General features: G+C 66.8%; 60 protein-coding genes. 15 read left to right on the plus strand and 45 right to left on the minus strand.

Annotated elements, in window-relative coordinates; translation table 11 throughout:
• Positions 1-332: 332 nt before the first annotated feature.
• Both IWX65_RS07285 and IWX65_RS07290 read right to left on the minus strand, forming a co-directional pair.
• The gene (locus IWX65_RS07285) at positions 333-584 is read right to left on the minus strand and encodes a hypothetical protein (protein WP_196881772.1); all 252 of its coding nucleotides are present in this window, start codon (positions 582-584) and stop codon (positions 333-335) included.
• 133 nt (positions 585-717) lie between these two features.
• A complete protein-coding gene (locus IWX65_RS07290) occupies positions 718-1,182 on the minus strand; it encodes a Fur family transcriptional regulator (RefSeq protein WP_196881773.1) in 465 nt (154 codons plus the stop codon).
• 149 nt (positions 1,183-1,331) lie between these two features.
• Between IWX65_RS07290 and radA the strand changes: the two genes are divergently transcribed.
• Both radA and disA read left to right on the plus strand, forming a co-directional pair.
• Positions 1,332-2,717: a DNA repair protein RadA gene (radA, locus tag IWX65_RS07295; protein WP_196881774.1), complete on the plus strand. Its 1,386-nt coding sequence runs from the start codon at positions 1,332-1,334 to the stop codon at positions 2,715-2,717.
• 155 nt (positions 2,718-2,872) lie between these two features.
• Positions 2,873-3,949, plus strand: coding sequence for a DNA integrity scanning diadenylate cyclase DisA (disA, locus tag IWX65_RS07300; protein WP_196881775.1), 1,077 nt, complete (start codon positions 2,873-2,875; stop codon positions 3,947-3,949).
• A gap of 14 nt (positions 3,950-3,963) precedes the next feature.
• Here disA and IWX65_RS07305 read toward each other — a convergent pair whose 3' ends face one another.
• On the minus strand, positions 3,964-4,638 hold the full coding sequence (locus IWX65_RS07305; protein WP_196881776.1) for a hypothetical protein: 675 nt from the start codon (positions 4,636-4,638) through the stop codon (positions 3,964-3,966).
• A gap of 111 nt (positions 4,639-4,749) precedes the next feature.
• On the opposite strand from IWX65_RS07305, the gene IWX65_RS07310 reads away from it, so the two are divergent.
• Positions 4,750-5,733, plus strand: coding sequence for an A/G-specific adenine glycosylase (locus tag IWX65_RS07310; protein ID WP_196881777.1), 984 nt, complete (start codon positions 4,750-4,752; stop codon positions 5,731-5,733).
• A 14-nt stretch (positions 5,734-5,747) separates the two neighbouring features.
• Here IWX65_RS07310 and dhaM read toward each other — a convergent pair whose 3' ends face one another.
• The 25 genes from dhaM to IWX65_RS07435 form a co-directional block, all read right to left on the minus strand.
• The gene (gene dhaM / locus IWX65_RS07315) at positions 5,748-6,515 is read right to left on the minus strand and encodes a dihydroxyacetone kinase phosphoryl donor subunit DhaM (protein WP_196881778.1); all 768 of its coding nucleotides are present in this window, start codon (positions 6,513-6,515) and stop codon (positions 5,748-5,750) included.
• On the minus strand, positions 6,512-7,156 hold the full coding sequence (dhaL, locus tag IWX65_RS07320) for a dihydroxyacetone kinase subunit DhaL (protein WP_334683720.1): 645 nt from the start codon (positions 7,154-7,156) through the stop codon (positions 6,512-6,514). Before dhaL ends, dhaM begins: the two co-directional genes overlap by 4 nt.
• Before the next feature lie 2 nt (positions 7,157-7,158).
• Positions 7,159-8,160 carry a dihydroxyacetone kinase subunit DhaK gene (gene dhaK / locus IWX65_RS07325; RefSeq protein WP_196881779.1) on the minus strand — a complete coding sequence of 334 codons (1,002 nt, stop codon included), beginning with the start codon at positions 8,158-8,160 and terminating at the stop codon, positions 7,159-7,161.
• A 230-nt stretch (positions 8,161-8,390) separates the two neighbouring features.
• Positions 8,391-8,570, minus strand: a complete 180-nt coding sequence (locus tag IWX65_RS07330; protein WP_196881780.1) for a CsbD family protein — start codon at positions 8,568-8,570, stop codon at positions 8,391-8,393.
• 150 nt (positions 8,571-8,720) lie between these two features.
• Positions 8,721-9,224 (minus strand): amino-acid N-acetyltransferase, encoded by a 504-nt coding sequence (locus IWX65_RS07335; protein ID WP_196881781.1) that lies wholly within the window; start codon positions 9,222-9,224, stop codon positions 8,721-8,723.
• A 28-nt stretch (positions 9,225-9,252) separates the two neighbouring features.
• Complete coding sequence (locus IWX65_RS07340; protein ID WP_196881782.1) at positions 9,253-11,325, minus strand: alpha/beta fold hydrolase; 2,073 nt, start codon at positions 11,323-11,325, stop codon at positions 9,253-9,255.
• A 154-nt stretch (positions 11,326-11,479) separates the two neighbouring features.
• Positions 11,480-13,987 carry an ATP-dependent Clp protease ATP-binding subunit gene (locus tag IWX65_RS07345; protein ID WP_026532276.1) on the minus strand — a complete coding sequence of 836 codons (2,508 nt, stop codon included), beginning with the start codon at positions 13,985-13,987 and terminating at the stop codon, positions 11,480-11,482.
• Between the two features lie 100 nt (positions 13,988-14,087).
• Complete coding sequence (locus IWX65_RS07350; protein ID WP_196881783.1) at positions 14,088-14,411, minus strand: histone-like nucleoid-structuring protein Lsr2; 324 nt, start codon at positions 14,409-14,411, stop codon at positions 14,088-14,090.
• A gap of 87 nt (positions 14,412-14,498) precedes the next feature.
• Positions 14,499-14,702, minus strand: coding sequence for a hypothetical protein (locus IWX65_RS07355; protein ID WP_196881923.1), 204 nt, complete (start codon positions 14,700-14,702; stop codon positions 14,499-14,501).
• A gap of 4 nt (positions 14,703-14,706) precedes the next feature.
• On the minus strand, positions 14,707-16,161 hold the full coding sequence (gene lysS / locus IWX65_RS07360; protein ID WP_196881909.1) for a lysine--tRNA ligase: 1,455 nt from the start codon (positions 16,159-16,161) through the stop codon (positions 14,707-14,709).
• Between the two features lie 96 nt (positions 16,162-16,257).
• Positions 16,258-17,166: a pantoate--beta-alanine ligase gene (gene panC, locus IWX65_RS07365; RefSeq protein WP_196881784.1), complete on the minus strand. Its 909-nt coding sequence runs from the start codon at positions 17,164-17,166 to the stop codon at positions 16,258-16,260.
• Entirely contained in the window at positions 17,163-18,152 is a 990-nt protein-coding gene (locus IWX65_RS07370) for a Rossmann-like and DUF2520 domain-containing protein (protein WP_196881785.1), read from the minus strand. The genes panC and IWX65_RS07370 overlap by 4 nt, the downstream gene beginning before the upstream one ends.
• Positions 18,139-19,656, minus strand: a complete 1,518-nt coding sequence (locus tag IWX65_RS07375) for a PH domain-containing protein (RefSeq protein ID WP_196881786.1) — start codon at positions 19,654-19,656, stop codon at positions 18,139-18,141. Before IWX65_RS07375 ends, IWX65_RS07370 begins: the two co-directional genes overlap by 14 nt.
• Positions 19,653-20,168, minus strand: a complete 516-nt coding sequence (locus IWX65_RS07380) for a PH domain-containing protein (RefSeq protein WP_196881787.1) — start codon at positions 20,166-20,168, stop codon at positions 19,653-19,655. The genes IWX65_RS07375 and IWX65_RS07380 overlap by 4 nt, the downstream gene beginning before the upstream one ends.
• Entirely contained in the window at positions 20,161-20,652 is a 492-nt protein-coding gene (locus IWX65_RS07385) for a DUF3180 domain-containing protein (RefSeq protein WP_334683721.1), read from the minus strand. The genes IWX65_RS07380 and IWX65_RS07385 overlap by 8 nt, the downstream gene beginning before the upstream one ends.
• 7 nt (positions 20,653-20,659) lie before the next feature.
• Positions 20,660-21,151, minus strand: coding sequence for a 2-amino-4-hydroxy-6-hydroxymethyldihydropteridine diphosphokinase (gene folK / locus IWX65_RS07390; RefSeq protein ID WP_196881789.1), 492 nt, complete (start codon positions 21,149-21,151; stop codon positions 20,660-20,662).
• Entirely contained in the window at positions 21,148-21,531 is a 384-nt protein-coding gene (folB, locus tag IWX65_RS07395) for a dihydroneopterin aldolase (RefSeq protein WP_196881790.1), read from the minus strand. The genes folK and folB overlap by 4 nt, the downstream gene beginning before the upstream one ends.
• Positions 21,519-22,424, minus strand: coding sequence for a dihydropteroate synthase (folP, locus tag IWX65_RS07400; protein WP_196881791.1), 906 nt, complete (start codon positions 22,422-22,424; stop codon positions 21,519-21,521). Before folP ends, folB begins: the two co-directional genes overlap by 13 nt.
• A 14-nt stretch (positions 22,425-22,438) precedes the next feature.
• A complete protein-coding gene (folE, locus tag IWX65_RS07405; protein ID WP_334683722.1) occupies positions 22,439-23,056 on the minus strand; it encodes a GTP cyclohydrolase I FolE in 618 nt (205 codons plus the stop codon).
• 39 nt (positions 23,057-23,095) lie between these two features.
• A complete protein-coding gene (gene ftsH, locus IWX65_RS07410; protein ID WP_196881792.1) occupies positions 23,096-25,168 on the minus strand; it encodes an ATP-dependent zinc metalloprotease FtsH in 2,073 nt (690 codons plus the stop codon).
• 180 nt (positions 25,169-25,348) lie between these two features.
• A complete protein-coding gene (hpt, locus tag IWX65_RS07415) occupies positions 25,349-25,900 on the minus strand; it encodes a hypoxanthine phosphoribosyltransferase (RefSeq protein WP_026532264.1) in 552 nt (183 codons plus the stop codon).
• Between the two features lie 3 nt (positions 25,901-25,903).
• Positions 25,904-27,028, minus strand: coding sequence for a tRNA lysidine(34) synthetase TilS (gene tilS, locus IWX65_RS07420; protein ID WP_196881793.1), 1,125 nt, complete (start codon positions 27,026-27,028; stop codon positions 25,904-25,906).
• Entirely contained in the window at positions 27,021-28,184 is a 1,164-nt protein-coding gene (locus IWX65_RS07425; protein ID WP_196881794.1) for a zinc-dependent metalloprotease, read from the minus strand. Before IWX65_RS07425 ends, tilS begins: the two co-directional genes overlap by 8 nt.
• Before the next feature lie 46 nt (positions 28,185-28,230).
• On the minus strand, positions 28,231-28,380 hold the full coding sequence (locus IWX65_RS07430; protein ID WP_196881795.1) for a hypothetical protein: 150 nt from the start codon (positions 28,378-28,380) through the stop codon (positions 28,231-28,233).
• A gap of 45 nt (positions 28,381-28,425) precedes the next feature.
• Positions 28,426-29,001: a hypothetical protein gene (locus tag IWX65_RS07435; RefSeq protein WP_196881796.1), complete on the minus strand. Its 576-nt coding sequence runs from the start codon at positions 28,999-29,001 to the stop codon at positions 28,426-28,428.
• 140 nt (positions 29,002-29,141) lie between these two features.
• On the opposite strand from IWX65_RS07435, the gene IWX65_RS07440 reads away from it, so the two are divergent.
• On the plus strand, positions 29,142-29,708 hold the full coding sequence (locus tag IWX65_RS07440) for an inorganic diphosphatase (protein WP_196820299.1): 567 nt from the start codon (positions 29,142-29,144) through the stop codon (positions 29,706-29,708).
• A gap of 163 nt (positions 29,709-29,871) precedes the next feature.
• Positions 29,872-30,501, plus strand: a complete 630-nt coding sequence (locus IWX65_RS07445; RefSeq protein ID WP_196881797.1) for a hypothetical protein — start codon at positions 29,872-29,874, stop codon at positions 30,499-30,501.
• Positions 30,502-30,536: 35 nt separating this feature from the next.
• Here IWX65_RS07445 and IWX65_RS07450 read toward each other — a convergent pair whose 3' ends face one another.
• Positions 30,537-31,334 (minus strand): HAD family hydrolase, encoded by a 798-nt coding sequence (locus IWX65_RS07450; protein ID WP_196881798.1) that lies wholly within the window; start codon positions 31,332-31,334, stop codon positions 30,537-30,539.
• The gene (serS, locus tag IWX65_RS07455; RefSeq protein ID WP_196881799.1) at positions 31,334-32,614 is read right to left on the minus strand and encodes a serine--tRNA ligase; all 1,281 of its coding nucleotides are present in this window, start codon (positions 32,612-32,614) and stop codon (positions 31,334-31,336) included. Before serS ends, IWX65_RS07450 begins: the two co-directional genes overlap by 1 nt.
• Before the next feature lie 115 nt (positions 32,615-32,729).
• Here serS and IWX65_RS07460 point away from each other — a divergent pair, with 115 nt between their 5' ends.
• Positions 32,730-33,809, plus strand: coding sequence for a diacylglycerol/lipid kinase family protein (locus tag IWX65_RS07460; protein WP_196881800.1), 1,080 nt, complete (start codon positions 32,730-32,732; stop codon positions 33,807-33,809).
• Between the two features lie 3 nt (positions 33,810-33,812).
• Here the strand turns inward: IWX65_RS07460 and IWX65_RS07465 are convergent, their stop codons facing one another.
• From IWX65_RS07465 to IWX65_RS07480, 4 genes are all read right to left on the minus strand, one after another.
• On the minus strand, positions 33,813-34,160 hold the full coding sequence (locus IWX65_RS07465) for a hypothetical protein (protein ID WP_196881801.1): 348 nt from the start codon (positions 34,158-34,160) through the stop codon (positions 33,813-33,815).
• Positions 34,161-34,255: 95 nt separating this feature from the next.
• Complete coding sequence (locus IWX65_RS07470; RefSeq protein ID WP_196881802.1) at positions 34,256-35,230, minus strand: DNA topoisomerase IB; 975 nt, start codon at positions 35,228-35,230, stop codon at positions 34,256-34,258.
• A gap of 116 nt (positions 35,231-35,346) precedes the next feature.
• Positions 35,347-36,279: a prephenate dehydratase gene (gene pheA / locus IWX65_RS07475; protein WP_196881803.1), complete on the minus strand. Its 933-nt coding sequence runs from the start codon at positions 36,277-36,279 to the stop codon at positions 35,347-35,349.
• Positions 36,276-36,602 carry a rhodanese-like domain-containing protein gene (locus IWX65_RS07480; protein ID WP_196881804.1) on the minus strand — a complete coding sequence of 109 codons (327 nt, stop codon included), beginning with the start codon at positions 36,600-36,602 and terminating at the stop codon, positions 36,276-36,278. The genes pheA and IWX65_RS07480 overlap by 4 nt, the downstream gene beginning before the upstream one ends.
• 197 nt (positions 36,603-36,799) lie before the next feature.
• Between IWX65_RS07480 and IWX65_RS07485 the strand changes: the two genes are divergently transcribed.
• From IWX65_RS07485 to IWX65_RS07495, 3 genes are all read left to right on the plus strand, one after another.
• Positions 36,800-38,191: an amidase gene (locus IWX65_RS07485; RefSeq protein ID WP_196881805.1), complete on the plus strand. Its 1,392-nt coding sequence runs from the start codon at positions 36,800-36,802 to the stop codon at positions 38,189-38,191.
• A gap of 37 nt (positions 38,192-38,228) precedes the next feature.
• Positions 38,229-39,695, plus strand: a complete 1,467-nt coding sequence (locus IWX65_RS07490; protein ID WP_196881806.1) for a peptide MFS transporter — start codon at positions 38,229-38,231, stop codon at positions 39,693-39,695.
• Positions 39,696-39,801: 106 nt separating this feature from the next.
• Positions 39,802-41,322 carry a long-chain-fatty-acid--CoA ligase gene (locus tag IWX65_RS07495; protein WP_196881807.1) on the plus strand — a complete coding sequence of 507 codons (1,521 nt, stop codon included), beginning with the start codon at positions 39,802-39,804 and terminating at the stop codon, positions 41,320-41,322.
• Between the two features lie 23 nt (positions 41,323-41,345).
• Here the strand turns inward: IWX65_RS07495 and IWX65_RS07500 are convergent, their stop codons facing one another.
• Together IWX65_RS07500 and IWX65_RS07505 are read right to left on the minus strand one after the other, a co-directional pair.
• Positions 41,346-41,501, minus strand: coding sequence for a hypothetical protein (locus tag IWX65_RS07500; protein ID WP_196820311.1), 156 nt, complete (start codon positions 41,499-41,501; stop codon positions 41,346-41,348).
• A 101-nt stretch (positions 41,502-41,602) separates the two neighbouring features.
• Complete coding sequence (locus IWX65_RS07505; RefSeq protein WP_196881808.1) at positions 41,603-42,025, minus strand: DUF4190 domain-containing protein; 423 nt, start codon at positions 42,023-42,025, stop codon at positions 41,603-41,605.
• 107 nt (positions 42,026-42,132) lie between these two features.
• On the opposite strand from IWX65_RS07505, the gene pgm reads away from it, so the two are divergent.
• From pgm to IWX65_RS07520, 3 genes are all read left to right on the plus strand, one after another.
• Positions 42,133-43,767 carry a phosphoglucomutase (alpha-D-glucose-1,6-bisphosphate-dependent) gene (gene pgm, locus IWX65_RS07510; RefSeq protein WP_196881809.1) on the plus strand — a complete coding sequence of 545 codons (1,635 nt, stop codon included), beginning with the start codon at positions 42,133-42,135 and terminating at the stop codon, positions 43,765-43,767.
• A 68-nt stretch (positions 43,768-43,835) separates the two neighbouring features.
• The gene (locus tag IWX65_RS07515) at positions 43,836-45,164 is read left to right on the plus strand and encodes a uracil-xanthine permease family protein (protein WP_196881810.1); all 1,329 of its coding nucleotides are present in this window, start codon (positions 43,836-43,838) and stop codon (positions 45,162-45,164) included.
• A gap of 3 nt (positions 45,165-45,167) precedes the next feature.
• Positions 45,168-45,779, plus strand: coding sequence for an RBBP9/YdeN family alpha/beta hydrolase (locus IWX65_RS07520; RefSeq protein ID WP_196881811.1), 612 nt, complete (start codon positions 45,168-45,170; stop codon positions 45,777-45,779).
• Here the strand turns inward: IWX65_RS07520 and IWX65_RS07525 are convergent.
• From IWX65_RS07525 to IWX65_RS07560, 8 genes are all read right to left on the minus strand, one after another.
• Positions 45,769-47,385: an ABC transporter permease gene (locus tag IWX65_RS07525; protein WP_196881812.1), complete on the minus strand. Its 1,617-nt coding sequence runs from the start codon at positions 47,383-47,385 to the stop codon at positions 45,769-45,771. The two genes, IWX65_RS07520 and IWX65_RS07525, sit on opposite strands and share 11 nt — an antisense overlap.
• 3 nt (positions 47,386-47,388) lie before the next feature.
• Positions 47,389-48,297 carry an ABC transporter ATP-binding protein gene (locus IWX65_RS07530; RefSeq protein WP_196881813.1) on the minus strand — a complete coding sequence of 303 codons (909 nt, stop codon included), beginning with the start codon at positions 48,295-48,297 and terminating at the stop codon, positions 47,389-47,391.
• Between the two features lie 161 nt (positions 48,298-48,458).
• Positions 48,459-48,632, minus strand: a complete 174-nt coding sequence (locus IWX65_RS07535; protein ID WP_196820318.1) for a hypothetical protein — start codon at positions 48,630-48,632, stop codon at positions 48,459-48,461.
• 78 nt (positions 48,633-48,710) lie between these two features.
• Positions 48,711-49,574, minus strand: coding sequence for a glycerophosphodiester phosphodiesterase family protein (locus IWX65_RS07540; RefSeq protein ID WP_334683723.1), 864 nt, complete (start codon positions 49,572-49,574; stop codon positions 48,711-48,713).
• Between the two features lie 12 nt (positions 49,575-49,586).
• Positions 49,587-50,396 carry an HAD family hydrolase gene (locus IWX65_RS07545; RefSeq protein WP_196881814.1) on the minus strand — a complete coding sequence of 270 codons (810 nt, stop codon included), beginning with the start codon at positions 50,394-50,396 and terminating at the stop codon, positions 49,587-49,589.
• An 83-nt stretch (positions 50,397-50,479) separates the two neighbouring features.
• Complete coding sequence (locus IWX65_RS07550; protein ID WP_196881815.1) at positions 50,480-51,007, minus strand: YbhB/YbcL family Raf kinase inhibitor-like protein; 528 nt, start codon at positions 51,005-51,007, stop codon at positions 50,480-50,482.
• Positions 51,004-51,927, minus strand: a complete 924-nt coding sequence (locus IWX65_RS07555; RefSeq protein WP_196881816.1) for a carbohydrate kinase family protein — start codon at positions 51,925-51,927, stop codon at positions 51,004-51,006. Before IWX65_RS07555 ends, IWX65_RS07550 begins: the two co-directional genes overlap by 4 nt.
• 50 nt (positions 51,928-51,977) lie before the next feature.
• Positions 51,978-52,454 carry a PGPGW domain-containing protein gene (locus tag IWX65_RS07560; protein ID WP_196881817.1) on the minus strand — a complete coding sequence of 159 codons (477 nt, stop codon included), beginning with the start codon at positions 52,452-52,454 and terminating at the stop codon, positions 51,978-51,980.
• 141 nt (positions 52,455-52,595) lie between these two features.
• Here IWX65_RS07560 and IWX65_RS07565 point away from each other — a divergent pair, with 141 nt between their 5' ends.
• Genes IWX65_RS07565 through IWX65_RS07575 form a run of 3 tightly spaced genes read left to right on the plus strand, consistent with a single transcriptional unit; the run spans position 52,596 to position 55,015 of the window.
• Entirely contained in the window at positions 52,596-53,573 is a 978-nt protein-coding gene (locus tag IWX65_RS07565) for a ring-cleaving dioxygenase (RefSeq protein ID WP_196881818.1), read from the plus strand.
• Positions 53,574-53,582: 9 nt separating this feature from the next.
• On the plus strand, positions 53,583-54,221 hold the full coding sequence (locus tag IWX65_RS07570) for an alpha/beta hydrolase (protein ID WP_196881819.1): 639 nt from the start codon (positions 53,583-53,585) through the stop codon (positions 54,219-54,221).
• Entirely contained in the window at positions 54,218-55,015 is a 798-nt protein-coding gene (locus IWX65_RS07575; protein ID WP_196881820.1) for an isocitrate lyase/PEP mutase family protein, read from the plus strand. Before IWX65_RS07570 ends, IWX65_RS07575 begins: the two co-directional genes overlap by 4 nt.
• 27 nt (positions 55,016-55,042) lie before the next feature.
• On the opposite strand, the gene IWX65_RS07580 is transcribed toward IWX65_RS07575, so the two are convergent.
• Positions 55,043-55,939, minus strand: coding sequence for an alpha/beta hydrolase (locus tag IWX65_RS07580; protein WP_334683724.1), 897 nt, complete (start codon positions 55,937-55,939; stop codon positions 55,043-55,045).
• Positions 55,940-55,998: the final 59 nt, after the last annotated feature.

Raw genomic sequence — 55,998 nt, forward strand, 5'->3', positions numbered from 1 at the left:
AGGAAACAGTTTTGCTCCCAGAACTCACTGCAGCATAATCAAAGAACTGACCCGCACGGTGTCGAGAAAACTCCACCACTCAGCGGGACGTAACCTTGCACCGGCTCAATAAGAACCTTCGACGCTATGCAGCCTCACGCATTGCAGGGCGGAATTGTTCGGTTTCAGTTGGGCATTGGCACGTGGGACAACGGCATCAACTTTCCACGAAACCTGCGGTTCTGGCTCACTCCACTCCGTCCGATATCCGAGCGAACCCCGCACGTGCGCCCGTTGGGGGCATTCCCTTTGCGGGTCGATCACGTTCTTGACCGAACCGCACTTCCACGCTCCTAGCGAGCGCTCCAGTTCGAATACGTGTACCGGCCCGGGTTGCTGAAGCGCGAGGGACTGGCGGTTGTGACGTAGGTTCCACGGCCGGATGGCGACAAGGACGAGCCTGCGGTGACGTAGGTTCCCTCGCCATCTGCTGTGGTGGCTCCACGGCTGACGTAACTGCCGCCGAGGGGCGCGAGAGGCAGCGGCTGGTGAGGGCGGGCCGGTGCATCGCGGGAGACGGTTGGTGTGCGATCGAGAAGGGTCATGGTGGCTCCTTGGTGGTGTCCGGCTTGCGCTCGGACGGTTGTCGACTAACGGATATGGACGTTTGCGGTGCCAGCATTTGGGCAGCATGCAACACGGAGTGGCGGTCGGAATTCTCACCGGGTTCGGTAGTGCTCAGGAAGTGGGTTCGGCCGCAGCTTGAACCCGGCACGGCTGACAGAGGCCGTTGAAGGTGACTTCTGCCGCGAAGACGGTGAACCCCGCGCTATCTGACGGAGTCAGGCAGGGCGCTTGTCCGATCACGCAGTCGACGTCCTTGACCGCTCCACACTGCACGCACAACAGGTGGTGATGGTTGTCTCCCACCCTGCACTCGAAGAGCGCCGCCGAGCCCGGCGGATCGAAACGCCGTACGAGCCCTGCCCCCGTAAAGGCAGCGAGGATTCCGTAGACGGCCTGGGTGGACGAGCCGCTGAGGACATCCTGCACCTTCGCCGAAATTTGCTCCGCACTTGAATGCGGGTTCTGCCGCAGCACTTCCAGCACTGCGACACGAGGCGCAGTGACCTTCAACCCTGAGTTACGGATCGACTGCCGAAGCAGGTCCGTACCGGTTGGAGAGTCGGTTGTGAACGCCATGACCCAAGCCTATCGGTTGTTTTGGTTCAGTCAAAACAACCATCAGGTTCAGGGACGGGTGTCGGAGCACGAAGTCCCATGCATCGGGGCTCCGCTGCGAGGGTGGCCGCCGATCCGGCGATGTCAGAGAGCGCAGGTACGCTGAACGAATGGCAACAAAGAGCTCTACGGCAACGCGCGCAGGCCGGAACAACACTCCCGGGTACCGCTGTGCCGAGTGCGGGTGGACAACGGCAAAATGGGTGGGCCGATGCGGTGAGTGCCAGGCGTGGGGCACGGTCGAGGAAACCGGCCAGCCGGTCGCTCGGACGACGGCGGCGGCCACCGTCGTGCGGCCCGCGCAGCGCATTGCCGACGTGGATGCAACCACTGCCGCCTTCCAGCCCACAAAGATGGACGAGCTCGACCGCGTGCTCGGCGGCGGACTGGTGCCCGGTGCTGTCATCCTCCTTGCGGGCGAACCGGGGGTCGGGAAGTCGACCCTGCTGCTTGATGTCGCCGCGCGCGTGGCAAACCTTGGGAGGGATGTCCTGTACGTCACGGGAGAGGAATCGGCCGCCCAGGTCAAACTACGTGCCGAGCGGATCGACGCAGTTGCGGACACCCTCTACCTGAGCGCCGAGACTGACCTGGGCCAGGCCCTCGGCCAGGTCGAGAAGCTCAACCCTTCCCTCCTGGTCGTCGATTCGGTCCAGACCCTCAGCAGCTCGGCCGTCGACGGCACCGCAGGTGGAGTGACCCAGGTGCGCGAGGTAGCGGCGTCGATCATCAATGTGGCGAAATCAAAGAATATGACCACGATCCTGGTGGGCCATGTGACGAAGGACGGCTCTATCGCCGGGCCGCGGCTCCTCGAGCACCTAGTGGACGTGGTGTGCCAGTTCGAGGGCGAGCGGCATTCCCGGCTGCGTCTGCTCCGCGCGGTGAAGAACCGCTACGGCCCCACCGATGACGTGGGCTGTTTCGACCTGACCGATGCCGGAGTTGAAGGCCTCGCCGACCCCAGTGGGCTCTTCGTATCCAGGACCAAGGACCCGGTATCGGGAACGTGCATCACGGTCACCCTCGAAGGCCGGCGCCCGCTGCTTGCCGAAGTGCAGGCGTTGCTCGCCGAATCAGCGACGTCCCAGCCCCGGCGCGCGACGAGCGGACTCGACAGTGCGCGGGTCGCCATGTTGCTGGCGGTCCTGCAGCGCCGGGCATCGATGGGCCTGCACAAGGATGACAGCTACGTCGCCACCGTCGGCGGCGTCAAACTGGGGGAACCCGCCACCGACCTCGCCGTCGCCCTCGCGATTGCGTCAGCCAAAACGGACCAGCCCCTGCCCTCCCAGCTCATCGCCTTCGGGGAAGTGGGGCTGGCCGGCGAAGTGCGTCCGGTGCCCGGGATCGCACGGCGAATCCAGGAAGCGGAGCGGCTCGGCTTCACCCATGCCGTGGTACCGGCGTCGCCCAATGGACCCGGGCCCATCCCGAAAGGCTTCACGGTACGGGAAGTATCCACCCTGACCGAGGCGCTGACCCTGCTCTTCTAGTCGTCGCTTCGAACCGATATCAGGGATCCACCGCCAGACCACTAGTATTAGGTTCGGCTGTGCGGAAAACATGCGGCCGCTGCCTGCCTGGCGCCTCCGACCTGAGGCTGCCCGAACGTGTCGGCCGGCAGCGTGAATTTTGAAAGGATTGGGCCATGGTTCGCAGTCCCGAGGACTCGCTGAAGGCCACCCTCGCTCGTGTAGCACCCGGCACCGCCCTCCGGGACGGGCTCGAAAGAATCCTGCGGGGCAGGACGGGTGCGCTGATCGTCCTCGGATTCGACCGCACCGTGGATGCGATCTGCTCGGGAGGCTTCGACATCGGTATCGATTTCTCGCCGACCCGCCTCCGGGAACTCGCGAAAATGGACGGTGCAATCGTCTGCGACAAGGACGCGAGCAACATCCTGCGCGCCGCCGTCCAGCTCGTTCCCGACCACACCATCGAAACCCAGGAATCCGGCACCCGCCACCGCACAGCGGAGCGCGTTGCCATCCAGACCGGCCTCCCGGTCATCTCGGTGAGCCAGTCCATGCAGATCATCGCCCTCTACATCAGCGGGCTCCGGCACGTCCTCGAAGGATCGGAGCCCGTGCTGGCCCGCGCCAACCAGGCACTGGCCACGCTCGAACGCTACCGCGCACGCCTCGACCAGGTGACCAATTCCCTGTCCGCGCTCGAGATCGAAGCGATGGTGACGGTCCGCGACGTCGCGGTGACGCTCCAGCGCCAGGAGATGGTCCGGCGGATCTCCGAGGAAATCTCACAGTATGTCCTCGAACTGGGCATCGACGGGCGTCTGCTGTCCCTCCAGGTCGAAGAGCTGACCACCGGGCTCGGACCGGGAAGCGAGATGGTGCTACGGGACTACATGGACCTCGGCAACAGCCAGGCTCCCGTAGAGGAGCGGGTTGCCACCCTGCAGAATTTCAGCTCGACGGAACTGATCGACCTCGGAACCATTGCGAGCGTCCTCGGCTTCAATCCCTCCACGGACTCGCTCGAAGCAGTCATCCAGCCGAAGGGCTACCGCCTGCTTTCCGGCATCAAGGCCGTACCCCCCGCAGTGGCCAACCGGCTGGTGGATCACTTCGACGGCCTCCAGAACCTCATGGCCGCCAATATCGAGGACCTCATGGCCGTCGACGGCATCGGAGAGCAGCGCGCCCGGACGGTCCGTGAGGGCCTCTCACGGATCGCGGAGACCAGCCTGCTCGATCGGTTCATGTAGGCCCCGAACCAGGCCTAACCGTCGAGCACGAACGACGTCGTTCCGCTGGTGAGGCCTCCCAGGCGCGTGGTCAGGACAAAGGTTCCACCCTCCGGGACAGGTTCCACCGAGGCGCACCCGGGAGTAGTGCGCGTGCGCGCCCACTCGAGCGTCGCCACCTCCTCCGCCCCGGGCTCCAGGACCCGCTCCAGATCCTGCGGCGCCTGCTGGCAATCGGTCGACGAGAAGATCCGGTCAGCCGGGTCCGCAACGACGAACTCCATCTGCGAGGTGCCGACGTTGACGGCGCACGCCGTCTCACTCTCATTGCGCACGACCAGGCTCAGGACCGGTTCCTGCCCCAAAGGGTAGGCCGGCGCATCGGTTCTCGCCTCGACTGCGATCTCGGCGGGATCGCACTCCGGCTCGGAAGCCTCATCGGCCGCAGTAGGCTCCGGTTCCGAAGCCGAGGGCGATGGCTCCGCTGAGGCGCCGTCGGCAGGCGACGACGCGGTAGGGGACGGGGCGACAGGAGGAGCCGCCGTCGTCGCTACGGCGCCAGCCGACGCGGGATCACCGTCATTCGGGGAGAAGAGGCCGATCACCATGACGACGCCGGCAACGAGTAGCGCGACGATCAACAGTGCCAGGACGGCCGCGACAAGGCGTCGACGGCGATAGACCGCCGGGCTTGGGCGCCTCGGGGACACTCCGTGACTTCCGGCACTACCCGGTCCGTGAACTGGTTCCATTCTTCAAGGCTAGGGAGCGGGGCGCCGATTGCTGACGCCACCACGCCGGTCGATAGAGTATTGCTCACCATGAATTCCCCGATCCACTCCATGCCTGCCGCGGGCCCCACCACCGAGCCAGGACTGGAAACCCTCCATGCCGCGATTTCGGAGTGGTTCGCGGCTTCCGCGAGGGATCTACCGTGGCGGAGTGCGGAACGCACGCCGTGGGGGGTATTCGTCAGCGAGATCATGCTGCAGCAGACCCCGGTGGTGCGCGTACTTCCCGTGTGGGAGGAGTGGCTCGCTCGGTGGCCGACGCCGTCGCACCTTGCCGGCGAGCCGGCGGGGGAGGCTGTCCGCCACTGGGGGCGGCTCGGGTATCCCCGCCGGGCGCTCCGCCTGCACGCGGCAGCGAGCGCGATGGTGGACCGTCACGAGGGCGCCGTCCCTTCGGATTACGACACGCTCCTCACCCTGCCGGGCGTCGGGAGCTACACCGCCGCCGCCGTCGCCGCTTTCGCCTTCGGTGCGCGCGAAACGGTTGTCGACACGAACATCCGTCGGGTCCACGCACGCCTGCTGGGCGGCAAGGCACTGCCCGCAGCTACCCTGACGGCAGCCGAGATGCGGCGGGCCTCCCTCCTCCTTCCCGACGATGACGCCCTCTCCGTGCGCTGGAACGCCGGCGTCATGGAGTTGGGTGCCCTGGTGTGCACGGCGCGTTCGCCGCGCTGTGCAGCATGTCCCGTCCTCGGATCCTGTGCGTGGGTCGCGGCCGGCCGGCCGGAGCCGGACTACATTCCCAAAGGGCAGGCCTGGGCCGGAACTGACCGGCAGGTGCGCGGCGCCATCCTGGCCGTCCTGCGCGAAGCCGAGGGCTGCGTCGGGCCGGAGCTGCTGCTGAGGGCGCCAGTGGATCTGGCGCACCCTCCGGAAAACCTCAGCATCACCGCCCTCGACAGCCTGCACCGCCTGCGCGCTCCGGCCGAGCAGCTCGAGCGCTCCCTGGCCGGCCTGCTGGTTGACGGTCTGGCCGAGGAAACCGGCGAGGGAATCCGCCTGCCGCAGTGAATCCGGATCGAAGGCTAGGCAGGTTCCCCGAATCCTGACACCACTGCCGCTTCGATCAGGTCGATTGCCGCCTGTGCGTCCGGGCCGGATGCTTCGGCCGTGACCTCCCTGCCCTGTCCCAGGCCGAGGCTCATGAGCAGCATCACCGATTTCCCGTCCACTCCGTTGATGGTGATGTCCGCCTCGAGGTCGAGGAGGCCGGACGCCAGGAACGCGGCGGGCCGGGCATGGAGCCCCATCTGGTTGGGAAGGGTCCATGAGCCGCCGACCGTCGGTGCGCCCGAAGTGTCCGCCGGGCACCGCCGCGAGCCCGGCGCGGCGGCTTCGTGCGTGACGAACGGCTCCAGCCCCTCCGGGTCGATCGAGACTACCGCCCCTTCCGCAGCCCTCACCACTTCCTCAAGCGGGGCGCCGCCCTGCGCCTGGACGGCCGCCGCGACGGCGCCCTCGACCAGTGCGGCCTGCGCCAGGCGCACCATTCCCCGTTGCTCCGGGTCGAGGAATTCCAACGCCATTTCTGCGGTCATGACGGCCGAACCGAGGTCGGTGAGGATCACGACGCCGCTGCCGCTGTCCGCGCTCCCGATCCCCCGCTGGACCTTCTCGAAGCTCGTACCGATCCGCGCTGCACCTGCTCCACCGTCGGTGCCGCCCGCTGCGACCAGGACGACGTCGGGCGCCATCTGGGCGGCCAGCTCGCACACTCCTTCGGCGATCTTCTCGCTGTGGGACACGATCACGAGCCCCACGTTCGCTGCTGCACCGCCGGACCTGCCGCTCATTGATTCACGCTGCCTGCCGCCACTGCAGCCGCCTGGAGGATCATCGCGGTTGACACTGCCCCCGGGTCACGGTGGTTGGCACTCCGCTCGCCCAGATAGCTTGCGCGGCCCTTCCTCGCGATCAGCGGCTCGGTAGCGACCGCTCCCGCGTGCGCTGCATTGGCTGCAGCGGACAGCACCTCTTCGGCACTCGCTCCGGCGTCCGCCGCAGTGCGGGCGGACTCGACAGCCGGGGTCCACGCATCGATCATCGTCTTGTGCCCCACTTCGGCTTTCCCCCGGGCCACGACGCCGTCCCGCGCGGCTTCGAGCATCATCGCCGCCTCATCGGGACCTACCTCGACGGCGTCCCCCAGCGCCTTCGCCGCCCGCAGGAAGGCCGTCCCGTACAACGGGCCGGCGGCTCCCCCGACCGTCGACATCAGCGTCATCGCCGCAGTCTTCAGCACTTCACCGGGGGTGGCCGGATCCGGACCGGCATCGAGCTTGGCAACAACCGCGCTGAACCCGCGGTCGAGGTTCTCGCCGTGGTCGGCGTCCCCGATGGCGCGATCGAGATCGATGAGCAGGGCACGGTTCTCGGCAACGACCTCGGCGGCTCCTCGAAGCCAGGCGACTGCCCACTGCGTGGATAACGTCACCGCTAGACCCCCCAGCGCAGGGCTGCGGTATGGACCGGCGAGTCCCACAACTCCACCAGTTCGTCATCGAGCCGTAAGACCGACAATGAGGCGCCCTGCATCTCCAGCGCGGTGATGTAGTTGCCGACGAGCGACCGCTCGACCTGCACGCCCTGCGCCTCGAGCAGTTCAACGGCCTTGCGGAAGACGATGTAGAGCTCACTTGCCGGGGTTCCGCCCATGCCGTTGACCAGAAGCAGGACGCGGTCGCCGGCCGTTAGCGCGAGGTCGGCGGTGATCGGTTCGAGCAGGTGCACTGTGATGCCGTCGGCGTCCTCCATGGCGATGCGGTGCCGCCCGGGTTCACCGTGGATGCCGATACCGATCTCGATCTCGTCCTCCGCGAGGTCGAAGCTCGGCACACCGGCGTGCGGGACCGTGCAGGCGGCCAACGCCACACCCATCGACCTCACATTGTCTGCAACCCGCTGGGCGACGGCGGTGACGGCCTCCAGGTCATCGCCGCGCTCGGCCGCGGCTCCTGCGAGCCGCTCGACGAAGACGGTGCCTCCCACTCCCCGCCGGCCCGCCGTGTACAGCGAATCCTCCACGGCGACATCGTCGTTCACCAGCACGGAACGGACCGTCACTCCCTCCTCGTCGGCCAGTTCGGCGGCGGTCTCGAAATTGAGGACGTCACCGGTGTAGTTCTTGACGATATGGAGCACTCCTGCTCCGCCGTCGACGGCGATGGTGGCAGGAAGGATCTGGTCGGGCGTAGGAGAAGTGAACATGGCCCCGGGAACAGCCGCATCGAGCATTCCGCGCCCTACGTATCCGGCATGCAGCGGCTCATGACCGCTTCCACCGCCCGAGACCAGGCCCACCTTGCCGCTGACCGGGGCGTCCTTCCGGCTGATGAACAGCGGGTCGGGATGGACGGTCACGAGGTCGGCATGCGCACGCCCGAACCCCTCGACGGATTCGGCGACCACTGCCCGGGGGTTGTTGATGAGCTTCTTCACGACGGCACGCTCCTATGGCTGCGAACAGGAAAGACCTGCGGATCCGCCTCGGACCGCACCGGCCAAGCCAAACGATACCCTCGGCCTTCCCGCTTTCCTAGGGCGTACGGCTTCCGGGGGCGTGCGGCGGTGGCCGCAGCGCCACGCTGTTAATGCGCCTGCGGGAGGCACCCGGTGATGGGCGCCTCCCGCAGGTTTCCTTCTCGAATTCCTTGCAGTCGAAGCAGGTACTACTTGTCCTTCTTGAAAGCATCCTTGATGTTCTCGCCGGCATCCTTGAGGCTGGATTTGGCCTGGTCTCCGTGACCCTCGGCTTCCATGCTCTCGTCGCCGGTGGCCTTGCCGAAGCCTTCCTTGGCCTTGCCGCCGAGGTCCTGGCTCTTGTTCCCGATCTTGTCATCCAAACCCATAAGTAAATCCTTTCGCTCGGTGTACGGACTCCGGTTCCGGCAGTCCAACCGCATCGCTGGGATGCTAAGCAGTCTTACTATATCCAGATTCCGACCGCCTTTTCCACCCCCTGGCGGTGGTCTCCCCCAGCCGGGAAGCTGCGCCGCCTGCTACAGGTGCCGGATCATCCGCGTATTCCCGAGCGTATTCGGCTTCACGCGGGCGAGGTCGAGGAACTCCGCCACGCCCTCGTCATGCGAGCGAAGGAGCTCCGAGTAGATCTGGGGATCTACCGCACTCTGGTCCGCCATGACCTCGAATCCGTGCCGGGCGAAGAACTGCACTTCGAACGTCAGGCAGAATACGCGCTTGACCCCGTAGTTCCTGGCGTCCTCGATAAGCTGCTCGAGGATCGCCCGACCGATGCCCCGCCCGGAAGCCGCCGCGGCGAGCGTGCGCACCTCGGCGAGGTCCTCCCACATGATGTGCAGGGCACCGCACCCGAGCACTGCACCGTCCTCCCCCTCGGCGATCCGGAATTCCTGGAGCCCCTCGTAGTATGCGACGGTTTCCTTCGCCATAAGGATGCGCCGATCCGCCAGCGGCGCCACCAGCGCCTTGATGGCAGGGACATCGGACGTCCGGGCACGGCGAAGGGTGTAGTCAGGGCTCATTCGCCCAAGTCTACAAAGCCCGGCGCGCCTACAGTCCCAGCTCGGGCGGGAGTTCCTTCTCCTCCCCGAGAACATGCTGAGCAAGGAATGCTTCGACGACGCCGTACCAGACCTTCGTGTGCTGGGGTTTGAGGATCCAGTGGTTCTCATCCGGGAAGTAGAGGAACCGGTGCACGGTGGTGCCGTCGTCGTTCGCCGGGAGCTTCGACGCGGACAACAGTTCATACCACAGCCGAAGGCCCTCGCCGATGGGAACCCGGTAATCCTTGTCGCCGTGGATGACGAGCATCGGCGTGTTGATGTTGCCGACGGAGTGGTGCGGCGAGTTGTCCCGCAGCATGTCGGGAGTCATCTCCTGCTTCCAGTAATAGGCCGCGTCGGTGGTGGGGCCGAACTGGTCGAGCGCCCACAGACTTGCGTGGGTGACGATCGCCGTGAAGCGGTCGGTGTGGCCTGCCACCCAGTTCGCCATGTACCCACCGAAGGAACCGCCCATTGCAGCGACGCGGCTCTCGTCGATGTCGGCCCGCTGCACCAGCGCATCAGTGGCCGCCATGAGGTCCGTGTAGGGCGCTCCACCCCACTGGCCCCAGCCGCGGTCGATCATGTGCTGCCCGTAGCCTGTGGACAGGGCCGGATCGGGAAGGAGCACTGCGTAGCCCTTCGCTGCGAGCAACCACGGTGACCAGCGCCAGGTCCAAGCGTTCCAGGAGCCGAGCGGCCCGCCGTGGATCCACAGCAGCGCCGGAACCGGAGATGCGTCCGAGGCTTCCTGCGGCAGGACCAGCCACGACTTCACCGGCTGGCCGTCCTCGCCGACGGTTTCCACGCGCTCGAGGGTTCCGGGGAGTTCGGGCCGTTCCACGGGGCCGCGCAGCCGCGTGGTATCCCCGGTTCCGAGGTCGATCCGAACGGGTTCGGCCGGGTAGAGGTAGGAGCTGCGCAGTCCGTAGGCGGTGGTGCCGTCGGGGCTCACCGAGATATCGGAGTATGCGGCGGCATCGGTCGTGATCCTGCGGACCGCGCCGGTGGTGGTATCGATGGCGAAGACCGGCGCAGCGCCGTCGTCGTCGGCTGTCACGAGAATGCCGGAGCCGTCCGGGAGCCAGGCCGCGGGAGCGGGCCAGCGATCCCAGTCCCTCGCCAGCGGGATGAGCTCGCCGCCCTGGACCGGCAGGAGGGCCAGCCACGTCCGGGGAAAGGTGTCGGCCGAAGTGCGTCGGTTGCAGATCACGACGACGGTCCTGCCGTCCGGGCTCACTGGACCCGGTGCGGCATCGAAGCCGGCCTCGTTCACCAGTACGGTCCGCTCGCCGGTGGCGACGTCGATACGCGCAAGCGCACTGCGCTGGGAACCGAGGGCCTCCGGCAGGCGGAGGGCGGTGAACAGCATCGCCCCGTCGGGGCTCACCTCCGGGTGGGAGTCGCGGAGCCCGGCACCGATGCCTTCGGCGAGCGGGACCAGAGGTTCATCCTCCGAGTTCGCCTCCAGCCGGAAATAGCGCGGTTCACCGGGGCCGAGGTCGGCATCCCAGTAGCGAACCGGGTAGCCGGAGTGGAGGATCGCGGCAACTCCGGTGTCCTTGCGGGCAGTGCGCCGCTCGGCATCCTCTACCTCACCGGAGGCACCGGCGAGGACCTCGGCAACGACGACGGCGATGTCGGCGTGCGCGGCCGTGGCGACGGAGCTGATGCCGCCCGGCCGCGAGTGGAGCAGTTCCGCCTCTCCGCCGCGCGCCGGCAGCCGCCACAGCGAGGCCTGCTTTCCGGCGTCATCGGCCTCGTTGCCGGGGTCGGGGCGGGCGGACGTGAACAGCAGGTCGCCGGTGGCGAGGAATGCGGCCCCGGATTCACCTTCGGCGCTGCGTGTCAGGCGGTGTGCGGGCCGCTCTCCCGAGGGGTCAACGTCCCAGAGGGCGGTGGCGTAGCCCGTGCGCTTCGGATTGAGGGTGGCCACCGAGGTGACAAGTCGGCTCCCGTCGGAGTTCATCGCGAGCCCGCTCAGCCTCGGGAGGGCAACGAAGTCCTCGAGGTCGTGGAACGGCGTGGCCTGGTCCGGAGAGCCGTGGCCATCGGTGGTGTGCGAATCGTCAAGGTTCATCCGCAATACGTATCACCGCAAGTGCCGGAACCGGGCGAGGTTCACTGAGGGAGTAATTTCGTTGCCCCGAGCACCGATGCCGGGGTCACGCAAAGAATCCCGCCACGGTGGCCCGGGGCGGGATTCTTCGACAGTGCTGGTGTTCAGGAAACGACTACTCGGGAACCGTCGCTTCGATGGCCGCCGGGCCGTCCTCAAGCTCCTTGGGGGCTCCATGCCCCACGAAGGTGAACACGGCGTCGGTCCCTTCGCCTTCCACGTCCACGTCCACACGCTCACCGGACTTCAGGTCGCCGAAGAGGATCTTCTCGGACAGCTGATCCTCGATCTCCCGCTGCATGGTGCGGCGCAGCGGCCGCGCACCCATCGACGGATCGTAGCCGCGGGTGGCGAGGAGCACCTTTGCGGCCGGAGTCAGCTCGATGGTCATTCCCTTGTCGGCCATCCGCTTGCTGAGCCGCTCGAGGAACAGGTCGACGATCTCGACGATTTCGTCCTGCGTGAGCTGTGGGAACACCACGGTGTCATCGACACGGTTGAGGAACTCGGGCCGGAAGTGCTGCTTCAGCTCTTCCTGGACCTTCGCCTTCATCCGGTTGTAACTCGTGTTGGTGTCCGTGCCCGACTGGAATCCGGTCATCACGCCCTTGGAGATGTCGCGTGTCCCAAGGTTGGTGGTCATGATGATGACCGTGTTCTTGAAGTCGACCATGCGGCCCTGGCTGTCCGTCAGGCGTCCGTCCTCGAGGATCTGCAGGAGGGAGTTGAAGAGATCGGCGTGAGCCTTCTCCACCTCGTCGAACAGCACCACCGAGAACGGCTTGCGGCGGACCTTCTCGGTGAGCTGGCCGCCCTCCTCATAGCCTACGTAACCCGGAGGAGCACCGAAGAGCCGTGACACGGTGTGCTTCTCGGAGTACTCGGACATGTCGAGCGTGATCAGGGCATCCTCGTCGCCGAAGAGGAACTCCGCGAGGGCCTTGGCGAGCTCGGTCTTACCCACACCGGTGGGACCGGCGAAGATGAACGAACCGCCCGGACGCTTCGGGTCCTTCAGACCGGCACGCGTGCGCCGGATGGCCTGCGAGATCGCCTTGATGGCCTGGTTCTGCCCGATGACCCGCTTATGGAGTTCATCCTCCATGTTCAGCAGCCTCGAGGACTCGGCCTCGGTCAGCTTGAACACGGGGATGCCGGTGGAGATCGCAAGGACCTCGGCGATCAGTTCCTCGTCGACCTCGGCGATGTCGTCAAGGCCGCCGGACTTCCACCTGCGCTCCTTGTCGGAGCGCTCGTCCTGCAGTTTCTGCTCCTTGTCTCGGAGGGAGGCAGCGCCTTCGAAGTCCTGCGAATCGATCGCCGACTCCTTCTCCCGCTTGACGTCGGCAATGCGCTCGTCGATCTCCTTGAGCTCCGGCGGCGCGGTCATGCGCCGGATCCGCAGCCGGGCACCGGCCTCGTCGATCAGGTCGATCGCCTTGTCCGGCAGGAAGCGGTCGGAGATGTACCGCTCGGCGAGCGTGGCGGCCGAGGTGAGTGCGCCGTCGGTGATCGAGACCCGGTGATGTGCCTCGTAGCGGTCACGCAGTCCCTTGAGGATCTCGATGGCGTGGGCCACCGACGGTTCCTGCACCTGGATGGGCTGGAAACGACGCTCAAGAGCGGCATCCTTCTCGATGTGCTTGCGGTACTCGTCGAGCGTGGTGGCTCCGATGGTCTGGAGCTCACCGCGGGCGAGCATCGGCTTCAGGATCGACGCCGCGTCGATGGCCCCTTCGGCTGCGCCTGCCCCGACGAGCGTATGGATCTCATCGATGAAGAGGATGATGTCGCCGCGCGTCCGGATCTCCTTGAGCACCTTCTTCAAGCGCTCCTCGAAGTCACCGCGGTACCGGGAGCCGGCGACGAGCGAACCGAGGTCGAGCGTGTAGAGCTGCTTGTCCTTGATCGTCTCCGGCACATCGCCGCGGACGATCGCCTGGGCGAGCCCTTCGACGACGGCGGTCTTGCCGACGCCGGGCTCACCGATCAGCACCGGATTGTTCTTGGTGCGGCGGGAGAGCACCTGCATGACCCGCTCCATCTCCGACTCACGGCCGATGACGGGGTCGAGCTTCGATTCGCGGGCGGCCTGCGTGAGGTTGCGCCCGAACTGGTCGAGCACCACCGAACCTGCGGGGGTCCCCTCCTGCTGCTGGCCTCCTGCTACTGCGGGCTCCTTGCCCTGGTAGCCCGAGAGCAGCTGGATCACCTGCTGGCGGACACGGTTGAGATCCGCTCCGAGCTTCACCAGCACCTGCGCGGCAACTCCCTCGCCCTCACGAATGAGGCCAAGCAGGATGTGCTCCGTGCCGATGTAGTTGTGGCCGAGCTGCAGTGCCTCCCTCAGGGAGAGCTCCAGCACCTTCTTGGCCCGGGGGGTGAACGGAATATGACCCGACGGCGCCTGCTGGCCCTGCCCGATGATTTCCTGGACCTGCTCACGTACGGCACCCAGCGAGATGCTGAGCGACTCGAGGGCCTTGGCGGCTACACCCTCGCCCTCATGGATCAACCCAAGCAGGATGTGCTCGGTGCCGATGTAATTATGGTTGAGCATGCGGGCCTCTTCCTGGGCCAGCACGACAACACGACGGGCACGATCTGTGAATCTTTCAAACATGGGGCACACTCCTAGCTGACGCGTAATTCGATGCTACGTGCAGAGAAGGAGCTTTTGGGGCGTGTTCGCCACAGGCGAGATCACGCCGCCCCTAGCGCCCCTAGCGCTGCGCTGCGCGGTATGCCTCGACGATTTCGCTGTTCACCCGGCCACGGGCCGAGACGTTGTAGCCGTTCTCCCGGGCCCACTCCCGCACCTGGGCGGCTTCCTGGTTGCGGGCGGGCGCCGGTGCGGAGCGCTGCTTCGACTGGTTGCTACGCCGTGCGGCGGAAACGTAATTCTTGAGGGCGTCCCGCAATTCTCGGGCGTGGGCTTCCGACAAGTCGATTTCGTACTGGGCGCCGTCGAGGCCGAAGCGGACGGTTTCGTCGGCATCTCCGCCGTCGATGTCGTCAATGAGGATAATCTTCACTTTCTGCGCCACAATATACTCCCTTTAGAATTTGATGAATAACCCCCTACTGCGATTATGTAGCAACAAAGGGGCCAGGTCAAAGGGAATACCGGAATGCTATGGCTGGCCGCTATCCGGCTTCGCTTTAGTTTCAGGCGTTTCTTCCGGCTCATTCTTCACTTTCGTCACATCTGGAAGTTTTTCCTCCGCACGTGCCATAGCCTCACGCTCCGCTCGGTCCGCGTTGAAGATGGCCCGCATGACGAAGTAGAAGATGACTGCAAGGGAGGCGGAGGGCAAAAGGACGGCAAGGTATTCCACGGCGCTATACCTGCGCGGGTTTCAGAATGGGAAACAGAATGGACTCACGAATTCCCACATTCGTGAAAAGCATCACCAAGCGGTCGATTCCGAGACCGATTCCGCCCATCGGAGGGGCGCCGTACTCGAGCGCGCGCAGGAAGTCCTCATCCAGCTGCATCGCCTCATCGTCCCCTTCCGCGGCCCTGCGGGACTGTGCGGTGAGGCGCTCGCGCTGAATCACCGGGTCGATGAGTTCGGAGAAGGCCGTGCCACGCTCCATGCCGCCGATAATCAGGTCCCATGCTTCGATGAGCCGGGGATTCGCCCGGTGCTGCCGGGCGAGGGGCTGCGCGGACGGCGGGTAATCGTAGACGAAAGTGGGCTGGAGCAGGGAAGGCTCCACCAATTCGGAGAAAAGCTCGAGGACGAGCTTTTCGGCCTGCCAGGCGGGATTGACCGCAACCCCACGCGATTCAGCAATCCGCCGAAGGATTTCTTCGGAAGTTTCGGGAGTAATTTCCTGATCGACCGCTGCGGACAGCCCGGGATAGACACCGAGCCATGCCCAGTCTCCGTCGAGGTCGATCGTGCCTTTGTCCGTCTCGATGGTCCGGCTTCCCAGTGCGTCGGCGCAATTCAGGATTATTTCCTTCATGCGCTCTGCCATTCCGAATTGGTCGGTGTACGCTTCGTAGCATTCGAGCATGGTGAATTCGGGGCTGTGTGTCGAGTCGACCCCCTCGTTGCGGAAAATACGCCCGATTTCATAGACGCGGTCGATTCCTCCCACTACTGCCCGCTTGAGATAAAGCTCGAGGGCAATGCGGAGGGTCATTTTCTGGTCGAAGGCATTGAGGTGCGTTTCAAAGGGCCTCGCCGTGGCACCACCGTGCACCAGCTGCAATATCGGCGTCTCGACTTCGACATAGTCGAGCGCGTGAAGGGTTTCGCGGATACTGCGGGTGATGGCGGCGCGTTTTCTCACCATGTCGCGCGCTTCTTCGCGAACCATCAGGTCCACGTAGCGCTGACGGACGCGGGTCTCCTCGTTGACGCCGGCGTGGAGCGTGGGCAGCGGCCGAAGCGCCTTCGACGCCATGCTCCACGAGTCGGCCATGATGGACAGCTCGCCGCGTTTCGAACTCAGCACCTCACCGTGCACCTGGACGTGATCGCCGAGATCAGCCAGCGATTTCCAGTCCGCGAGGGCCTCCGCACCGACGGCAGCGAGGCTGAGCATCACCTGGAGCCGGGTGCCGTTACCCTCCTGGAGGGTGGCGAAGCACAGCTTTCCCGAGTTGCGGATGAAGACCACCCTTCCCACTGCGCTGACCACCTCGCCGGAGGTCTCTTCAGCGGCGAGGCTTCCGAACCTCTTCCGGAGCTCGGTGAGGGAGTGGGTGCGCTCCGGCTTGACGGGGTACGCCTCCCTGCCGCTTTCCAGCAGGTCCGCGCGCTTGGCGAGGCGGATGCGCATCTGCTCATTGAAGTCATCGGCCGGGGAAGTGTCGTCAGTGGTCACGGTAGACCAGTTTACTGGTTCGTCCTGTGCCGTCGCTTCCGGTGGCGCAGCTCACTCCGGGCCCAGCCGCATATTGTCGATGAGCCGGACGGGTCCCACCCGCGCGGCGATGACCGCCAGCGCCGAGCCGGTGAAGGGCACATGGCGGCAATTGAAGGCGAGGGGCTCCAGGGTTCCCGGATCCACGATTTCGAGGTAGTCGAGACTCACCGAACGCTCACTCGCGAGCATGTCGAGCACCGAGTCCGGATCCAGCGCCTCGTGCCGGGCGGCCCTTTCCTCGAGCAGGCGGAGGGCTCGCGGCAGGACCAGTGCCGCCTTCCGCTCCGCCGCGGAAAGGAATTCGTTCCGGCTGGAAAGGGCGAGTCCGTCGGACGCCCGCACCGTCGGGACCCCCACGATCCCTACCCGGAAGTTCAGGTCGCTGACCATGCGCCGGATCAGGACCAGCTGCTGTGCATCCTTCTGCCCGAAATAGGAACGGAAGCGGGCTTCCACCGGTGGCTGTGCAACATGCAGGAGTTTGGCGACGACGGTCAGCATGCCGTCGAAGTGCCCGGGCCGCGCGGCGCCCTCGAGCTTGTCGGCAAGAGGTCCGGACCGGACCCGCACCTGGGGCTCGCCCCCTGGATACATCTCCGCCCCCGACGGCGCGAAGACCAGGTCCACGCCGCACCGCCCGAGCAGCTCGAGGTCCGCGTCGAGCGTGCGTGGATAACGCTCGAGATCCGCCTGCTCGCCGAACTGGAGCGGATTGATGAAGATGCTGGCCACCACGACGTCGTTGTCGTCCCGTGCAGCAGTGGCCAGGCCGGCATGGCCGGCATGCAGCGCGCCCATGGTGGGGACAAGGCCCAGTGCCGGAAGCGGAACTCCGGTAGCCCGCAACAACCGGGCGCTGGCCTCCCGTAGTTCGGCTGCCGTCGTCACCACGACCGGCTCGGGGAATGCGCCGCTCATGATCCGTCCTCCCTTGTCCCGGCCTCGCCTGGACCGCCACCCGGAGCGGCGTCAGGAACATCCGACGCGCCGTCCCCCGGATCAATCTCCGAACCGCCGTCGAGGACCGCAACGACGGCGTCACCCTGTTCCCGGCTCAGGAGGCCGCGTTCAACCGCGCGCTGGGCGGTGGCCCTCGCCATCCCACGGTAGGCGATCCGGATGTCCTGAGCGTCGTGCGCGGCAAGCGCCTCTGCGTGGGCGGCGACGGTGCCGGTGTCCCCTCGGGAGACCGGACCGGTCAACGCCCCTTCCCCCGCGGAAAGAGCATTTTCGAGGGACGCCTTCATCAGCGGCCCGAGCATGCGTTCGGGCCTGTGCACCCCGAGGTCACCGAGGAGCTGCGCCGATTGCGAGGCGAGGGTCACCAGGTGGTTCGACGCATGGGCGAGTGCTGCGTGGTAGAGCACACGGCTTTCCTCCTCGATCACCACGGGTTCGGCACCCATCTCCACGACCAGCGCCTGGGCTATCGGCAGCACGGCACCCGGAGCGGTGATGCCGAAGCAGCAATCGGGCAGCCTCCCGAGGTCGAGGCTCATGCCGGTGAACGTCATGGCGGGGTGGAGCGCCAGGGGAATCGCCCCTCTGGCACGGGCGGGAGCAAGCACTCCGATCCCATACCGTCCCGAGGTGTGGACGACGAGCTGGCCCGGCTGCCAGGCCCCCAGCCGGGCGAGGCCTTCCACGAGCGGCGGCAGGGCGTCGTCGGGCACTGCCAGCAGCACCAGTTCGGCGCGCTCGACGATGTCCGGGATTTCAAGGACCGGAACCCCCGGCAGCAACAGTCCCGCGCGCTCCCTGCTCGCCTCCGAAACCGCTGAGACGCCGACGACGGCGTGGCCCGCAGCGCGGAGCGCGGCCCCCAGGACGGCCCCTACCCTGCCTGCTCCCACAATTCCGACGCCCAGCCTCCCAGGACGGCGTGACGGGTCAGAGCTGCTCATGGAATCCGGTGTCCTCTACTTGTCGGGGCGGCGTCTGCTGCATCGGCTTCAGCCACTGTTCGGGCCTGCTGCGCCGCCGGGCTTCGGCTGCCCTCCGGGCCTGGCCGTGGAAAAGCTCCCAGGCAAGCGTCTCATCGGCTTGTCGGATGCGGGGTGCCACGGGGCCGGGCGTGGTCTGCAACTGGAGTCCGGCGACGCGGAACAACCGGTCCAGTGGGCCCTGGTGCAGCGAGAGCGACTGCGTCCGCTCATGGGGAACGACGTCGAGGGCCCGCCACAGGACGCCCGACCGGATCAGCAGGGCAGTGCGGGTGACCGCGAAGCCGTTGCGTCTCCAGGTCAGCGGCCCCAGCAGGCGTGCGCGCCGTGGCGTCGTCGTGAATCCGTCGGTGCTTCCGCGCGACTCGAGTCCGGCCGTGAAGACCCGCACCGGCTCATCGACGCCGGGGTCCGGCAGCACCAGCGCAAGGATCCTCAGGACCTCCTCACGGGTGCCCACGGGCAGGAGGGTGGCCCGCGCCTGGCCCTCGCTCGAGGAGGAGGCGCCATAGCCCGCCACATTGACGGTGATCCTGTACCAGCCCTTGAGCCGCCACAGGGGCGACTGCACGATGCCGATCGCCTGGACCCGCCCCGGAGGGACTGTCTGCGAACGCGTGTCAAGGAGCCCATAGCGCACCCGGATGCCGTCGGGCGAGAGCGCGGCCCGGAAATTGTAGCCGGTATTCAGGGCACTCCAGTACGCTCCCACCACGCCCAGGACGATCGGGATCAGGGACGGAGCCACGAACGGTGTGCGGAAGATGACGGTGATACCCACCACGACGACGGCGCCCACCACCAGCAGCACGGTGGTGCCCGAAAGCACCGCGCCTCCGATGACGCGGCCGGTCGGCACTGCCACCACCTCGTGCTCGGGCGCCTCCTGGATCTGGTCCGGATGTTCGGGATCCACCGCCACTCCCGCTGCGCGGGCCAGGATGGTCGCCCGGAGCCGGCGTGCATCGCCAAGCTTCAGGAAGGCGAGCCGCACTGCCGACTCGCCGGCATCAGCCACCTCGAACTTGAGCTCGGCCAGTCCGAAGATCCGCGCGAGGAAAGGCTGGACCACGTCGATCGCCTGAACGCGGTCAAGGCGTGCCTGGCGGTTCTGGCGGAAGAGAACCCCCGTGTTGACCCGGACGTGTTCCTCGGTGACCTGGTAACGGGTGAAGTACCAGGAGACGAGGAACGCGAGGGCGATGAGCGCCACCACGCCCAGCACGATGGCGATGGCCCACCCGGTTCGGAGCCCACCGGGAACCCCGGGAGGCCCCTCGTCGCTGAAGAGCCCCTCGAACCAGTCCCGGCCGAAGAAGAAGCCGATGGCTGCCAGTGCGATCCAGCCCCGGACGAGCGGCGAGATGATGTGCACCCTGTTCCAGGCATCATCCGGGTTGCTGATCAGACTGAAATCGGCCTGCGGCTGCCCTTTCGGTTCGCGGTGTCCGGGTTCCCCGCTCACAGTCCGGCCAGCCTGGCTTCCCCACGGGCCGAGAGCTGTTCGCGAAGGCGGGAGCCCTCACCGGTGGGAAGGCCTGCGATCGAGGCATTGGTGGTGGGCGATGCCGTATGCAGCTTGAGTGTGCAGAGCCCGAAGGCGCGTTCGATCGGCCCCACGGCCACGTCCACGTACTGCATGCGACCGTAGGGGACCACCAGGGTGCGCTGGAAGAAGACGCCTCGCCGGATCAGGAGGTCGTCGTCGCGCTCGGCGTAGCCGATGGCCGCGACCTGGCGCGGCAGGAGGACGCCGGTCCAGGCCGCGATCACCAGCACGACGGCGGGCAGCGCCCAGGCGACGGCCATCGTCGGAAAACCGTCCCACACCCCGGTCAGCCTCAGGACCAGGGGGAGGCTGAGGAGGGCAAGCCAGAGGATCGAGCTGATCAGCCAGCCCAGGAGCCGGACCCTCAGGTATTTCGGCGATACCCCGGTCCAGGCAAGTCCTTCCGGATCGATCGGTTCCCTACGCATATTCCCCCTCGTCCCGGCCCTGTCGCACCGGACCTGCGTCGTCGTCGCCCGGTGGAAGCCGGCAGAAACTCTCCACCACCAGGCCCACGACGATCATTCCGATGCCACCGGCCATGAGCGCAAGGGATCCCCACAGCGGTCCGGGAGCAGACCGCACACCGATGAGGCTCAGTTGGTCCACGAAGATGCCGGCGTGCCAGCCCAAACTCAACGCGCCGGCGTAGGCGCAGGCCTGGGCGAGGATCAGGGTCCGCAGTGCGAGGATCGGGTTGAGCGGCTTCTTGCGGCTTCCGTTCCGCCACACGAGCACCTTCCGGCCGAAAATCAGGGTGATGGCCGTGATCCCGACCACGGTGATCAGCGAGCTGAGGTGGAGGGCGGGAGCGGGAAGTCCGTTGCGGGTCGCCCACCAGTTGACGAGCCAGCCCACCGCCCCGGCCACAAGCCCGATCACCGCGAGCCAGCGGAACCGAATATCACTCACGGGAGACCTAGACTTCCTCGAACGGGGCGAGCCCCTTGAAGTCGTCAGCTCCGGCCGCGAGTTCTCCCACCGGTATTCCGCCGAGGGTCGCCGTTCCATCCATCCAGGCCCACGGCTGCAACACGAAAGCACGGCCTGCGGCACGCGGGTGGGGAACCGTCAGCTTCTCATCATCCGAGGTCCAGGATCCGTAGGTGATGATGTCGATATCGAGCGTCCGCGGCCCCCACCGCACCGTGCGGACACGGTGGTGCTTGTTCTCCACGGCCTGGCAATGCTCGAGGAGCTCATAGGGTCCGAGGTCCGTCTCCACCTCGATCACCATGTTCAGGTAGTCCGGCTGCTCCGGGCCGCCCACCGCCTTCGTACTCACCACGGGCGAGACGCCGGAAAGCCGGACGCGGGGCGTGTCGACCAGGTCCCCGACCGCGAGGGACAGGGTGTCATTGCTTGCCCCGACGTTGCTGCCGAGCGCCAGCACGGCACGGACCGTCGTCATGCCCGGCTCCTGCGGACGGTGACCGCTACGTCGCCGAACGGCACCTCGATGGGTGCCTGCGGTTTATGGACGGTCACCTCCACGGCGTCGACGGGGAAGAATTCAAGCACGTCGCCGGCGATTTTTTCCGCAAGCGCCTCGATCAGGTTGAACGCCTTCCCCGTGATGATGCCGTGGACCCGCTCCGCGAGTTCCCCGTAGTGGGCGGTCCGGGCCAGATCGTCACTGATGCCGGCGGGCCGGAGATCCAGGTGCAGCACCAGATCCACCACGAAGGGCTGACCGTTCCGGCGCTCATGGTCGAAGACGCCGTGGTGGCCGACGGCGGTGATCCCGGAAAGGGTGACGGCGTCGGCCTGCGCGTTCCCTATCGTTTCCATGCCGCGGCAACCTTCACGGCATCGAGGGTTGCACCGGCATCGTGCACGCGCACACCCCACGCACCATTCGCCGCAGCGAGGGTCGAGGCGGCAAGCGTCGCGGAATCGCGCTCCGCGGGAGCCGCAGCCTTCCCGGCGGAAGTCAGCAGTGTCCCGAGGAACCGCTTCCGCGAAGCGCCGACCAGCACCCGGTGGCCCAGCGAGGTGAATCTCTCGAGGGACCGCAGCACTTCCCAGTTGTGCCGGTCCGTCTTAGCGAACCCGATGCCCGGGTCGAGGATGATCTGGTCCGCGGCCACGCCCGCACCGACGAAGGTGTCACGGATCTCGAGAAGCTCCGCAAGGACTTCCTCCACCACGTCGGAGTAGGTGGCGAGGGAATCCATGGTCCGCGCGGTTCCCCGCCGGTGGGTCAGGATGTAGGGGACACCGCGCGCCGCGATGAGGCCCGGCATGTCCGGCTCGAATGCCGCACCGGAGATGTCGTTGACGATCTCCGCACCGGCATCGAGAGCCTGCTCGGCCGTTTCGCTGTGCATGGTGTCCACGCTGATGAGCGCGCCGGCCTTGACCAGGGCCCGCACCACGGGAAGGACCCGCTCCAGCTCCCGCTCGAGCGGCACGTCGGCCGCAGAGGGCCGGGTTGATTCGCCGCCGACGTCGATGATGTCGGCGCCCGCATAGAGCAGTCGCAGCCCGTGGGCAATCGCATCATCGGTCGACGCATACCGTCCACCGTCGCTGAAGGAGTCGGGGGTGACGTTGAGTATCCCCATCACCACGGAGCGGTCCTTCGGCAGGGCCGAGAACGTCTTGGCAACGCGCACGGGTCGGATCAGGGGCAAGGGGGATGTAGCCGGCCCGGTTCCGGGTGCTGCGGCGAGTGAATCCATGGTGGTCGGTCGTCCTATCTTCCGAGAATGAGGCTCATGGCCTCGGCGCGTGTGGCAGTCTCGCGGATCTGGCCACGAACCGCCGAGGTGACGGTCTTGGCGCCTGGCTTGCGGATACCCCGCATCGACATGCACATGTGCTCGCACTCGATGACCACGATCGCACCCTCCGGCTGGAGGTGCGTCATCAGGGCGTCCACAATCTGGGTGGTGAGGCGTTCCTGCACCTGGGGGCGCCGCGCGAACACTTCCACCAGGCGCGCGAGCTTGCTGAGCCCGGTGACGCGCCCGTCCGCTGAGGGGATATAACCTACGTGCGCGGTGCCGTGGAAGGGCACGAGATGATGCTCGCACGTCGAGTAGAACGGAATGTCCTTCACCAGCACGAGCTCCTGGTGGTTCAGGTCGAAGGACGTCGAAAGAATCTCCTCGGCGTCCTGGTGGAGGCCTGCGAACATCTCCGCGTAGGCCTTCGCCACCCGTTTCGGGGTATCAAGGAGTCCGTCACGGTCAGGGTCCTCCCCGATGGCGATCAGGATCTCGCGGATCGCGCGCTCGATGCGGGGCAGATCCACCGGTGAACCGGAGGCCGCGAGGGCAGCATCCATCACTTCGTCATCGAACTCAGTCACGGACCTGATCCTATCCCTGTGTACTTCGAACCGGCTGCCCTATGGCTGCTGGCTTCCCGTTCCACCCTTGCCTTCGTCGAACCCGCCGGATTCCGGCGACGGCAGCTCCGAGCCCGCGACATCGAAGTCCGACGGCAGCTGCGCGTCGGCAATCTGGTCCTGGGGGGCGACGGTCTCGGGAGCCGGCTCGCCGGCTTCCAGTGCGTCGGCCCGTTCCTTGCGGGAAACCACCGGCGGCAGCGAGTGGACCGGGCGGGTCTGCTTGGACAACCAGACATCGCGGATCTCACGCTTCCGGATATCGGTGAAGACCTCCGCGATCTCCGCCTGGTTGAGGGTCTCGCGCTCCAGCAGTTCAAGGGCGAGCTGGTCCAGGACGTCCCGGTTCTCGGTGAGGATCTCGTAGGCTTCATCATGCGCATTGTCGATGAGCCGGCGGACCTCCTCGTCGACGATCAGGGCCAGCTGGTCCGAGTAGTCGCGGTCGCTTCCCATATCCCGGCCGAGGAACGGCTCTCCGGCGCCCTGGCCGAGTTTCACCGCACCGATGCGCTCGCTCATGCCGTACTGGGTGACCATCTTGCGCGCGGTCCCTGTGGCCTTCTCGATGTCGTTGGACGCACCGGTGGAGGGGTCGTGGAACACGATCTCCTCGGCGACCCGTCCGCCCATCGCATACGCGAGCTGGTCCAGCAGCTCGTTGCGGCTCACCGAGTAACGGTCATCCGCCGGCATCACCATGGTGTAGCCCAGGGCACGGCCGCGGGGGAGGATTGTGATCTTCGTGACCGGATCCGTGTTGCGCAGCGCTGCCGCCACGAGCGCGTGCCCGCCCTCGTGGTAGGCGGTGATCTTCCGCTCCAGTTCCTTCATGACGCGGCTGCGCTTCTGGGGACCTGCGATCACGCGGTCGATGGCTTCATCCAGCGCGCGGTCGTCGATGAGCTGCGCGTTGGAGCGTGCCGTCAGCAGGGCGGCCTCGTTGAGCACGTTGGCGAGATCCGCACCGGTGAATCCGGGGGTCTTCTTCGCGACGGACTTCAGGTCCACGCCGCCTGCCATCGGCTTGCCTTGGGAATGCACGCTGAGGATGTGCTCGCGGCCCTTCATGTCCGGTGCCTCGACGCCGATCTGTCGGTCGAAGCGGCCCGGCCGCAGCAGTGCGGGGTCAAGGACGTCGGGCCGGTTGGTCGCGGCGATGAGGATCACGTTGGTGGTGGCGTCGAAGCCGTCCATCTCCACGAGCAGCTGGTTCAGCGTCTGCTCGCGCTCGTCGTTCCCGCCGCCCACGCCCGCACCGCGGTGCCGGCCGACGGCGTCGATCTCGTCGACGAAGATGATGGCCGGTGAATTGTTCTTGGCCTGCTCGAAGAGGTCCCGGACGCGTGAGGCGCCGACGCCGACGAACATCTCGACGAAGTCCGAGCCGGAGATCGAGTAGAAGGGCACGCCGGCCTCGCCTGCCACGGCACGCGCCAGGAGGGTCTTGCCGGTGCCCGGGGGTCCGTACAGCAGGACACCCTTGGGAATTTTCGCGCCGAGCGCCTGGAACTTCGCCGGTTCCTGGAGGAATTCCTTGATCTCGAGGAGTTCCTCCACTGCCTCGTCGGCTCCGGCGACGTCGGAGAAGGTGACCTGGGGCATGTCCTTCGAAATGAGCTTCGCCTTGGACTTGCCGAACTGCATGACCTTCGACCCGCCGCCCTGCATGCGGGAAAGGAGGAACCAGAAGATGGCGCCCAGGATGAGGATCGGGAAGAGCAGGCTGGCGATGCTGAGGAACCAGTTGCTTTCCACTGGCTGGTCGGTGAACCCGTCGACGTCGGAGGAGTTGATGGCCTCCACCACGCCCTCGGCACGCGCGCTGCTGAAGAAGAACTGGACACTGCGGCCCATGTCCTCGTAGTCCTCGCGGAGCGTAAGGTCCACGCGCTGTTCGCCGTCGTAGATCTTCGCCTGTTCCACCTGGTTGTCCTGGAGCAGCTCCAGGCCCACGTTGGTGTCCACCCGGCTACTGCCGTTGTTGAAAACCGCAGGGAAGATGATCAGGAGCGCAGCCACCGCCAGGATGATCCAGAAAATGGGGCCCTTGAAAATGTTCTTGAATTTCATCCGACTCAGGGCAGCCAGCCCTGTCCCTCCTGCATAAGCCAAACCAGATTAGTGGGCGTCCGCTTGATCGGCGCCCCAAAAACGCACCTCAAGATATACACCGTTCGTGATTCACCACGCTTGCATCAGGGCATTAGTTCCCTGACGGCGTACAGCAGCACAGCGCTGCGAGCGGGGATATTACTCGTACACGTGTGGGGCGAGCGTTCCGATGAAGTCGAGGTTGCGGTACTTCTCGGCGAAATCGAGACCGTAGCCGATGACGAATTCGTTCGGGATGTCGAACCCCACGTACTTCACGTCGATTTCCACCTTCGCGGCATCCGGCTTGCGGAGGAGGGTGCAGATTTCCACTGACGCCGGTCCCCTCGAGAGCAGGTTGGCCTTCAGCCAGGACAGTGTGAGGCCGGAGTCGATGATGTCCTCGGCAATGAGGACGTGCTTGCCCATGAGATCGGTTTCGAGGTCCTTGAGGATCCGGACCACTCCCGAGGACTGCGTGCCCGACCCGTAGGAGGACACCGCCATCCAATCCATGGTGATGTGGGAGTGGAGCGCCCGCGCGAGGTCGGCCATCACCATGACGGCGCCCTTCAGCACCCCCACGAGCAGGATGTCGCGGCCCTCGTAGTCGGCGTCGATTTGTGCGGCCAGTTCGTTGACCCGCTCCTGGATCTCTTCCCTGGTGTAGAGGACGTGCTTGAGATCGGGCTGGACGTCGTTGGAATCCACCAGTTACTCCTGAATTGAACGGTGCTGCGGCTCTGCGCCGCGGCGGTTGTTTCTAAAGACAAGACTGCCATAGCTTCGGTTGCCGTGAAGAACCGATCTGCCCCTCACCTGCCGGGAAACGCTGACATGGCCGCCGAGCTGCACCGGCCCGGCCGAGCCCCTGCGTTCCAGCAGTGACTCCGCGGCCCGCAGCCGTTCGAAGCTCGGCTGGACGCCGCCGACGTCGACGGCGGCGAGCGCAAGCACCCGCTGGCGCAGGGAGGGAGGCAGTGCCCGGAGGTCGTCCTCCGGCAGCAGGACGCCGCCGTCGTGCTCGGTCCGCAGGACGGCGTACGTGTCGGCACTGACCTGCTCCAGGTAGTCGGCGTCCTGGGCGAGGATGCGCGAGGTACGGAAGAGCGCCCGGGCGATCCCCGGCCCCAGCTGGTCCTCGAGGAGGGGAAGCACGGTAGCACGCACCCTCGAGCGCGCGAAGGATGCATCGGAGTTGGCGGGGTCCAGCCACGGCCGGAGTCCGTAGAATCCGCAGATGTCCTCGGTGTCCGCGCGCCGGAGCTCAAGGAAGGGCCGGCGGTAGGTGCCGCGCCGCACCGGCATCCCGGCCAGTGAGCGCGTGCCCGAACCCCGCGCAAGTCCGAGGAGCACCTGCTCGGCCTGGTCATCGAGCGTATGCCCGAGCAGTACGGACCGCGCACCGAGCGACGCCGCGACGTCGTCGAGCACTGCGTAGCGCGCTGTGCGGGCCGCGGCTTCGGGGCCCATACCGCTGCTGTGCACCGTGGCCGCACGCACCTCCACGGGGTGGAGACCGAGTTCCTCGAGCTGCTCCGCGGCCCGCAGTGCGATCGCGGCGCTACCGTCCTGCAGACCATGGTCGACGACGACGGCGCCTACCCGGCACCGACCGATACGGGCGAAATGCACCGCAACCGCAGCGAGCGCCAGCGAATCCGGACCACCACTGCACGCCACGAGGATCAGCGGGAGCGTCTGCGGAAGTGCCTGCGGTGTTGTGCCGTCGTGGTTCGACGGAGGGGCTGCCGGGGCTGCAAGCAGGTCGCCGAGGGCCGATTCGAAGTGCTTCCGTGCGACGCCGACCACGGGCGCGAGCCGGGGCCGCCTATCCATGGCGGCGGATACTCATCCGATCGATCCACTCGTCCGGAGCGTGGATCTCGTGCTCGGTGGGAAGGTTCCCCTCGGCTTCCCACACCAGGTTGAACCCGTCCATGCCCGTCTGGTCCACCACCCGTCGCACGAACTTCGAGCCGTCGCTGTACTGCCGCATCTTCGCCTCGAGCCCCAGCAGCTGGCGGATGAGCTTTTCCAGGGGACCCCGCGACTTACCGCGCGCGTTGAAGCGGCGGCGGATGGTCTTGACGGTGGGGACGATGCTCGAGTCGACGCCGTCCATGACCACGTTGGCATGGCCCTCGAGCAGGCTCATCACCGCGGTCAGGTGGGACAGGCGGGCCTTGTCCTCGGGGTCCTGCAGCACGGAAAGAATGCCCAGGTTCTGCCCCGGGCCGTCCTCGCCGGACGCCTCCTGTCCGTGGGACTTCCGCAATGCGTTGCCCCCCTTGGCCGCGGTGATGCTCTTCACCGCGTTGCCCAGCCGCTCCGAGAGGGTGTCGGCCTTGTCCATGAGGCCCGCGCTGAGTTCGGAGATGTGTCCCGTCATGTGGTCCTTCAGCCAGGGGGCGGCTGCGAACTGCACCCGGTGGGTCTGTTCATGGAGGCAGACCCACAGCCGGAAGTCCGACGGGTTGACGGACAGCTCGCGTTCCACCGCGATGATGTTCGGTGCCACCAGCATCAGCCGCCCTCCCGTGCCGTTGCGGGAGGGGACGAAGGGGTCGTACTGGCCGAGGACCTTGCTCGAGAGGAATGCGAGGATAGTCCCCAGCTGCGCGCCGGTCAGAGCTGACCCGAGCGTCATCGAGGCTGAACTGAATGCCTCGGGTCGGGTTTCGGCGAGGTGGTCGAGCGTCGGTTCGAGCAGCGTCCGGAAGCTCTGGGTGTTGGCCCTGGCCCAGGAAGCGCGGTCCACGATGAGCAGCTCCGAATCGCGCAGGTCCCTCGCGGCGTCGAGCCGGGAGATCGCGTGGACGTGCCCCACCGAGGCATCGGCGAGTTCGCGGAGGTTCTGGACCGCTCCGGCAATCTCGCGGGGGGACATCGTGGGTCCCGCGGGGGCCAGTTTGGCTGCGCTGCCGGCCGCGAGATCCCAGTTGATGAGCTGGCGGCGGGGAGTGGACTGGACTGAGGGACTGTTGCTCTCCATGCCCACCATTCGATCACATCCCCCTGAGGGACCCTTCCAGAAATTCCTACCGGCGTCCGCAGACGGCGAGAACCGTCGCCGCGTTGTCCGCGGCTGCCCGCGCCTCGCGGGTATTGCCGTTCAACCCCGTCGCCACGAATGAGAACGTGAGCAGCCGCCCCTCCGCGGTGACTACGTAGCCGCTGAGGGCCGTCACAGCGTTCTGCCGCGACAGGCCCGAAGTGTCGCCGATACTCAGTCCCTAGACCGGTACGCCCAGCCCCTGCACCGTGGCGAGGAGGGTCTCGGTGGCTCCTCCGAAGGACGCCGGGCGGCCGCTTGCGGACGCAGCCACCCGCGCGAGCGCCCCGGCCAGGTAGTTGTCGGCAAGGTGCAGCATCCGCTGCACCTGTTGACCGATGGTCGCGGATTCGGCGGCGGCCAGGGCTGCATCTGCGAACCGCGGACCACCCATCCCGGTTTTATCCACCCACGCCGATCGCAGGGGAATGGACGGGTGCCGTCTCGCCCGCTGCGACGTCGCCTCCGCCCCGCAGGAACACGGCGTCCCCGGACACGTGCAGTTCGGCCTCCAGCAGGGGCGCGAGGCTTCCGGGGCGGGAAGTGGTGCGGCAGCCGAGAGCGGGGTCACGGTCGAGGGTTCGGAGAGGGCTTCTGGTGGCAGCTGCTGCTTCGGGATGGCAGGTGCAGCAGCCGGTGCCGGTTCCCGGAGCACGTCCCGGACCGCTGGAAGGAAACTTTCCGCCAGCGGCACGGCGAGCAGTGCCAGCACCACGGCCAGGACTACGGAGACAAGCAGGCGGGCAGGGCGCGTCATGCTTTCCTTCCGTGCGGGCGGGGTCAACGATAATTCGAGGGGAAGGGTTATCCCGCAGAAGTACAGGGATGCGCCACCCGACCGATATGTTTGGTGCTGAGATCAAACAGTAGACCGGATCATTTCTCTGAGGAGTTGCTATGCAGTTGGACGTCACCATCGAAATCCCCAAGGGATCGCGCGTCAAGTACGAGATCGACCATGAGACCCACCGACTCCGCCTGGACCGTGTTCTCTTCACCTCGATGCAGTACCCCACGCACTACGGCTACTTCGAGAACACGCTCGGCGAGGACGGCGATCCGCTGGATGCACTCGTGATGCTCCAGGACTTCGACCTCATGCCCGGGGTCCTCGTGGAGTCCCGCCCCATCGGCGTGTTCAACATGACCGATGACGGCGGTGGCGACGCCAAGGTGCTGTGCGTTCCTGTAGATGCACGCTTCGAGCACATCAAGGACCTGTCCGACGTGTCCGATTTCCTGCTTGACGAGATCAAGCACTTCTTCACCAAGTACAAGGATCTGGAGCCCGGCAAGTGGGTCGAAGCCGCCGAGTGGGCAGGGCGCGAAGAGGCGGAGGCGGAAGTCGAGGCATCCCTTAAGCGCTTCACCGAGCACGGCGAGGTCAGCGCCGAGGACGAGCCCCAGGGCCGCGGCGTGGATTTCGACGCCGACAACGCGACGAACACGCCCGAAGGCCGCTAGCCGCCCCCTCTCCACCACACCCCCTCGCTGATTAAGCACCTGTGGCGGCTCTGCGCCGGACGTGGCAGCCGTAAGTGCTTAATCAGTGGGGGGTGCTCGCCTAGCATCACCCCCGTCAACGTAAATGCGTTGATTAGCGGTGGCCCTGCCACATACTGAGCACATGCAGTACGTCCTCACCATCAATCAGCGCGACTCGCGAGAGGTCGGCGACCTCGTTCCCGACCTCCTGAAGGCACTCCGGCATCTTCCCGTCACCGTGCCCTTTCAACGTTCCGTCGGGGACGAGGTGCAGGGCGTCGTGCCTTCCGCGCGGACCGCCGTCGACGCCGCCCTCCTGGCAATCCGGCACCGCCGATGGCATGTGGGCATCGGCGTCGGGACGCTTCTTCCTCCGGTACCTGGAAGGATCCTCGACGCCCAGGGCCATGGACTCGTCTACGCACGACGCGCCGTCAACCGGGCCCAGAAGACCGGGGAGCGCATACCGCTTGCCGTCGAGGGACCCGATGCCGACATCGCCGGCGAGGCCGAGGCGGTTCTACGCTTGCTGGGACACATCGTGTACACCCGGACGGAAGCCGAATGGAACGTCCTCGACCTGCTGACGCCGGGTGCCCGGGGTCAGCAGAAATTCATTGCCCAGGAGCTGGGTATCAGTACCCAGGCCGTCAGCAAGGCAGTGGTGCGTTCCCATTGGCTCGAGGAACACGCGACCCGGCCGGCTGCTGCGCGGCTGCTCGACCTGGCCTACGGTCCGGCGTCCCTACCGGAAGCCGCACCGACGGGCTAGCGGCACCTGCGCCGGACGGGTTTCGGAGGGAGCGCCTACACGAGGGAGCGGAGCACCTTGGCGGCACCGTCGTCGTACACGGAGCCCGTGACCTCCGACGCCGCCGCGCGCACCTCCTCGGGAGCCTGCCCCATCGCAACCCCGCGCGCGGCCCATCGGAGCATTTCGACGTCGTTCCGGCCATCCCCCACGGCGACGGTCAGCGCCGGATCCACCTGCAGGTTCTCGCGCAGGAGCTCGAGCGCACTCGCCTTCGTGACCCCGGATGCCGCGATGTCGAGCCATGCCGTCCACCCCACGGAATAGGTGACACCGTGCAGGCCGATCGCGGCGACGGCCTCGCCGAACTCCTCAGCCGTACTGTCGGTGCTGAACACCACCACACGCACGGCGCGTGCCGCCAGCATCTGCTCGAAATCCACACTCTGGGCCTCGGAACCGAAGCTGGCGTCCTGGAAGCTTTCGGTGGAGAGGAAACGCCCGCGGTCGTCCTCGAGGGCGTACTTGGCTGAGGGGAGGCGTTCGCGGAGCGCCGTGAGAGCGGGGCGCGGATCGAAGGTCACACGTTCGAGAACCTCGAAGCCCTCGGGCAGCGCGGCATCGACGCGCAACGTGACACCGCCGTTCGAACAGACGGCATAGCCGCGGGTGATCCCCAGCAGTTCCATCACCGGAAGGGTGGCGCCGAGGGACCGGCCGGTGGCGATGATGACGTCGTGGCCTGCCTGGATGGCGCCGCGCGCCGAGGACCGCACCTCCTCGGTCATGTTGCCCTCGTGATCCACCAGGGTGCCGTCGACGTCGAGCGCAATGAGGTACTTGGTGCGGGGCATCACAGGACCGGAAGGATTTCGAGGCCGCCGAGGTACGGCCGCAGGGCTGCGGGCACGTTCACCGAGCCATCCTCGTTCTGGTGGTGCTCGAGGATGGCGACGATCCAGCGCGTGGTGGCGAGCGTGCCGTTGAGGGTTGCGACGGCACGCGTGCCTTTCTGGCCCTCCCCCGTCTGGCGCTCACGGATGTTCAGGCGCCTTGCCTGGAAGGTGGTGCAGTTCGACGTCGATGTGAGCTCGCGGTACGCGCCCTGCGTGGGCACCCAGGCTTCGCAGTCGAACTTCCTCGCCGCGGACATGCCCAGGTCTCCTGCAGCGGTATCGATGACCCGGTAGGGCAGCTCCACCTTGGCCAGCATCTCCTCTTCCCAGGCGAGCAGCCGCTCATGCTCGGCGTAGGAATCCTCGACGGAGGTATAGGTGAACATCTCCACCTTGTTGAACTGGTGGACTCGGATGATCCCGCGGGTGTCCTTGCCGTGCGATCCCGCTTCCCGGCGGTAACACGTCGACCAGCCGGCGTAGCGCAGGGGGCCATCGCCGAGCTCGAGGATCTCGTCGGAATGGTAGCCGGCAAGTGCCACTTCGGAAGTGCCGACGAGGTAGAGGTCGTCCTCCTCCAGTCGGTAGATCTCGGCGTCGTGGGCGATGTCGAAGCCGGTACCCTGCATCGTCTCGGGGCGCACGAGGGTGGGAGTGATCATGGGGGTGAACCCCGCCTGGACGGCCTGGTCCATGGCCATCTGGAGCAGGGCGATCTCAAGCCTCGCGCCGACGCCTTTCAGGAAGTAGAAGCGGGATCCCGAGATTTTTGCGCCGCGTTCCATGTCGATGGCGCCCAGCAGCTCACCGAGCTCCAGGTGGTCACGCGGCTCGAATCCCTCTGCCGCGAAGTCGCGGGGAACGCCCACCGTCTTGAGCACCTCGAAGTCGTCCTCCCCGCCCGCGGGGACCCCGGCCTGGACGAGGTTCGGCAACCGCCGCAGCAGCGCCTCCTGCTCGACGCTGAGCTCGTCGGCAACAACGGCGGCCTTCTTGACCGACTGCGCAAGTTCCTTGACTTCGGCCAGGAGGGCCTGCTTTCCCTCGCCCTTCGCCTGCGCCACCCGCTTGCCGAACGCATTCTGGCTGGCACGGAGGGCTTCGGAGCTTGTCACTGCCTCGCGGCGTCTGGTGTCCAGGGCAAGAATCGACTCCACGAGCGCTTCCTCGGCGCCGCGTGCACGCTGCGAGGCCTGGAACAGCTCTGGATTGGCGCGGAGTTCGTTGACATCGATCACTCCACCAGCCTACCAACGGCCCGGGCCGCGCCATCAACGCCGAGTAGGCGTCAGGAGCACAGCCCCGCGGACGACGACGCCCGGCGCTGCACGCTGCGGCTATTCTTGACACACCATGCGCCCAAGACTGCTTGCCCTGACCGCCGCCGGCTCCGCAGCGGCCGCTTCAGCGCAAAGCTGGTGGACGGTGCGCCGCTTTCGCCATCCGCGGTCCACCCCCACCACCACCCACCCCTCCTCGCCGCCGTTTCCGGGCCCGCAGCAGGTGGCTCTGGTGCTCAACCCGGTCAAGCTCCAGTCCCGGGCGGCCCGTGCCCTCGTGGAGCAGGCGTGTTCCGACGCCGGGTGGAACCCTCCGTTGATCCTCGAAACCACCGTTGAGGACCCGGGGACCGGACAGGCGCGCCGTGCCATCGAAGCCGGCGCCGACGTCGTCATCGCCGCCGGCGGGGACGGCACCGTGCGCGCGGTGGCCCAGGCCCTCGCCCACCAGCCCGCCGCGCTCGGCCTGCTCCCACTGGGAACCGGGAACCTGCTCGTCCGCAATCTCGGTCTGCCGTACTTCGACCTCGCCGGCTGCCTGGAAGCAGCCCTTCACGGACACCAGCGCCGGATCGACATGGGGCGCATTCACCTGCGGAACGCACGGACCGGCGTCGAGTCCTCCCACCCCTTCCTCGTGATGGGAGGGGTGGGCCTCGACGCAACGATTGTCGCGGCCACCAAGGAGAACCTGAAGGAGAAGTACGGCTGGCTCGCCTACAGCGAAGCGGGGGTCCGCCACCTGCCGGGCCGCCGCCAGCGCGTGTCGATCAGCTTCGACGGGAGCGCACCCCAGAGCAGGAAGGTCCGCAGCGTCCTCTTCGCCAACTGCGGAAAGCTTCCGGCGGGCATCGACTTCATTCCCGACTCCACCATCGACGACGGCGTCCTTGATGTCGTGGTGATCAGCCCGCGCAGCCTCGCCGGCTGGTTCTGGATGGGCACGAAGATTCTGCTTCGGCACCGGGGTGGCAGTCCGGTCATCAAGTACTACCGGGCACGGGAGGCGACAGTGTGGGTGGCGGAGCCGACCGAGACCCAGCTCGACGGCGACCCCTCCGGCGCAGTGACCTCCCTGACCGTGCGCGTGGACGCCGACGCACTGATGGTCCGGGTCCCTCCGGGGACATCCGGACCACCAGGGAGCAGCTAGACCTCAGGTGCGGTCGCGGTCGGTGTACTCGCCTTCACCGTCCGGAGTATCGACCAGGGGCTTGTCCTTGTCGGTGTATTCGCCCTCCTCAACCGGTTCCTGCGCGCCGGTGTAGCCGCCGTCGTCGTCGGTCGGGGCGGCACTGGTGTAGCTTCCCTCGGAGTTGGCCGCAGACTGGGCCTCCGAGGCTGCACTGCCGTGTCCGGCCTGCTCGTTCACGAGGCTCTGTTCCTCGGCGAACCGGATGTCGTTCCCCTGGTCACCGGCATCGCCGTGCCAGTTCGGATCCGAGGTGGAGCCGTCGCCCTCATTGGGGTTGACGATGTGTCCTCCAGAAGCTTTCTCAGTCATGATGCTGCCTTTCGTCGAAAGATGTGCTCCCGGCCGGGCGCTCACCGTAAGCCTACTTAGCAATGGCCCAAGGTGGAAGCCACAGCCGAGGACCGCTAGTCGCGCAGGAGCTCCTGCACGGCCTTCTCGGACGCGCTCATACTCGCGACCGGGATGACCTCGCCGCTCATGAAGCGGTCCACGAGCCGCGGATCGACATACGAACTCCGCGCCACCGCCGGTGTATTGCCGAGGTGGTCTGCGACGGCACGCATGGTGGCGGCAACCGCTTTCTGCCTCGCCGTCCGGCTAGTGGCCTTCAGATCCTCACGCGCAAGGGCCATTGCAGCTACCACAGTGGCCTGCCAGGTGCGGAAATCCTTGGCGGTGAAAGGCCCTCCCGTCACCTGGCGGAGGAATTCGTTGAGCTGGGAACCGTCCACGTGGTGCCACTTCTCATCCGACGTACGGTAGGCGAACACCGTGTCGGCGTCCTCCCGCCGCATCATCGGACGAAGTGCCGCTGCGAGATCCGGGTCCTCCAGGGTGGTGTCCCACTGCTGACCGCTCTTACCCGGGAAATCGAAGATGATCATGGGTCCTTCGATCGAAACGTGCTCCACGAGAAGGGTAGTGACCCCGAAAGAGCCGTTGGCTTCGGCGTACTGGGCCGAGCCGATGCGTAGGGCTCCGGCGTCGACAATGCGGAGCGCGGCCGCGAAAGCCCTCTCCCTGGTGGTTCCGTTGCTGCGGAGATGCTGGGTGATCACCCGGCGTGCACTCGGCAGCTTTGCCCCGAACTCGAGGGCACGGTCGAATTTCTCGCGATCCTTCTGCTCGCGCCACGCCGGGTGGTAGATGTACTGCCGGCGCCCTGCCTCATCGGTCCCGAGGACCTGCACGTGGCCGTTGCGGTAGGGGGCTATCCAGACGTCCTTCCAGGCAGGGGGGATGACCAGTTCCCTGACCCGCTCGAGCTCGTCGCGGTCCCGGAGCAGCGACCCGTCGGGTCCCCGGTAACTGAAGCCCTTGCCCTGGCGCCTGCGCGTGATGCCCGGTTTGCGGGTGTTGCTGCGGCGCAATCGAGCCATGCGGGAACCACCTTCGGAAAGCACTCAGGAGTAGCAGGATCCCCTCATACTAAGCCTCCTTTGCATTCCCGGGCAGCTGAGATCCGATGCCCCTCCACCTTGACACCGGCCCTGCACTAACGACCCTGGAGGATCTCCGCCACCCACGAGTCCGCCGCGGCGAAAGCACCGTCCGCAGTGTGGGGCACCACCGCATGACGACGCTCGTCGGCCCGTGGATAGGACCCGAGGAAGCGGAGGTTCGGGCTGATCCGGTGGAGTCCCTTGAGTGCGTCGGCAATCCGCGCGTCGGCCACATGGCCCTCGGCGTCGATGCTGAAGAAGTAGTCACCGAGGAACTGGCCGGTGGGCCTCGATTCGATGCGGCTGAGGTTCACCCCGCGCGCCGCGAACTGGTCGAGGATTTCCATGAGCGCGCCGGGGTGGTCCTCGGGAAGCGGAATGACCAGCGTGGTCTTGTCAGCCCCGGTGGGAGCGGGCAAGGCACGGGAGCGGCTGACGAGGATGAAGCGCGTGACGGCGTCGGCGATGTCGCCGATACCGCTCGCAAGCACCGATAGACCCAGCGAGGCGGCCAGCGCGGGAGAGCAGATCGCTGCATCGTAGCCGCAGTCATCGCTGAGGAGCCCGTAGCCGGCGGCGGCTGTCGACGCCGACGGGATGTATTCCGCCTCGGCAATATTGGCATCCGCCCACCCCCGGCACTGCGCCCAGGCGTGCCCATGGGTGGAGATCCGCTTCACCTTCGGAAGTTGCGTCCCGGCCCGTGCGGCAAGCACGAAGGTGATGGGCACGAGCTCCTCACGCACGATGCGCAGTGGCTCACCGACGGAAATCGCGTCAAGGGTCGCTGAGACGCCGCCCTCCACCGAGTTCTCGATGGGCACCATCGCCCCGTCGACGCCACCGGACCTCACGAGCTCGAGTGCGGCCGCAACGGTGGACGCCGGGACTCTGCGGGCGCCGTCGGCTCCGGGTACCTGCAGCAGCGCAGCCTCGGTGAACGTGCCCTGCGGACCGAGATAGGCGTACGAGGAGAGGGTACTCACAGGACCGAGGGCGCGCTGCCGGTCTCCGACACCATGGGCTTGCCCGCCTCGGACCAGGCCCCCATGCCTCCCGCTACGTTGACGGCGGAGTAGCCGTTGCCGACCAGCCACTCACCCGCACGCTGTGACCGGCCACCGGCACGGCAGATGATGTGGAGATCGTCGTCTGGGTTGAGTTCGGCAAGCCGTTCCGGAAGCTGGTCGAGCGGAATATGGACCGCGCCCTCGATGTGGCCCGCCTCCCACTCGTAGTCCTCCCGGACATCCAGGATCTTCGCGTTCTCGCCGACGGCGTCCACTGACACGTTCTCAAGCTGGCTCACTTGGCACTTCCCTTCCATCGAATGCGTTGCCGACGGTTCGGACGGGGCAGGAGCCCACGGCAGGCGGCACCCCAAGCCTATAGTGGAGACGGAATCAGGGCGCCTCGGACGGGCGCCGACCGTAACAGGACCGGGGGAATGATGGCAGCCGGCAGATACCCACCCCCGCAACCGTCGGCAGACCTGGGGCACGCGTCATGACGGAGCTGCACGAACTGTCCGCGCTGACCCTGCGCAATGCACTTGCCCGCGGAGCGATCGGCGCCCGCGAGGTCACCGAACACTTCCTCCGGCGGATCGATGCCCTGAATCCGCAACTGGGCGCCTTCGTAACGGTGACGCACGATTCGGCACTGGCGGAGGCCGACGCCGCCGACACGCGGCGCAGGACGGGGGACCCCCTGCCGATGCTGCACGGACTGCCCCTGGCACACAAGGACCTTACCGACGTCGCAGGGGTGAGGACCACGCTGGGCACCGCGGCCCTCGACCCTGCTGTCGCGGCCGAAGACTCCCCCCTTGCCGCCGTGCTCCGGACGGCCGGCGCCATCAGTCTCGGCAAGACGCAGGTGCCCGAGTTCGGCCTGAGCTGCTACAGCGAAAACCTCATCGCGCCGCCGGCACGCAATCCACTCGACCTTGCCCTCAGCCCCGGAGGATCCTCGGGCGGCAGCGCTGCCGCCGTGGCCGCGGGAATGCTGCCCTTCGCCCCGGGAACTGACGGCGGTGGTTCCGTGCGGATTCCCGCTGCAGCAACCGGCATCGTGGGGCTGAAACCGAACCGCGGCAGGGTGCCCGCCGGATCCGGGCAGGCCGACCTCGGGCAGTTCGTGGTGGCGGGGCCCCTTGCGCGGACAGCCGCTGATGCAGGCCTGCTCCTCGACGCCCTGGTGCGCGCGCCGAACTACCGCGCGATGTCCGCCGCCTCCCGGAACGGCCGCACCTTCCTCGACGCCGCGCTGCGCGCGGAAGGGAGGTTCCGGATCGGCGTCAGCACGGTCTCGCCCTTCTCCGCGGCGCTCGACGTCGCCCCAGAGACGGTGAGCCTCGAGGCGCTGGACAGCGGAATCCGACAGCTCCAGGCCGCAGGTCATGACCTGGTGGAAGCCCCGCTGACCTACGATCCTCGCTACGCTTCCGCCTTCCAGTCCGTATGGACGGCCGGTCTCGCAACGGCCCCCATCCCCGAGGATCGCGAGGAACACCTGACCGACCTCACGCGGGTGATGAGGCGGCGTGCACAACGGCGCGGCGCACCCGAGCTCGCTGCCGCCATCGATATCCTGCGCCAGTTCGAATACGACACCATCCTGCAGTATTCGGCGTATGACATGATCCTCACCCCGGCACTCGGCATGTCGCCCCGGCCCATCGGGTGGTACACGGATTCGAACGCCGACACCGACTATGAGCGCCAGTGCAGGTACACCCCCTACACCTCCATGGTGAATGTCTGCGGCCTTCCCGCCATTGCCTTTCCCACACTGACCACGCCGGAAGGGCTGTCCATGGGGGTGCAGCTCATCGGCCGTCCCAGCGATGAGGCGCACCTCCTCGCAGTCTGTGCACAACTTGAGACCCATCCCTGAATTTGCATTCCATAACGCCAATGGCACCATGGAATAAATGAGCACCGTGCGCAACCAGCCGACAGCCGGCCTTTCCAAAAGCTTTTTCGGACATCCCCGGATGCTCGCCAACCTGTTCAGCGTGGAGCTGTGGGAGCGGTTCTCCTTCTACGGCATGCAGGCGCTGCTGCTGTACTACATGATCTACACCGTGCGGGACGGCGGCCTCGGCTTCGCGGAGTCCACAGCGGCCGGCCTGGTAGGGGCCTACGGCGGCGGTGTGTACCTGTCGACGATCCTCGGCGCGTGGATCGCGGACCGGCTCCTCGGGTCGGAGAAAGTGCTCTTCTACTCGGCAGTCCTCATCATGTTCGGGCACATCGCCCTTGCCGTCCTACCCGGTGTAGCCGGCCTCACCGTCGGCCTGGTCCTTGTGGGCGTCGGTTCGGGAGGACTCAAAGCCAACGCCTCATCACTGGTCGGCACGCTCTACGCTCCCGGAGACGAGCGCCGCGATGCAGGCTTTTCCATCTTCTACATGGGAATCAACGTCGGCGCCCTGCTCGGCCCGCTCCTGACGAACCTCGTGTGGGCTTCTTACGGCTTCCACATCGGATTCGGCCTGGCTGCGCTGGGCATGGCCATCGGGCTCGTGCAGTACTCGGCCACGAGGAGGAACCTTCCCGCGGACGCCCACACGGTGGAGAACCCGCTGCCCCGCGCCCAGTACCGCCGGTGGACGGTGATCGCCGCCGCCGGCGTCGCCGCGATCATCCTCGCGATCGTCACCGGCCTCCTGAATGCCGGGAGCCTCGCGAACGTCATGGCGTATGCCGCCATCGCAGCGACGATCGCCTACTTCGCAGTGATCCTTTCCAGCAGCAAGGTCTCGCCGGTCGAACGGAGGCGGGTGTACTCCTTCATTCCACTGTTCGTGGCCAGTGCCGCATTCTGGTCCCTGTTCCAGCAGCAGTTCACCGTTGTTGCCCTCTACTCCGAATCCCGCTTGGACCGCATGATCTTCGGGTGGGAGATGCCGCCGGGAATGGTCCAGTCGATCAATCCCATCTTCATCATCCTGTTCGCCGGCGTTTTCGCGGCAGTCTGGACCAGGCTCGGCAGCCGCCAGCCTTCCTCACCGGTGAAATTCGGCCTCGGTCTTGTCTTCATGGGCATCGCCTTCCTGGCGTTCATCCCGTTCTCCGGCGGCGGCCCGAACAGCACACCACTTCTGGCGCTGGCCGGGATCCTGCTGCTTTTCACCTGGGCTGAATTGTTCCTTTCGCCGATCGGCCTTTCCGTAGCCACGAAACTCGCACCGGAAGCGTTCCGGACCCAGACGGTTGCACTCTTCTTCCTCTCCATCTCGCTCGGAACGACGGTGTCGGGAATCCTTGCCGGGTACTACAGCGCCGACAACGAGGTACCGTACTTCTCCTTCAGCGGCATCACGGCGATCGTGCTCGGCGCAGCCCTCATGGCGGCCGCGCCGGCGATCCGGAAACTCATGGCCGGGGTCCGGTAGGCACGGCGCGGTCCACCGGCCTTCCTTGCGATCGCGGGAAGGATCCCCCAAACTCGTACTGACCAGTAACAATCCCAGCAGCGCCGCGCCGATCAAAGGAGATCCTGTGTCCAACCTCGCCTCCAACCTCGTGGCTACGGCATCAGCCCACCCGTCCGCGGTGGCCATCAAGCTCGACGACGTCGAAGTCAGCTTCGGCGCCCTGGAGGTGCTGAGCCAGAATATCGCGACGCTCCTCGTCGAAATGGGTGTAGGGCGCGGCGACCGGGTAGCGCTCATCCTGCCGAACATTCCCCAGATGGCATTCATCTATTACGGAGTGCTCCGCCACGGTGCGGTGGTCGTGCCGCTCAACCCCCTGCTCAAAGGGCGCGAGGTCGCCTACCACCTCGTTGATTCGGGGGCGAAACTGGTTTTCGCGTGGGAGGGCGTTCTCGCTGAAGCACAGAGCGGAGCGGACCAGGCTGGAAAGGACGGCGCGACCGTGGACGTCATTCCCGTCGACGGTGCGGCCTTTATGCAGCGGGTTGCAGCGGCCGAACCGACACCGGGCCTGGTGGAAGTGGACGGCTCCGCCACCGCCGTCCTGCTCTACACCTCCGGAACCACGGGACGGCCGAAGGGGGCCGATCTCAGCCACGACAACCTCCGCCGCAATACCGAGATCTCCCGGGACCTGATGGGCATCAAGGTGGGCGAAGTCCTCTTCGGAGGCCTGCCGTTCTTCCACATCTTCGGTCAGACCTGCGCCCTCAATGCTGCTGTGCTGACCGGAGCCACAGTGACACTCCTGCCCCGCTTCGAACCAGGAAAGGCACTCGAGATCATCGAACGCGACGGCGTCACGGTCTTCGAAGGTGTGCCCACCATGTACATCGCGATGCTGCGCCACTCTGCCGTGAGTCAGACGAACCTCGGCTCGCTCCGTGTGGCGGTCTCCGGGGGCTCCGCCCTGCCGGTCGAAGTGCTGCGTGAGTTCGAGCGGGTCTTCGAGGCCGACCTGCTGGAGGGGTACGGGCTCTCCGAAACCTCGCCGATCGTCAGCTTCAACAGGGTAGGCGACGTCCGGAAGCCCGGCTCGATCGGCACGCCCGTGGAAGGCGTCGAAGTGCGCATGCTCGATACGGACGGCGCCGACGTCCCCCAAGGCGAGGTAGGCGAACTCTCGGTGCGGGGACATTGCGTGATGAAGGGCTACTGGAACAACAGCGAGGCCACTGCTGCCGCCATTCCCGACGGCTGGTTCCGGACGGGAGACCTCGCACGGTTCGATGAGGACGGCGCCATCTTCATCGTTGACCGCAAGAAGGACGTCATCCTGCGCGGCGCCTACAACGTGTACCCCCGCGAGGTAGAGGAAGTTCTCTACGAACACCCTGCCGTTGCCGAGGCCGCGGTGGTGGGCGCCGCCGACGAGCTTCACGGTGAGGAGGTGGTGGCCGTCGTCGGACTCAAGGCGGAATACGTGCCTGCCGATGACGACGGCCGCCGCGCCCTCAGCGACGAGATCCTCGCGTTCGCCAAGGAACGCCTCGCCGCCTACAAGTACCCGCGCAGGGTTGTCCTCGTGGATCAGCTTCCCAAGGGCCCGACCGGAAAGATCCTCAAGCGCGAGATCACTGTGTGACCCCGGTCCGGCGGCGGCTCGGCCTACTTGTCGTCGTTGTCGGCCTCGAAGCCGGGAGCCACCTCGGCTTCGGGTCCGGGTCCGCCGTACCCTCCGGCGTCCTGCTCTTCGGGCTTGCCTGCGGCGTCAGCGCCGTCGTCGTCGGGATTTCCACTGGCACCGGTGGGGTTTTCGCTCACGATTCTGCCTTTCTCCGCACGGAGGCGCCCGGTCCGGGTGCCAAACTCAGCTTACTTAGTATGGGCTGGACATCAAGCGCCGAAGTTGCAAGGTTTCGTGCTCACGGAGCAGCGGTGAAAGCGAAGGCGATGAGCGGAATGAACAACGCCACGACCAGCACGGTCAGCGCCACCAGGACGTAGCCGATGATCAGTCCCGTCAAGGCGAGTGCCTTACCGCTCGGCTCCCGCTTCAGGGCGAGATGACCGAAGACCACGGCCAGGATCTGGGGAATCACCAGGAAACCACCCGTGAAGATCGCCACGACGCCGCAGACCAGGGCGGTGATGCTCATCCCCTTCGGTTCGGACATCCCATACCCGCCATACCGGACCCCGGGCGGCTGGGTTCCGTAGGGCGACGCCTCGGAGGGCGAAGCCCCGTACGGCGGCATTGCGGCGGGGGGCCTGCCGGGGTCGGAGTACCAGCGCGGGTCCTTGGGATCGTTGAACGGTGGGCGTTCCTGCGGGCCGTTGTCGGCCATGTCTGCACCTTTCAACTAGGGGACTACCAGACCTTCATCTTACTGAGTACGGGTCCGGACCGGAGGTAACGGGTGTATTTCGGTTGGTTCTTTGACATGCTGGAGCCATGGCTAACCGAGCGGGCACCGTTGCCCTACCCAGCGACCTTATTGATGTGACGGCACTCCTCGACGCGTACTTCGATGTCTCCCCCGATCTGGGAGATCCGGCGCAGCGCGTAGCGTTCGGCACCTCCGGCCACCGGGGGTCCTCGCTCAAAGCCTCCTTCAACGAGGGGCACATCGCCGCGATCACCCAGGCGATCGTCGAGTACCGGGCCGGGCAGGGCATCACCGGTCCGCTGTTCATGGGCAAGGACACCCACGCGTTGTCCGAGCCGGCCCAGAACACCGCCCTTGAAGTCCTCGCGGCGAACCGGGTGACGGTGCGGATCGATGCCCGTGGAGCATTCACGCCGACGCCCGCCGTCTCGCATGCGATCCTCGCCTACAATCGCAGCCGCACCGATCGGTCCGACGGCATCGTCATCACCCCGTCGCACAATCCCCCCGGTGACGGCGGATTCAAGTACAACCCGCCCCACGGCGGACCGGCCGATTCCGATGCGACCAACTGGATCGCGACGCGGGCCAACGAACTCCTGGAGGGCGGCCTGCGGGGCGTGAAGCGCGTCCCGATCGCCGAAGCCCAGCAGGCCGAGGGCATCGGCACGTACGACTTCCTCCAGCACTACGTCGATGACCTGCCGAACGTCCTCAACCTCGAGGCCATCCGGGAGTCCGGGCTGCACATCGGCGCGGACCCGATGGGCGGCGCATCGGTGGACTACTGGGGAGCGATCGGCGAACGCCACAACCTCAACCTCACCGTCGTCAACCCTGCCGTCGACCCCCAGTGGGCGTTCATGACCCTGGACTGGGACGAGAAGATCCGCATGGACTGCTCCTCGCCCTCCGCCATGGCCTCCCTGATCGCCCGGGCGTCGGAGTACGACATCGCCACGGGCAACGACGCCGACGCCGACCGCCACGGCATCGTGACCCCCGACGCCGGGCTCATGAACCCCAATCACTACCTTGCGGTGGCGATCGATTACCTCTACCGCAACCGTCCCGCCTGGCGCACCGACGCCGTCGTCGGGAAAACGCTTGTCTCCTCCTCGATCATCGACCGCGTTGCGGCCGACCTCGGCCGGGTGCTGCAGGAGGTGCCCGTCGGCTTCAAGTGGTTCGTTCCGGGACTCCTCTCGGGCGAACTGGCCTTCGGGGGTGAAGAATCGGCAGGAGCCTCCTTCCTCCGCCACGATGCCTCACCGTGGAGCACCGACAAGGACGGCATCCTCCTGGCGCTGCTCGCCTCGGAGATCACCGCCGTGACGGGGAAGACGCCGTCGCAGCACTACGCGGGGCTCACCGAGCGGTTCGGTGCACCGGTGTATGCGCGGATCGACGCGGCCGCGACCCGAGAGCAGAAAGCAGCCCTCGGAAAACTGTCGCCGTCGGACGTCACCGCCACCACCCTCGCCGGCGAGGACATCACCGCCCGTCTCACGGAGGCCCCCGGCAACGGCGCACCCATCGGTGGACTGAAGGTCACCACGGAGAATGCGTGGTTCGCCGCACGGCCCTCGGGCACCGAGGACGTCTACAAGATCTATGCCGAGTCCTTTCGAGGAGAACAACACCTGGCGCAGGTGCAGGCGGAGGCGAAGCTGCTGGTCGACGGCGTCATCGGCGGCTGACGCGCGGCACGGAGACCTGCTGACGGTAGGATTCTGGGGATCACGAAACCCCGTTGGAAGGCACAGCCATGAGCGCACTCGGAACCAACTGGACTGTCCACGGCGACGGCAAGAACGTCACCGCCTCCGGCTTCGTGGCCCCTGATGAGCGGCTGAGCTGGCCCCGCACCATCGGGATCGGGGCGCAGCACGTCGTCGCCATGTTCGGTGCCACGTTCCTCGTGCCGCTGATCACCGGATTTCCGCCGTCCACCACCCTGTTGTTCTCGGGCATCGGCACGCTGTTGTTCCTGGTCATCACCGCCGGCCGCGTCCCCAGCTACCTCGGCTCGAGCTTTGCCTTCATCGCACCCATCGCCGCCGCCCAGAGCCAGCACGGCACCGCTGGGGCCCTGGGCGGGATCCTGATGGCCGGGGCGGCGCTCGCCCTGATCGGCGCAGTGGTCCACCGCGCGGGTTCGCACTGGATCCAGGTAGCCATGCCGCCGGTGGTGACGGGCGCCATCGTGGCCCTGATCGGCCTGAACCTGGCACCGACGGCGAAAGCCAGCTTCGAGCAGGGGCCGGTAACGGCGGTGGTCACCGTGGTCACCATCCTGCTGGTCACAGTCCTGTTCAAGGGAATCCTCGGGCGGTTGTCCATCCTCGTCGGCGTACTCGTCGGCTACCTCGTCGCGGTACTGCGCGGCGAGGTGGACTTCGCCGCAATTTCCGACGCCGCCTGGATCGGCCTGCCCGAATTCGCCACCCCGGAGTTCCACCTCTCCGTCGTCGGACTGTTCGTTCCGGTGGTCCTCGTCCTGGTGGCCGAGAACATCGGTCACGTGAAGTCGGTGGCGGCCATGACCAACCGCGACCTCGACCCGCTCACCGGCCGGGCGTTGATGGCCGACGGTCTTGCCACGATGATCGCGGGAGCCGGCGGAGGTTCCGGTACCACCACCTATGCGGAGAACATCGGCGTCATGGCGGCCTCACGCGTCTACTCCACGGCGGCCTACTGGGTCGCGGGGATCGTCGCGATCCTGCTGAGCCTGTTCCCGAAATTCGGCGCACTGATCGCCACCGTCCCGCCGGGTGTCCTGGGAGGTGCCGGCGTGGTGCTCTACGGAATGATCGGCATCCTGGGCGTCCGGATCTGGGTCCAGAACCAGGTCAACTTCTCCAATCCGATCAACCTGTCCACGGCCGGCGTGGCCCTGGTCATCGGCATCGCCGACTTCACCTGGATCATCGGTGATCTCACCTTCGCCGGGATTGCCCTCGGCACCGGCGCTGCGCTGCTGATCTTCCATGGCATGACGGCGATCGCCCGCGTGCGCGGGAGCGAGCACGCCGCCATGCCCGGTGAGCCGGAGTCCACTGACCATGGCAGCCGTCCCTCCAAGCTCGGGTGACCGGTGCGCATCTTCGTGATCCCCGGTTACCAGGCATCCCCGGGCGACCACTGGTTCCCCTGGCTCCAGGAGACCTTCGCGACGCGTGCCACCGTCGAGGTCATCGACCTGCCGACCCCGCAGGAACCGCTGCCGGGCCCCTGGCTGGAGCGCATCGGAACCGCCGTCGGCCGGCCCGACGAATCGACGATCCTTGTCGGCCACAGCCTCGGCTGCGCCGCAGCCCTGCGCTACCTCGACGCACTGGATGGGAACTGGTCGCTGCACGCCATCCTCCTCGTGGCCGGCTTCGCGGAGCGTATCCCGGAACTTCCGCTGCTCGACCCTTTCACCGCGGTTCCGGTCGACGGTCCCGCGCTGGCGAGGCGCACCACCCACCGGGCGGTTTTCGCCTCCGCCAATGACCCCGTGGTGCCTCCCGGACTGACGCGCTCCCTGGCGGAGCGCCTGTCGGCGTCGTTGGTGGAAGTGCACGACGCCGGCCATTTCCTCGGAAGCGACGGGTACAGGGAGTTTCCCGAACTCGGGGAACGACTAGCCGGAATCCTGGAGGAGACCACGCGGCAGGAGAACGGCGGACCCGACGGATCCCTAACTGCGCGCGTCAAGCCGTGAGGTCGCGCCGCCGGATCAGGTCGGCGGCCAGTGCGGCTCCGACGAAGGCGATGGCGGTCATGGCCAGGGCCTCACCGGCGGCGAACGATTCAACGGGCATGGCGGAGGAATGGCGGAACGGGCTGATGTCCTGCACCCATCCCGGAAGACCGAGCAGTTCCCCGAACTGGCCCAGGATCAACCCGACGGCCAGAAATCCCCAGCCCAGCAGGCTGCCCAGCCGTGGCGCGACGGCGATGACGAGTGACGCCACCACCGGAAAGACGGCCGCAGCCGGTACATGAGCCAGCGCCGCGGCCACGATAATTCCTCCCTGGCTGGTGCCCGCTCCGGACAGTCCCAGCCCGATGGCCGCTGCAGTACCCGCCGTTGCAGCGACCGCTGTCACCGACAAGGCGGCCATAACGAGATGTGCGGCCAGCCAGCGTGCGCGGGACCGAGGGACGGCGAGGAGCAGCTCGGCCTGCCCCTCGGCCTCCTCGGTCCGCAGCCGAAGTACCGCCTGGATTCCGGCGGAAGCGGCGAGAACACCGGCCATGCCCAGCAGCGCTGTGGTGAAGAGATCGACGATGTCGGCCTGGCTGCCCGGCAGGAGGCGGCTGATCAGGTTCTGGAGGGACGGGTCGCCGGCCAGGGCGTCCCGCACCACCGGACCGACGCCGCCTGCCACTGCACCGAGTACCAGGGCGGCGACGCACCAGCCGGTTAGCGGAGAACGTTGAAGGCGCCAAGCCAGGCCCAGGAAGGAGGCCCCTCCCGCGCCGGCCCGGTCTTTTCCGTCGCCCTCGTGCAGGACACCGGCACCGAGATCCCGCCGGTTCCGAACCAGCACTGCTGCCGCTGCCAGTACCAGCGCGGCCGCCACCAACACCAGAAGCGGTACGGGATCGGCGGCCGTGAACGGGCGGGACCGCTGCCCCCAGCCGATGGGCGAGAGCAGTGACGGCCACGCCGCGGTAACGTGCATCAGGCCACCATCAGGGGTGCCGAGGGCGTCGCCGATGCCCCGGATCAGGTAGGCGGCGCCGACCAGGCCTGCGGCGGCCCCGTTGGCGCTGCGCCCTGAAGGAAGTGCCTGGGCAACCACCGCGGCGGCGCCTCCGGAGAACAGCCCCACCGCGCCGACCGCGGCCCCGGCCACGAGTGATCCGGTCGCCGGCAGACCGGCGGCGGTGAAACCGGCAGCCACCGCCACGGCCAGAACCAGGTTCGCGCAGGCTCCCACCAGCAGCGTCGCTGCAAGGGGTGCGGTACGGGGAACGGGGGTGGAGCCGACGAGTTCGGAACGTCCGAGCTCTTCATCGGCGCGTGTGTGCCGCACGACGAGGAGGGTGCTCATCAGGCCGGCCAGGACCGCCGTGAAGGAGTATCCCTGAAAGAACACCACCGCCCCGATACCGGTGCCGTCGGGCAGTCCGCGGAGGAAGAGGAACGCCGGGCTTGCCGCGGCGACGGAGATGAGCGACACCCGTTCGTCGTCTCCGAATTGGCTGGCCACGGCCGTCGAAGTGACCAGGCCCAGCAGCGCGATCCCCAGAATCCACACCGTCAGGACCGTGCGGTCCCGGCGTGCCTGAACCAGGCCCAGACGGACGACGGCGCGCATCGGCTACACCGGGTCATCCGGGCCGGTGTAGTGGCGCAGGAACAGCACCTCGAGCGACGGCGGGGCCGCGGTGATCCCGGTGACACCGGCGGCCGCGAGGGATTCCAGCACGGGGCCCAGCTCGGCGGCGTCGGCATCGAAGACGATTCCCGTGCCGTCCCTCTGCAGGTCATGCACCCCCGGCAGTGACTCCAGCATCGACGGGTAGGTTGCGGTCGTGATCCGGAAGCGGGTCCGCGTCAGATGGCGAAGCTCGGCCAGGGTTCCCGATTCCACGGCGCTTCCGGCGCGGATGATCGTGACCCGGTCACAGAGCTGCTCCACCTCGCTGAGGATATGGCTGGAGAGCAGCACCGTGGCTCCATCACCGCTGACACGTTCGACCTGGCGCCGGAAAACGGACTCCATGACCGGATCCAGGCCCGCGCTTGGTTCATCCAGAAGGTAGAGGCGGGCCGGGCGGGCGAACGCGGCAATGAGTGCCACCTTCTGGCGGTTGCCCTTGGAATAGGTCCTGCATTTCCGCCGCGGGTCGAAATCGAACTCGTCGATGAGCGCGCGGCGAAGCCTTTCGTCCGCGCCGCCACGCAGTCCGGTCAGCAGATCAACGACCTCGCCGCCCGACAGGCCCGGCCACAGGCTCACTTCTCCGGGAACGTAGGCGATGTCGCGGTGCGCCCGGACGGGATCCACCCACGGGTCCAGATCAAGGACGCGGGCCGTACCGGAGGTGGGGCGGATCAGCCCCAGGAGTATCCGGAGGGTTGTCGACTTACCGGCACCGTTGGGCCCGAGGAACCCGTGGACCTCCCCGGGCCCGACGCTGAGGTCCAGGCCGGTGAGCGCGGCGGCGCGGCCGAAATTCTTCCGGAGACGGCTGGTCTCGATGACGGGAAGCGATCCTGTCCGCATGGCCGGTTCCATTCCTCCTTGGCATCGCCGCATGCCCGGAGCGGCCGTCTCGGTCGTTCCACGCGCTCTTCGCAGCGCACACTCGAAGACAGGAGCGGGCTACCTCCCCGGCAGCCCGCTCCTGTCCGTCAGCGCTGTCCTCCGGGACCTTGCGGGGCGCCTCAGCGCCGGTTGAGGATGCTACGGATCTTTCCGCCGATTCCTCCAGTGCCGGACGTGCCTGCTGTTCCCCTGCCGGTGTTCAGCCCGCCTGTTCGGGGGCTTCCTCCAGCGGGGCGGCCGGCCCTTCCTGCATACTTCCCGGCGGCATTCTTGATCATATTGCTCAAACCCATGATGAACTCCTTCGGTGTTTCCGTCAGCCGACAGCAGGTCGGCTGTTTTCGAGCCTACGCGTGTTCCGGGCACGCTGGCTATGGCTTAGCGCTACGGAACGGCGGCAATTCCGGTCCTGCGTCGCGCCCCTGCGGCCAGCATCCGCGCTGCTTCATCACCCCGGCGAGCAGATCCGCCCGATCAGCGACGATGCCGCTCACCCCCAAATCCAGCAACCTTGCCATGGTGTGCTCGTCGTTGATGGTCCACACATGCACCTCGAGCGATGCGGCCCTGCACCGGCGGACGTAGCCGGCTGTCACGACGGGGATTCCTCGGTAGCGCAGCGGAACCTGCACAGCGTCGACCCCGGCTACGCGGGCGATGGCCCGCGTCAGCCCGAGGGGACCGAGCGCGCGGATCAGGACGTTCACCAGCATGCCTGCCGAGGACGCCGTGCGCCGGGTGAGCCGGCGCAGCACCTTTTTCCGCCGGCGATCGGAGAAGGACGCCACCAGCACGCGGTCGTGTGCGCCACATCTATTGACGACGTCGGCGAACGCCTCCACCGACGGATCGTCCTTGATGTCGACGTTGAACCTGAGGTGCGGCCAACGCAGCAGCACCTCCTCAAGGGTCGGGATGGGCTCACGCCCACCGATCAGCACGGTGCGCAGCTCGTCCCGCGTCCGATCAGCAAGGGGCCCGGAGGCGTCGGTCACCCGATCCAGCAGTCTGTCATGGAACACCATCACCACGCCGTCGCGTGAAGTGCGCACGTCGATCTCGAGCCAGCCGTACCCCAGTTCCACGGACCGGGAGAAAGCCGCCACGGAATTCTCGTCGCCGTCCGGAGCGAACCCGCGGTGAGACAACGCGAGGGGCCGCCGTCCGCCGTCGTGCGCCGGCGCGGGTGGCTGCGCCGAGGTAGGCTGCGGGGCAGAGAAGAACGGAAGGCTCACCAGCCCGCGCCGTCAGGCCGTCTTGAGTGCGGCCAGGCGCTGTTCGAGGACCTGCGCCACGCCGTCGTCCTCGAACGCCGGCGCCACCAGGTTCGCGGCTTCCAGGGCCTCGGGGTGGCCCGAAGCCATGGCGTAGCCGTTTCCGGCCCACTCGAGCATCTGGATGTCATTGGGCATATCCCCGAAAGCAACGACGTCGGATGCGGGAATTCCCCGCGCCTTCGCATACTCGGCAAGTGTCACTGCCTTATTGATGGAAGGGACCGCCATCTCCAGCAGGGCGATGGCCGGCGCCGAATGGGTAGCGGACACGAGGTGCCGCACGGCCGGGCGGACCGTGTGCAGGAACTCGTCGGGGTGGACGTCCCTTTCCCGGGCAAGGAACTTGACCACGTCCTCACCCGGCAGTGAATCCTCGAAAGCCAGGGCCTCGACGCTCCCCAGGATCTCCGAGGTTCCGGGATCGGCGAAACCCGGCTCGATCATGAAGCCCGAGACCGTTTCGGCGGCGAACACCGCGGCCGGATACAGCCCGCGGATGATGTCTCGGGCCTCATAGATGTGCTGATGGTCGAGCAGGTGGACATCGAGGACGCGCTCGGCCTTCAGGTCGTACGTCAACGCGCCGTTGGAGCAGATGACGGTGCCCAGATGGCCGAGCTGCTCACGCAGCGGCTGCAGCCAGCGCGGCGGCCGGCCCGTCACGAAGACGACGTCGACCCCGGCCGCTACGCAATCCCGGAAGGCCTGGACGGTCCGCGGGCTCATCCTGCCGTCAGAGCCCACGATCGTGCCGTCCATATCGCTTGCGACCAGCCGCATTCTCCCACTCCTTCGTCTGCACTCCATTAAACCCTGCTGCTGGACCTGCTCCTGTACCTGGCTGCCGAACCCGGCTCCGCCCGCTACTGCTCGAAGGTTCCGATCAGGCGTGCGCGGCCGATGCCGTGCGTGAACAGGTTGAAACCGAGGTAGGCCGGGCTCGCGTCGGCCGGAAGGTCGAGGGTCTCGACGTCGACGGCGTGGACCACCACGTGGTAATGGTGGGGGCCGTGCCCCTCCGGAGGCGCCGCACCGACGAAACCGGCAAAGCCGCCGTCGTTCTTCAGCTGAACCGCGCCCTGGGGCAGACCTGACCCGCCGCCGCTCGCTGCGCCGGAGTCCAGGAACGTGATACCGACGGGGATGTTGCACACGGCCCAGTGCCAGAACCCGCTCGCCGTAGGGGCGTCCGGATCGTAGACGGTGACCGCGAAGCTTCGGGTGCCCTCCGGAAAACCCGACCAGGACAGCTGCGGGGAGAGATCCTCGCCGCCGGCACCCATCATTCCTGAAGCCTGCGCGGCTTTGAGCGGCTTCCGGTGGTCGATATCCTCACTGGTCAACTGGAACTCGGCAACCTTCGGAAGGTCGGCGTAGGGATCGCGGGTCATAGGTGTTCTCCTAGTTCAGATCGGGTCGGCGGGTTCGCTCCCGCCCGTGAAACGGTCACCGCTGCTGCCCGTGCAGCATAGGCGAGCACGGTGGTGAGCTGTTCCTGTGTTATTCGGCGCAGCTCCTCCCGGCGATGGGCGCCGTCGAGCTCGAGGTCGACGAGCGCGCCGAGCAGGGCAGCCATGAACGAGTCCCCCGCGCCAACGGTGTCCACCACGCTGGTGGCAGGAGCCTTTCCATCGACCTCACCTGCCGCACACACTCCCCATGGTCCCTTCGAACCGCGTGTCACCACGACGAGTGAGCAACCCTGGGTCAGCCAGGCCCGTGCCGAATCCAGTGCGGATCTTTCCGGGTACAGCCATTCGAGGTCCTCGTCGGAGGCCTTCACGACGTCGGCGAGCGCCACGAACCGCTCAGCGGCCGTGCGCGCGAAATCCGCGTCGCGGATGATGGTCGGGCGGCAGTTCGGATCATAGGAAATCGTGGCGAGGGGATGCGCCTGCTCCACGAGCTTCAGCACTTCAGCGGCCCCGGGGGTCAGCATGGCGGCGATGGAACCGGCATGCAGCAGGGTGGTGCCGTTCAGCAGATCGGTTGCGTGCTCCTGGAGTTCCGGCAGGTCCCACACCAGCTGAAATTCGTAGGAGGCACCTCCCGCAGGATCCAGCCGGGCCGTGGCCACGCTGGTGGGGTGGGCGTCAGGCCTGAAGGGCGACAGCACCGAGTTGTCGCGGAGGTGCTGCTGGATCATGCGCCCGTAGGCATCATTCCCGAAACGCCCCACGAACTGTGCGGGATGACCCAGCCGGGCAAGGCCTACCGCAACATTCATGGGGCTCCCGCCCACATGGGCGCGCGGAGAGGCGGTATCGCTGAGGACTTCGTCGATGAGGGTTTCCCCGATTACGGTGAGCACCCTGTCAAAAGTACCAGCCGGACGTGGATAGTACGCCGCGAAAGATTTCCTCAAGCGTCGCCGTCGACGTCCGTTCTGCCAGGGTCGGGTTTACCCCGGAAACGGCGAACACTGTAGGCGATGAGTGCCAGCGCGATCAGCGAGGAAACGACGAGGCTGATTCCGGTACCGGAGCCGCCGAACAGCCACAGGTCGTCGGAGAGGAACCACCAACCGGGCACGGGCACCTGCAGGATCCACAGCACGCCGAGTCCCATGATGATGAGCGCTCCGAGGCAACTCAGGAGAATGCGCGGAATGGTCTTGACGCCGACGGCGGCGGCCTGGAAAGCGCGGGCCTTCACCGGTGCAAGGTGGCGCTTGGCCCAGTCGTACTGCTGGGACAGGACGGCCAGCCCTCCTACGAGCATCAGCAGTCCTGGTCCGGGGAGAATCAGTGCGGCAAGGCCGAGGACCACGAGGGACCAGCCGAGAATCTCGATGCCGGTGCGCCGTACCCACCCGGAAACGCGCTCTTTAGCTGCCACCTAAACAGGATTGCATAGTCGGCGGCCGTAATTCGACGCACAGGACGGCTGCCGGAGAGGCACGGAACAAAATGCGATCTTCATGCGTTTGCATCTATATCGTCGACCGAACCGGCCGTCGAACAATTCAGGAGGACTATCGTGACCGCGAAGACCGAGGGCCTGCACCACGTAACGGCCATTGCCGGGGACCCGCAACGCAACATCGACTTCTACATTCGGGGCCTTGGGCTCCGACTGGTGAAGAAGACGGTCAACTTCGATGACCCCGGCACCTATCACCTCTACTACGGCGACGAGTCCGGCACGCCCGGCTCGCTTCTCACTTTCTTCCCGTGGCAGGGCGTACGCAGCGGCCGCGTCGGCAGTGGCCAGTCCACCACCACGGCGTTCTCCGTTCCCCAGGGAACCCTTGGCTGGTGGCAGGAGCACTTCAAGGGAATAGGTGTTGCCTCAAGCATCTCCCGCGCTTCGTCCGAGGAGGAGCGGCTGTCCCTCCGCGATCCGGACGGCCTGCAGATCGACCTCGTGGCCTCTTCGCTGAGTGACCCGCGCAACCCGTGGGACTCCGCCTCGGTGCCCGCCCAGTACGCCGTCCGAGGACAGCACTCCTCGGTGCTGACCGTCACCGATCCAGGGCCCACCCTCGAGACCCTGACCCAGGACCTCGGCATGAGGCTGCTGGGCGAGTCCGACGGCCGGTACCGGCTATCCACGCACGACGGCGAACCCGGCACGGTCGTGGACGTAGTGGCCGACCTCTCCGCGGAGCGCGGCCTGGTGGCCGGTGGAACGGTGCACCACATCGCCTTCCGCGTTCCCGACCAGGCGACCCAGGAGGTCTGGCGCCAGGAACTCGCCGGGCGCGGCTACAGCGTGACGGCGATCCTGGACCGCCAGTACTTCACCTCCATCTACTTCCGCGAACCGGGCGGCACACTGTTCGAAATCGCCACTGACACACCGGGCTTCGATATCGACGAGCCGTTGCTCGAACTCGGCCGTTCCCTCAAGCTTCCGCCGTGGCTCGAACCGAACCGTGAAGCCATCTCCTCCGCGGTGGCGAAGATCGAACTTCCCGGGGAAAACAATCCCGCCGTCCAGGCATTTTTCAAGTAGGAGCTGACCATGACCGGACACCACGCCTGGCCGCACGTCTTCGAACCGGGTAGCACCGACGAACCGGTGCTGCTGCTGCTGCACGGAACCGGCGGCAGCGAATTCGACCTCCTGCCCCTTGCCGCACGTCTGGCACCGCAGGCCGGTATCCTTTCGCCACGCGGCCCGGTGCAGGAAAACGGAATGAACCGCTGGTTCCGTCGTATCGAGGAGGGTGTGTTCGACGTCGACGACGTCGTCCGGCGGGCCGGGGAACTTGCCGCTTTCCTGGCCTGGGCTCGCGAAACGTACGGCATCGATGACCGACAGGTCACTGCCGTCGGGTTCTCCAACGGCGCCAACATCGGTCTGGCCGCGGCCCTCCTCCATCCGGAGGCGCTGGACGGCGTCGTCGCCTTCTCGGGAATGTATCCGCTGGAGGGACGCACGGTCAATGCCGACCTGTCCGCCACCGACGTCGCGCTGTTCAATGGCGACGCCGACCCCATGGCACCGCTGGCCAGCGTGGAGCAGCTGGCCGCAGTGCTCGAAAGCCGCGGAGCCCGACTCACCCGCTCCGTGCGTGGAGGCGGCCATGGGGTGCACTCCTCGGACATTACCGGCGCCGCGTCCTGGCTGGCCGAGCGCAGCCGTAGGGTGTCTTCATGACTATTCCCTCCGTGACATCCGCGAACCTGTCCGCCAAGGCAACCGAACTGCTGCGCCTACACACGTCGCCGAAAATCCTGCAGGTGATCAACGTGTGGGACGCCATCACGGCAAGAACCATCGCAGCAGTGCCCGGAACGGAGGCGCTGGCCACCGCAAGCCACTCCATTGCTGCATCACTCGGGTATGACGACGGCGAGAACATTCCCGTGGATCTCATGATCGACGCCGTGGGACGCATTGCCGCCGCAAGCTCCCTCCCCGTCAGCGCCGATCTCGAATCGGGCTACGGCAACCCAGGGGACACCGTGCGGCGCGCGGTCGGCGTCGGCATCGTCGGGGCGAACATCGAGGACCAGATGCGGCCGCTCGCCGATGCCGTGGCGCAGATGGAGGCCGCAGTGAGGGCAGGCCAGGCAGAAGGCGTCGACTTCGTGCTCAACGCCCGCACCGACGCCTTCCTCAAGGCAGCCGACCGCAGCCCGGAGGACGTCCTGGCGGATGCGATCGAGCGTGGAAAAGCGTTCCTCGAGGTCGGCGCGGCGAGCGTCTTCGTACCAGGTCTGCTCGATGAGCCGACAGTCCGGGCGCTGGTGGAGGGAATCGGGCAGCAGCGCGTCAGCGTGATCAACGTGCCCGGCTCACTCGCACCATCAAAACTGCAGGAACTCGGCGTGGCCCGCATCTCCTATGGCCCCTGGACGCAGCGCGTGGCCCTCACCGCCCTTGCCGATACTGCGGCCGACCTCCTCGCGGATGGCGCACTCCCCGGAGGGACGCGCCCGCTTAACTGAGCGCGGCCCTTGGACCCTGGGGTCCGCTCACTCCCGGGCGCTGCGGAGGGCGAGCTCGAGGGTTTCGACCACGCGCTCCCAGGCACGGGTGCCGGGCTGGATCATGGCGAAGTGGTCGCCGGGAATGATGGTCAGCGTAGCCTCGGCTCCCGCCTGGCGTGCAGCTTCGACATAGCCTGCGGACTGGCTGCGCGGCACCGTGGTGTCATCCTCCCCGTGCAGCGCGTAAACGGGAACGCCGAGGGGAACGGCGGTCATCGGATCGGCAAGGCGGTAGCGGACCGGATCGCCGTCGGGACCTGTCCCCAGCAGGTTCTCGACTGCCCCGTTGCTCAGGCCGAGACGCTGCGCGTCCGCCAGGTCCAGGACGCCGGACTGGGTTACAACGGCGCGCAGCGCCACACGGGGCGTCCCACTGCCGGGAGCGCCGGTGGGGAGAGTGGCCCGCCCTGCCGCCCACACTGCAAGATGGCCGCCCGCGGAGTGGCCCAGCGCCGCCGTCGTACTCGTGTCGAAGCCATGTTCCTCCGCCGCCGTGGCAAGCAGGTCCATGCCGGCTGCCACGTCGTCGAACGTGGCCGGCCATCCGCCGCCGTTGCCCGCGCGGCGGTATTCGAGGTTCCAGCACGCATACCCGCGTTGCACCAGATCCAGGGCGAGGGGTTCGCCCAGCTCCGCGCCGTACGTCGAGCGCCAGTACCCGCCGTGGAGGATGACGACCACGCCGCGCACGGCCTGCCCGATCGGCAGGTAGAGGTCCGCGAACTGGCTCGGGTCTCCACCGTAGGCGTAACGCTCGGGTGGAGCGACCGCAGCGCTTTCCGCCGGTTTTCCGCCGGCAGGACGGGGCGTGCACGCTGCCGTCATGGCCGCCCCGGCAGCCGCCAACAGGGCAAGAATCGTGCGTCGTCCCGGATGCTCCACAGGGGAAGCCTAGCCCTTCCCGGGAGGAAGTTAGGATTGGGGAACACCACTGGAACTGG

This window comes from Arthrobacter sp. CAN_A214, from assembly GCF_015751955.1.
In the GTDB taxonomy this organism is placed as follows: domain Bacteria; phylum Actinomycetota; class Actinomycetes; order Actinomycetales; family Micrococcaceae; genus Arthrobacter_D.

Excerpts from the sequence above, each read along its gene's own strand:
- ftsH (WP_196881792.1), bottom strand. The coding sequence starts at position 25,168 with ATGAAATTCAAGAACATTTTCAAGGGCCCCATTTTCTGGATCATCCTG.
- IWX65_RS07345 (WP_026532276.1), bottom strand. The coding sequence starts at position 13,987 with ATGTTTGAAAGATTCACAGATCGTGCCCGTCGTGTTGTCGTGCTGGCC.
- lysS (WP_196881909.1), bottom strand. The coding sequence starts at position 16,161 with ATGCGCATCCGCCTCGCCAAGCGCGCGGACCTGCTGGAAAGCGGCAGG.
- IWX65_RS07380 (WP_196881787.1), bottom strand. The coding sequence starts at position 20,168 with ATGCGTAGGGAACCGATCGATCCGGAAGGACTTGCCTGGACCGGGGTA.
- IWX65_RS07470 (WP_196881802.1), bottom strand. The coding sequence starts at position 35,230 with ATGGCTCGATTGCGCCGCAGCAACACCCGCAAACCGGGCATCACGCGC.
- IWX65_RS07485 (WP_196881805.1), top strand. The coding sequence starts at position 36,800 with ATGACGGAGCTGCACGAACTGTCCGCGCTGACCCTGCGCAATGCACTT.
- IWX65_RS07525 (WP_196881812.1), bottom strand. The coding sequence starts at position 47,385 with ATGCGCGCCGTCGTCCGTCTGGGCCTGGTTCAGGCACGCCGGGACCGC.
- IWX65_RS07310 (WP_196881777.1), top strand. The coding sequence starts at position 4,750 with ATGAATTCCCCGATCCACTCCATGCCTGCCGCGGGCCCCACCACCGAG.
- IWX65_RS07340 (WP_196881782.1), bottom strand. The coding sequence starts at position 11,325 with ATGAACCTTGACGATTCGCACACCACCGATGGCCACGGCTCTCCGGAC.
- pgm (WP_196881809.1), top strand. The coding sequence starts at position 42,133 with ATGGCTAACCGAGCGGGCACCGTTGCCCTACCCAGCGACCTTATTGAT.
- IWX65_RS07285 (WP_196881772.1), bottom strand. The coding sequence starts at position 584 with ATGACCCTTCTCGATCGCACACCAACCGTCTCCCGCGATGCACCGGCC.
- IWX65_RS07530 (WP_196881813.1), bottom strand. The coding sequence starts at position 48,297 with ATGCGGACAGGATCGCTTCCCGTCATCGAGACCAGCCGTCTCCGGAAG.
- folP (WP_196881791.1), bottom strand. The coding sequence starts at position 22,424 with ATGGATTCACTCGCCGCAGCACCCGGAACCGGGCCGGCTACATCCCCC.
- IWX65_RS07330 (WP_196881780.1), bottom strand. The coding sequence starts at position 8,570 with ATGGGTTTGGATGACAAGATCGGGAACAAGAGCCAGGACCTCGGCGGC.
- tilS (WP_196881793.1), bottom strand. The coding sequence starts at position 27,028 with ATGGATAGGCGGCCCCGGCTCGCGCCCGTGGTCGGCGTCGCACGGAAG.
- IWX65_RS07425 (WP_196881794.1), bottom strand. The coding sequence starts at position 28,184 with ATGGAGAGCAACAGTCCCTCAGTCCAGTCCACTCCCCGCCGCCAGCTC.
- folB (WP_196881790.1), bottom strand. The coding sequence starts at position 21,531 with ATGGAAACGATAGGGAACGCGCAGGCCGACGCCGTCACCCTTTCCGGG.
- IWX65_RS07570 (WP_196881819.1), top strand. The coding sequence starts at position 53,583 with ATGACCGGACACCACGCCTGGCCGCACGTCTTCGAACCGGGTAGCACC.
- disA (WP_196881775.1), top strand. The coding sequence starts at position 2,873 with ATGGTTCGCAGTCCCGAGGACTCGCTGAAGGCCACCCTCGCTCGTGTA.
- IWX65_RS07545 (WP_196881814.1), bottom strand. The coding sequence starts at position 50,396 with ATGCGGCTGGTCGCAAGCGATATGGACGGCACGATCGTGGGCTCTGAC.
- IWX65_RS07535 (WP_196820318.1), bottom strand. The coding sequence starts at position 48,632 with ATGGGTTTGAGCAATATGATCAAGAATGCCGCCGGGAAGTATGCAGGA.
- IWX65_RS07460 (WP_196881800.1), top strand. The coding sequence starts at position 32,730 with ATGCGCCCAAGACTGCTTGCCCTGACCGCCGCCGGCTCCGCAGCGGCC.
- IWX65_RS07515 (WP_196881810.1), top strand. The coding sequence starts at position 43,836 with ATGAGCGCACTCGGAACCAACTGGACTGTCCACGGCGACGGCAAGAAC.
- IWX65_RS07465 (WP_196881801.1), bottom strand. The coding sequence starts at position 34,160 with ATGACTGAGAAAGCTTCTGGAGGACACATCGTCAACCCCAATGAGGGC.
- IWX65_RS07490 (WP_196881806.1), top strand. The coding sequence starts at position 38,229 with ATGAGCACCGTGCGCAACCAGCCGACAGCCGGCCTTTCCAAAAGCTTT.
- IWX65_RS07550 (WP_196881815.1), bottom strand. The coding sequence starts at position 51,007 with ATGACCCGCGATCCCTACGCCGACCTTCCGAAGGTTGCCGAGTTCCAG.
- IWX65_RS07370 (WP_196881785.1), bottom strand. The coding sequence starts at position 18,152 with ATGAGCAGCTCTGACCCGTCACGCCGTCCTGGGAGGCTGGGCGTCGGA.
- IWX65_RS07290 (WP_196881773.1), bottom strand. The coding sequence starts at position 1,182 with ATGGCGTTCACAACCGACTCTCCAACCGGTACGGACCTGCTTCGGCAG.
- IWX65_RS07445 (WP_196881797.1), top strand. The coding sequence starts at position 29,872 with ATGCAGTACGTCCTCACCATCAATCAGCGCGACTCGCGAGAGGTCGGC.
- radA (WP_196881774.1), top strand. The coding sequence starts at position 1,332 with ATGGCAACAAAGAGCTCTACGGCAACGCGCGCAGGCCGGAACAACACT.
- panC (WP_196881784.1), bottom strand. The coding sequence starts at position 17,166 with ATGAGCGGCGCATTCCCCGAGCCGGTCGTGGTGACGACGGCAGCCGAA.
- IWX65_RS07505 (WP_196881808.1), bottom strand. The coding sequence starts at position 42,025 with ATGGCCGACAACGGCCCGCAGGAACGCCCACCGTTCAACGATCCCAAG.
- folK (WP_196881789.1), bottom strand. The coding sequence starts at position 21,151 with ATGACGACGGTCCGTGCCGTGCTGGCGCTCGGCAGCAACGTCGGGGCA.
- IWX65_RS07575 (WP_196881820.1), top strand. The coding sequence starts at position 54,218 with ATGACTATTCCCTCCGTGACATCCGCGAACCTGTCCGCCAAGGCAACC.
- IWX65_RS07335 (WP_196881781.1), bottom strand. The coding sequence starts at position 9,224 with ATGAGCCCTGACTACACCCTTCGCCGTGCCCGGACGTCCGATGTCCCT.
- IWX65_RS07450 (WP_196881798.1), bottom strand. The coding sequence starts at position 31,334 with ATGCCCCGCACCAAGTACCTCATTGCGCTCGACGTCGACGGCACCCTG.
- IWX65_RS07440 (WP_196820299.1), top strand. The coding sequence starts at position 29,142 with ATGCAGTTGGACGTCACCATCGAAATCCCCAAGGGATCGCGCGTCAAG.
- IWX65_RS07435 (WP_196881796.1), bottom strand. The coding sequence starts at position 29,001 with ATGACGCGCCCTGCCCGCCTGCTTGTCTCCGTAGTCCTGGCCGTGGTG.
- dhaM (WP_196881778.1), bottom strand. The coding sequence starts at position 6,515 with ATGAGCGGCAGGTCCGGCGGTGCAGCAGCGAACGTGGGGCTCGTGATC.